Below are 57,671 nucleotides of genomic sequence, written 5' to 3' on the forward strand. Positions count from 1 at the left end.
TGGAACGAAATATCCTTCGCCAATGAACGGGAGAGCCTCTGCCTGCGCGGCATCGACCGCGACCGGACAAGGCAGGACGATATCCGCGTCAAAGACGCGGGTCAGGTTCAGGCGATGGATTTCGGAGGCCGCGGGGGACCACTGGTGGCAAGACTGATCGGAGGCGCGGCGTTGCGATGGCGTTCAAGCGATGCCTTTGCCATTCCGAAAACGGCAAACCACGCTGGCGCAATGACACCGCAGAAGCTTCCACAATGGCCATTGGCACAGCAGCCGCCACCGTCAGAGTGGCTGGCATGGTCGGCGCCGAGCGGAACTTGTGCGGCCGAGACCTCGAGCACCGGCTTCTGAGCGGATGACGTTGCATCAGAAACAGCCGGCGCATCGACATGGATCACCGCCGACGGGTGCACATGGCTCATATGGGCCGAAGCGTTTGCCGGGGCGAACGCTATCAGCACAGCCATGCCAAGGACCGCCAAAACGATGCGGGCCGAGATGTTGGACCAATAATCCATGCCGGCTTCTACACCGGGCCGGCCGGATTGGAAACCCGCCGGCCGCTGGAAATTTTACGAGACGAATGGTCAAGTGTGATCGAAATATGGTTATCGACGTCGGTGGATACTGGAACTGGCGATGGACCCGGCCATGCGCCAGTGCCTCTTCCGCCGCAGGCCGATAGGGGCTGGGGATGCAATGAAGGTCATGCCGACCGGAAAAAAACCACGTGGGCGCGGTTCGCACCGAACAGGACAAAACTGCACATGTTCGTCGCCATAGACCGTACCTAGAAGTTCGCCTTGTAGAGCTTGATGACATCTTCATTCCCCAACGTCTCTCCCGCCTATCGCGACTTCCTCGCCGCCTTGCCCAAGGCCGAGCTGCATCTGCATATCGAAGGCACGCTGACGCCGGAGATGAAATGGCAGCTCGCCGGGCGCAACGGCGTGTCGCTGCCTTATGCCTCTATTGATGAGATGCGCGCGGCGCAGAATTTCGAAGCGCCGGATGCTCCCGGCTATCTGAAAAAGTTCATCCAGCATTATAACGAGGGCATGTTGGTGCTGCGCACCGAGCGGGATTTCTACGACATCACGCTGTCGCATCTCGCCCGCTGCCGCGATGAGACTGTGCGCTATGTCGAGATCATGTTCGACCCGCAGCCGCATCTGATGCGCGGTGTGCCGTTCGAGGCATTCTTTGCCGGCATGGATGAGGCGCGCCGTGTCGGCGCGCGCGATTATGGCGTCGAAAGCAACTTCATCCTGTGCATCAATCGCGATCTGCCGCTCGACACCGCGCATCAGGCACTCGGTGCGGCGGCGCCGTTCCGCGATCGCATTGTCGGTTTCGGTTTGGATTCAGTTGAGGACGGCAATCCGCCGGCGAAGTTCACAGGTCTCTACGATCGGGCGCGGTCGGAAGGCTATCGGCTGACGGCGCATTGCGATGTCGATCAGCGCGATGCCGTCGGGCATATCCACGATTGCCTGAATCTCCTGAAGGTCGAGCGCATCGATCACGGCATCAACTGTATCGAGGATCCGGCGCTGGTGGATGTCCTACGCGAGCGGAAGATCTGCCTGACGGCATGTCCGACATGGCGACCGATCGATGCAATGCCGCGCCGTGTCGATCGCATTCGCACGATGTATGACCTTGGTCTGAAGGTGACGTTGAATACGGACGATCCCGGCCTGTTCTTAAGCGGTACTTTGGGCACGCTGCTGCCGCCCGTCGCCGCCACCGGCAACTTCGCGCCGGCCGACATGGCCGCCTTCATGATCAACGCCTTCGAGGCCGCCTGGCTCCCGGCTGATCGGCGCACGCGTTATGTGGAGGAGGTGCGGATGTTTGCCGACTCACAGGCTTCGTCATTAAGTTCACTGTCGTAACTGTAATCTCCGTCATGGCCGGGCTTGTCCCGGCCATCCACGTCTTCACTTCTTGTCATGAGACGTTGGATAGCGGCCGGAATTTTTAAAACAGCGATTCATACAAATCGTCCCAATCGGGATTTTCTGCATGAATCAATCTTACTTTCCACGCACGCGGCCAATGCTTGATTGTCTTCTCACGCTGGATCGTCGAGCCAACGCCACCGTGCTTTCAAAGCATACAAGACGCTTTAATCCATATCGCTTCGTAAAGCCGTCAACCAAACTGGTTCGCTGTTCGTAAAGACGTTTCGGCTAATCGTTCGTGACGCCGACGTAAAGAATACTGTCGCGCCTGTTGGACATTATGTAAATGAAGCCAGATCGTTCCATCCAGCGAGTAAAGCAAGACGTGGATGGCCGGGACAAGCCCGGCCATGACGAAACAGAAATAGCTCGGACATCAAACCGGGCGGCCGGCATTACCCTTCAAGCTCCCGATACACATCCATCTGCACATTCGGCACCATCGCGCGCCACACCTGAAAATACGCCTGTACGCGCGGATCGGATGCAAGCGATTGCCGGTTCGCCTCGATCGATTCCGGCGCGTCGTATTCGACGATCTGGATGATCTTCGTCGGGTCGTCGGCATTCTGCAGAAAGCGCACACGCATCTCGCCGAAGATGGTGGAATAGGGCGCAGTGTTCTTCATCATGGCAAACAATTGCGCCGTGTCGGCGGAGGGCAATGTGAATCTGAAATGCAGGTAGCGGCGGACGGTCTTTTCGTCGGGCATTGTTCTTGTCACTCCAGGGCGTAGCGCGCAGGCGTGAATGGGCGCACCAGCCGGGCACCAGCTTAGCCGCCGCAAGCCTGCCGCCAAGCCATCGCTTGACATTTTTTAAATATATGACTATAGTCCTAACGCTTGATCCATGAGGGGCGCTTCGCGAGGCGTTCGCAGAGTGGGATCAGGCGCGGCGCCTGCGGGCGTGGTTCGCAGCCACGCGCTCGGGCGGCGCCGGGGCTCCGCCCGGGGTTACTAAGGACCCCCGCCAGGAGCTGGCTGACACGCGTCTGCTTTTGATGGCAGCGCGCGCGAAGCGCGGCCCGGCGCTGTATGAACGCCGCTGATGGCGCGCCGGAAGGCGGCGCGTGTCGCAGCCTCGTTTGCGCAATTTGCGCGGGCGGTCTGTGGTGCGCGCGATATTCAGGAATGACCTGCGCCGTCCGGCGCGTCATCTCCCCTCGCACGCGGAGGGAACAAGGCGTGAAAGGCGCACCCCGCGCCTCAAACAACAGGGGCGCTTTTGCACGTCCTGAGTGCGGTGTTGCGCTTTTCACAGCTGTGTTGCGGGAAATGAGCCATGTGGCGCGCACGCGATACCATCTGCAAATTTTGTTAACCTTATCCCCGCACCGCACCGAAGCCCTTATACTTGCTATGAACTCCGTAACCGGGCGCCGCTTAGGGTGGGCGGCAGGGGGACTATGGAAATGAAATCAATGCGTTTGGGTCTGATTGCGCTCTCTGCCACGATGGTGTCGGGAGCCGCGCTGGCCGCCGATATTCCGCCGCGCACCACACCCGCCTATGTTGCGCCGGCCAATCCGTACGACATCATTCTCGAAATCGGCGCCGGGGCGCAGGTTGCACCGGCTTATGAAGGCGCGAGCGTCAACCAGGCCCAGCCCTTCCCGGTGTTCAAGCTGCATTATCTGGCGATTCCGGGTTTCGCCCCGATCACCAACAGCCGCTTCGACCAGGGTTTTTCGTTCTCGCCATCGTTTCGTTATATCTCTAAACGCAAGGCGTCGGACTATTCGCAGCTTGCCGGCCTGAACGATGTCGACGCAACCTTCGAACTCGGCGGCAAGTTCGCCTACACCTTCGGCATCATCCGCCCATGGGTGGCGGTGCGTCAGGGCTTCGGCGGATCGGACGGCGTTGTCGGCGAAACCGGCCTCGATTTCATCTGGCGGCCCGATCCGGTGATGGAATTGACCCTCGGTCCACGCGCCAGCTTCGCCACCAGCGCTTACATGGAAGCTTATTTCGGCGTGACGCCTGCGGAGGCTGCACGGTCGCCGTTCTTGACGGCCTATTCGCCGGGCGGCGGCTTCAAGGGCGTCGGCGCTGAATTGAGTGCCCGATACGAAGTTTCGTCGGAATGGGCCGTGGTCGGCAAGCTGGCTTACGAGAAGCTGATCGGCGATGCCGCCGATTCGCCAATCGTGAAAGTCGGCGACGAGAACCAGTGGACCGCGCAGGTCGGCCTCAGCTACAAATTCGGGATGAGGCTGTTCGGGAATTAACGCTCCGAACTGGACGGCACTGGCGCCGGCGCGATTTCGGAAAATCGCGTCAGGCGGATCACCGGCAGGATCCCCACGGCGACGATCAGCAACGCGGCGAGTGCGCCCTCCTCGAAGCTGCCGCGCGTCGCGTACTGGTAGATGTAGGTCGACAGCGTCTCGACATTGAGCGGACGCAACAGCAGCGTCGCCGGCAACTCCTTCAGGCAATCGACGAACACGAGCAGCGCAGCGCCGCCCAGTGCCGGCCGTGCCAACGGGATGTGGATCAGCCAGGCGATCCCGGCCGGCCGGACGCCGAGGGTGCGGGCGACGTCATCGATTTCGGTCGCAATCCGCGCCAGTCCGGCCTGCGCCGAGCCGGTCGCGATCGCGAGAAAGCGCGTCACATACGCGATCACCAGGGCCGCACTCGACCCGGCGATGACGAGGCCCAGATGCGGGCCACCGAAAAATGCAGATATCGCATTGAGGACGTTATCGGTGCCGACGAGCGGCGAGAGCAGACCGAGCGCCAGCACCGTACCGGGAATCGCGTAGCCCATGCCGGCAATCGTCAGACAGGCGAAAGCGAGCTTGCCGCGGATCAACCGGACCGCGAGCGCGGCGGCGAGGCCAAGCGTGATGGCGATCGCCGTCGCTATTGCCGCCAGCGTCACGGTGGTGATGGTGTGGCGGATGAGGTCGTGATCAAAACCGATCAGCAGCCCGCGCTGAACCACTTCGTAGGCGAGAAAGAACAAGGGAAAGAAAAAGCCGAGCGCCACAGGTAGCAGGCAGATGGCGAGCGATACATAGGCCGGGCGGCCCTTCAGCGGAATGCGCGGTACGTAACGCTGCCGCCGCAGCGAGACGATGAAGCGGCGGTGACGCCTGCCGTAACGCTCCAGTGCCATCAGCGCGATCACGATCACCAGCATCACGCAGGCGATCTGCGCCGCCCCCGGCAGGCTCGACCGGTTGATCCAGGTGGTGAAGATAGACAGCGTCAGCGTCTGCACACCGAGATATTCGCTGGCGCCGATATCGTTCAACGCTTCGAGGAGAGCGAGTGAAAGCCCCACCGCAAGTGCCGGGCGTGCAAGGGGCAAGGCCACATGCCGCGCCAGCATAATCCGGGTCGCGCCCAGCGTGCGTGCGACTTCGATCAGAGACGCGCTTTGCGTCTGAAACATCGCGCGGGCCGCGAGATAGACGTAAGGGTAGAGCACGAGGCTCATCACGAGGATCGCGCCCGGCAGCGAGCGGATCTGCGGAAACCAGTATTCGGCGGCGGTGCGGAAACCGAACATATAGCGGAATGCCGATTGCACCGGGCCTGCTGCATCGAAAATGTCAGCATAGACATAGGCGACGATATACGTCGGGAAGGCGAGCGGCAGCGGCAGCAGCCAACTCAAGGTCGCGCGGCCGGGAAAATCGTAAGCGGTCACGATCCAGGCGGCGCCGATGCCGATGATAGCCGTGAGCACCGCCACGCCGGCGAGCAGGCCCGCCGTGTCGATCGCCGCATTGGGCACCACATAAGTCCAAAGATGATGCCAAATCTCATCATCGCCCTGCCAGGCAATGGCGATCAGCGTGATCAGCGGCGCAATGACAGCGGCGGCAAGGAGCAGGAGGAAGATGCGCGCAAAGACGTGACGTGGCCAGTGCAACCAATGCGACAAGTCTGGAAGATCGCTTACGCTTGCATGCGCCATCTTGAACCTAAATCACCGAGCGCCGTCTCCGCGGTTGCAGAGACGGCGCCGTTGTTATGTCGACGGTATCAATTGTCGAAGCCGACCTTGTCGACCAGATTGGCGGCGGCTTTCTTGTATTCGGCGATCTTCGCCAGCGGCAGCGTGTCAGGCTTGAGCGGCCCATAACCGGCAATGATGTCGTTGACCTTGATGCCGGTTTTCACCGGATACTCGTAATTGGTGTCAGCGTACATATGCTGTGCCGTATCGCCAGCCAGCCACTCGATCAGCTTCATGGCGTTGGCTTTGTTCGGCGCGTTTTTGGCCAGCACGACACCGGAGACATTCACATGGGTGCCGCCATCGGCGAAGGTCGGCAGGATCACGCGGGTGGCTTCCGCCCAATCCTTCTGGTTGGCACTGTTTTTCATCAGCGCCCAGTAATAGGTGTTGCCGATGCCGATGTCGCACTTGCCGGCCGCGACGTCGCGCGCCTGCTCACGATCGCCGCCCGACGGCTTCTGCGCCAGATTGGCTTTCACGCCGCGCAGCCATTCCTCGGCTTTCGCTTCGCCGTGCTTGGCGATCATCGCGGCAATCAGCGCATTGTTGTAGATGTGCTGACCGGAGCGGATGCAGATCTTGCCTTTCCACTTCGGATCGGCGAGTTCTTCATAGGTGATCGCGTCCTGCTTCACGCGATCCTTCGACGCATACACCACGCGTGCACGCGTTGACACCCCGACCCAGTGGCCTTCCGGATCGCGATATTGCGCCGGCACGGTTTTGTCGACGACGGCAGACTTGATCGGTTGCGTGATGCCGGCTTGCACCGCATCTTCAAGGCGGCCAATGTCGACAGTCAGCAGAACATCGGCGGGGCTGTTCGCGCCTTCGGTCTTGATGCGCTGCTCGAGGCCGGAGGATGCCGAGACCACATTCACCTTGATGCCGGTGTCCTTGGTGAAGGCATCGAACAGCGGCTGGATCAGCTTCTGCTCGCGATAGGTGTAGACATTCACTTCGCCCTGAGCGGACGCGAGCGAAGGAGCGCAGAAAGCGATCAAGCTTGCGCCAAGGGCTGACGCCAGCAGGCGGGCCTTATTCGACGGCATGGTGTTCTCCCGGTTTGGATTGCAGCACCTAATGAACGGGGAACAGCAATGGTCAAGGCAAATTCCGTTTGAATTTCAATATATTAGAATTATTCCAGGCTGACTTTGTCTGGAATGAGTCCAAATAAAGGGCTTTCCTTTTGAAGGGACAGAAGATTGCGCGGGGTTACGATTCCGAGGGCTGGATTGAACGGCTGCAGCCAAATGTCTCACCTGGTCGCGGCGAGCCTGTTCACTGGTGTTTTGGGCGCCAAGGCGATTTCCGCGATCAACTTGCCGATCAAAGCCTGCCCAAAGGACTGGAAATTCTCGGCGACGGCGACGAATGCACCGGGACCGCCAATGACATTGTCCTGAAAATATTTGGCGAGGCCGCCCGGGGGATTGGTGTGTTCGGGGTTCCAGGCGAGCGGCCGGTCGCTGAGAATGACAAGTCCGTTGATGGTGACGCCCAGCGCCAGAGCATCTTCCCGGGCCGAGAGCAGCCCGCGTCCAGAATTGTGCGTGCCGTCGCCCGAGATGTCGATTGTGCGGCGCTGCGATTGAAAGGGTGCGCGCGCGAGTTGTTCGACAGAGAAATCGATCGCGCCGCTGATCGAGGTACGGTCGGCAAACGGCCGCGGCGCTTCGACCAATGCGTCGGAAAATTTGCGCGCCGCATTGGCGCCGTCGATCAGCGTCCAATCAATGATGACCTTCTGTGCGGTGGCGCCGGACCACTCGACAAAACAAATTGCGATCCGCCGGTTGGCGCCGGACATGATGGCATCAAGCACCCGTGGGTCCTTGAGCGCTGACGCATAGCCGTCTCGCTGAAGCTGGAACTTCGGTTCGTCGATGCTGCGGGACACATCGGCTGCCAGCACCAGCAGCAGGTCGACAATTTCGGCACCGCGCGCGGCCGGAGCTGCGCTTACGAATATGAAAGCGGTGAGAAGGGCGCGGAGGAAGGCCATCAAATGCTTGCCTCGCAGAACTTGGAACCGACCGGCAACCTCATCCTAGCGTATGATCCGTCAACGTGAAATCACGCCGCCGACAGATCGTGTGCCTAAGCAAATACATAAGTCTGCAACGGAGGCGCAGCGTCTTAGGCCTGCAGGCCTATTTCGCCAAAACGCGCGCGGCGGGGAAGACGATTTCGACCATCGTGCCGGAATTCACCGCGCTTTTGATTGAAAACTGTGCGCGATTGGCCTCGGTCAGCGCCTTCGTCAATGGAAGGCCAAGACCGGTACCGCCGGATTTTGCGGATGTGGCGAGTTGTCGAAACGGCTGCAGCGCTGTTTCGATATCCTGCTCGCTCATGCCGATACCGGTGTCGCGGACGCGTAACATCACATCACCGCGATCGGTCGCCGCCGTCGACACGATCACTTGTCCGCCGGCGCTTGTGAACTTGATCGAGTTCGACAGCAGGTTGAGAATGATCTGACGCACTGAACGCGGGTCGGCGACGATGCCGGGCACGTTCATCGACAGGGCGGTGCGGATGATGACGCGGGCGCGATTGGCTTGTGCCTGCATGATCGCAACGGATTGCTGGGTCAGATCGTTGAGGTTCACCCGTTCGAAACTCAGCTCCATCTTGCCGGCTTCGATTTTCGACAGATCGAGCAGGTCGTTCAGCAGAGAAACAAGGTGTGATCCGGAAGCCTTGATGTCTTTCAGATAGTCACGATAGCGATCGTTACCGATTGGACCAAAGCGCTCTTCCGTCATCACGTCGGAAAAGCCGATGATGGCGTTGAGCGGCGTTCGCATTTCATGGCTGATCCTGGCCAGGAATTCGGATTTCGCGGATGAGGCTTTTTCCGCCTGCTGCCGTGCCGTGGTCAAATCTTTCTCAGCGTTCTTCCAGCGCGTGATGTCACGAAAAATGGCGCAAAAGCGTGCGCTATTCTGATCGACGCGCGCCAGCAGCACGTTGAGAAACAGAAGGCTGCCATGCCGTCGCCGGCCGATGAATTCACGGCCATCATCGATCGGCCCGGCGCTACCACCCTTAGTCAGTCGCTCGAGGCTTGCGCTGGCGGCGCGTTCGTTGTCCGGTGCGAACAGGCTGGTGAAGGAGTGTCCGGGCAGTTCCTCCTTGTCATAACCAAACAACCGTGCAGCCCCCGCATTGGCTTCGAGAATCTGCCCGTTGCGGTCGATCACGACAACGCCGTCTGTTGCGATGTCGAGAAGTGACGACAAGCTAGTTGTCGCATCTGCACCGGTCGTCGGCCGCCAAGCCGCATTGGGAAACAGCACCAGCGCCATTGCGTCTTCGTCGTCGATTGGAAGCGTCACAAGTCGTCCATCCATCGACGTGTGACTCGCGGGCGCGGCGATGCGCAGCGACTGTCCGTTGTCGCGATCAGACGACGCAGTCTCGACTGTTTCGATGAAGAGAGAGTCGAGGCCGCCGGCTTGTGCAAAATCGCCGATGGATGCGTAGCCCGTCAGCTTCAAGAATGCCGGGTTTGCATAAATGAAGCTGTTGAGGCGATAGATCAGTAAGCCGACGGGAAGACGATCAAGGATAGGTGTCTGCAGCGAGAGATCGTTTTCCGAACGCCACAGATCGCGCGCGGTCTGTTCATTTGGGTAGATATCGGTCAGTGTGACATCCGATAAAGAAAACTGCTCTATCGTGACTTTTTCGATCTGACCGCGCGCAAGCTCATCGGCGCCTTTGAGGCGCATCGCCAGGCGGCTTGTCAGTTCCTGAAAAGCGGTTTGTTCGGCGACCGCCGGGACGAGGACGGGCGCGTCCTGTCCGATCGCGCGGAAGGGGACGACGTTTTCGGGTGTTGCGGCGACATCTTCCGGCTCGGTTTCAACAGGCAACGCGACCCGCTCTTCAACCTTCGGTACCAGAGAATGGATATCTGCCGCCGTTTCGGCATGGGCGGGCGCAGGCTGTACGCTGACATCTGCAGGATTGGCGTTATCTGCATGATCTGCCAGGGGCTGATCGCGCCACACACCCCATCCCCGATAGCCGCAGAACAAGCGTTCTTGATCAAGGGCAGGAATGCCGCAAAGCTCGATTTTGATGCGCTGGCCCTCTTTCGTCGGCCAGTCGACATCGATTCCGCTCCAGGTGTCGCGTGACACCATCGCGTGAGCGATACGTCCTTCCGGATCTAGCGCAAGCTTGGCGGAAACCTCGTTCCAGAAGCGGCCCATGAGACCCGCCGTGCGCGGTCCTGCAATGCAGAGGAAATCGTGATCTGTGATCGTGAATCTGTTTTCGGCGTCAGTTTCCCAGACGAAACGCAGGGGATGACGTCGCTGATGGCGATCGCTTTTCTGTTCGGCAGACTGTTGCGAACCAGGCGCGATCGCATCTTCGGCGTCAGATTGGACTACATCCTTGTGCCGCGGCGCATCGACGTGTTGCGAGGGGTCATGCGAAGGGTGGTCCACAGTCATTGCCGCCATGGCGTCGGCAATGGGAGACAGATCGACCGTGTTTTCGGCTGTCGCGTCGCTAATGGATATATTGGCTTCTTGCGACTGCCGGCTATTTTCGTCGGAGAGCAGCAAGAGGGTAACGGCATCTGCGCCTTCGCCTACGTACAGGGTTTCATCCCGTCCATGGACATCCGCAAGCAACGTTGCGCCAGCAAGATACCTCGCAGCGGATGGCGTGGCGTGAAGGAGATTGCCGTCCGGATCGAAGGCGGCAATGGCTTCGTCACTTTCGATCAAACGGCGCGCACGCTCGAACAATGTCAGGCAGAGATTGCAGGGTTCTGCAGCAGCGACGAGGATTGCGGTTGCGGATGCAACAGTCATTTTTGAGCACGCACAGATCAGCGGCCGGCCAAAGGGCATGCCCATCCCGCGCAATCGTTCAAGGCGCGGAGTGCCGTCCTGCCGAAGCGTCGCCGCGCTGCGGGCGACCTGTCTCGCGATGTCGGTGTTCTCGAAGGATGCCGCCATGGCGGCGCTGCTCGATGCGAATCCGAACAGGGCTGCGCCGGCGGGATTTGCAAACAGCAGCTTTGTACCGGAGGGGTCAAACAGCCAGATCGGCAGCCCGCTTGTCGCATGCACGGCCAATCTCGGGTCGCGCAGGATATCCAGCTGAGCTGATCGATGACGCATCCAGTAAGACCTCGATCTCGCGGCGATTCGCTTGGAAAGACAGTATTTTAATGGATTGTTAATAGTCGCCGTCGCCGTGCCCGTCCATCCAGCGGGGATACCGCCCCGCGAATAACCTTAACCGTCGTAAATTTTTCGATGGCTTTGACGAAACTGTGTCACGAAAACAAGGTTAGAATACCGATTACATTCGCCATTTCACCGCGAAATCGAGGACGTGATGGATACGACAAAGCCGTTTGAAATTCCGGCCGACATGCGCAAGTTCGCGGAGCAGAGCATGGAGCAGGCCCGCAAGGCCTTCGATAATTTCGTCACCGCAGCCCAGCAGGCGATGAGCGATCTGGAAGGGCGCGCTCAGACGGCCCGTTCGGGGGCGATCGATGTCAGTGGACGGGCCATGACCTTCGCCGAGCGCAACATGGCGGCATCTTTCGAGTTCGCCCAGAACCTGGTGCGTGCCAGGACGGCCGAAGACGTTCTCCGCCTGCAAACCGAATATGTAAAAGCGCAAATTCAGGCGCTGAATGAACAGACCAAAGAACTGGCGGAGGCGACTGCCAAAGTCGCAAAGGACACGACCCAGCCTCGCTCTTAGGTTTGGGGTGCCATGAAACCTTTTGTCTTAAGTCCTAGAAAAATCTATGGAATTTTTGCATCGCAATATCTTTGTTGCGTTGCACCATAACGTGTGCTACTAAAGTTATGCAGCCAGCAACCGCAAACTCCAAAGGATACGCCCATGACTGAGGCGACCACAATGAAGAAGCCGGCAACGGTGTTCGATACGCCGGCGCTGGAATTTCCCACTTTCGAAATGCCCAAGATGGAAATCCCGGCCGCTTTCCGCGAATTCGCTGAAAAGAGCGTTTCGCAGGCCAAGGACAATTGGGAAAAGATGAAGGCGGTCACCGAAGAGGCGACCGACATGATCGAGACCAGCTATTCGACCGCCTCCAAGGGTGCTGCGGATTATGGGCTTGCCGTGATCGACGCGGCGCGCGCCAACACCAACGCGGCGTTCGACTTCTACAGTCAAGCCATGACCGTGAAGTCGCTGTCCGAAATGATCGAATTGTCAACCTCGCACGCCCGCAAGCAATTCGAGACCGTTGCTGCGCAGTCGAAAGATCTGACGGCGCTGGCGCAGAAGGTTGCTGCCGAGTCGATCGAGCCGCTCAAGTCGGGTATGACCACGGCGTTCAACAAGGCCTCCTGACCCGGCCTTTCTTGTGGAAATCCGAGGTCCGGGCCGCCTGGTCCGGACCTTTTTCTTTGGTGGCTGAGGTGTCGAAGCTTGCTTGCCAAAGCGGCCTCGACCCCCTAGTTTCCGCCCGTCTTCACTGGCCGGAGCGTCGGTCAAAGACGCCCGGCGGTATGACGTCGGTGTGCAGCTGTAGCTCAGTTGGTTAGAGCGCCTGACTGTGGATCAGGAGGTCGGAGGTTCAAGTCCCCCCAGCTGTACCAGCAAAATCATGTGTCCGGCCCGGACACATCGGCAACAGACCGTACCTAAGACCTAGGTGACAACCTCGTGCCGAACGGGTTGTCGGTGGGTCGCAAGGTTTTCTGCTCCAGATCGAAATATCCCAGGTCGTAACGCATACAGGCGGGCGACGAACCGAACGGATGTTCATTCCTCATGCCGCGTCAAAACTGACGGAGACGCGGCCAATCGGATGGAGGGTCCAGGCCAACTGGCGATCAGACGCTTCCAGAAATTGCGGCGCTGTAACCGATCCGGCGATGATGAGATCGCCCGCTTGCAGTCTTCGGCCAAAAGCGCCCAGCGTTCGCGCGACCTGCGTTACAATAATCCTGAGCGATCCCGTATTCGCTTCAAGGTCATCTGGAACATCGATTTCCCTGGCTGAGCGAACAAGATGTCCTTTGACTCCGTCCAGACGAGCGCCTGCGCGAGAGGTGTCACGCGGGCCAAATATCACATGGCGCTGAAAGATATCGCCTGCGAGGATGGCCTCCACGTCGTCCACAGGACCGTCAACATCGGCGAGTTCGATCGCAGGACCGATTGCTGCGATCGCGTCCACGATGTCGCGTTCGCTTGCGTCCGGCGCGACGTCACGGCCGATTTCAATGGCGATTTCCGGTTCGGCTGCTGGTTTGGTCCATGATGCAATCGAAACAGCCGCCCCGCTATCGAGAACAGCGCTGTCCAGGAGAAACCCGACCAGAGGGGCGGTAATGCCAAGTTTTTCCATGGCGGCTGGTGCGCCGAAGCCGACTTTCCAGCCGATGCGCCGCGCGCCGGAGCGCTCCCGTTCTTGAAGCAATGCGAATTGCCGGCGCATCCCCTGCGCGATTCTGGGATCGTCCAATATTGCTGTCATGAATGGCTCTTTGGGTCGACCTCATAACCGGAGGCTTCGATTGAGCCGGCGCCCATCCAGCCCCAGACCAGAACAACATCCTCACTCGAAGTGTTGTTGAAGCCGTGCCAGCATCCGCGCGGTGAATAAACCACATCGCCCTTATGGGACGGTTTGTCACCCTCCTCGGTATAGATGTGACCGCTTCCCTGCAGAACGATGAAGAACTCGTCGCAGTGATGATGGCGATGACTTTCATGCCTTGCGCCCGGCTTCAGCACGGTCCAGCCAACAACATGATCGGCGCCAGCGGACTTCTTGTCGACCAGGAACTGCACCTGCATGTCGACCCAGCCATCCTTTCGAGAAAGGCCTTCGACTTTCGGGACATTGTTGAGATTGGTTCGGAAGAGCTTTGGTGCAGTCATCGCGATTGTCCTCCGAGACGCCGGTAAACTTCGTGGGCGGTTACAAAATCGTTGTGATCGATGCCGAGCCCACGGCATGCATTCATCATTTCGTTCGCTGCCGCCGCCAAGGGCACAGGGCTGCCGAGCTTGCGACCCATATCCAAAGCGAGGATCATATCTTTTTGCTGAAGGGTTACGTCTGCCAGCGGCACCGCCGGCATTTTCCCTTCGAGAATGAAGGGGCCCCGATATCCAAGAACCGGGGAGGCTGCGACACTCTTCAGGATGGCGTCGAGCGCTGCTTCGCGCGATACACCGCCCTTTTCTGCGAGCGCCACTGCTTCGCCAAAGGCAATCACCTCGACCATCAAAAGCAGGTTCACGGCGATTTTCATTTTTACCGCGAGCCCACTGGCGCCGATGTGGGTGACCTTCGGTCCGATCGCGAGAAGGATCGGCTTTACTTTCTCGAATGCATCCTTGTCGCCGCCCACCATGACTGACGCGTTGCCTTGCGCCAAAGTGACGGGCGAGCCGGAAATTGGGGCATCCAGCATAACGAGATTTCGTTTTGCGAATTCGTCTGCAACCTGTCGCGTCACGTCCGGCGAAATCGTACTCATGTCGATGTAGATACTGCCGGGTTTCAGTCCGGAGATGATGCCGTCAGGCCCAAGCGCGACGCTGCGGACGGCGTCACCATCCGTTACAACAGAGAATACAACATCGGATGCTTCCGCGACGGCGCGAGGGCTATCCGCCCATGCCATGCCGCTTTCGATGAGAGCTTTTGCTTTGTCCTTTGTGCGGTTCCAGCCTGTGACATGGAAACCTGCCGCCTGTAGCCGGGGCACCATGCCGAGGCCCATGATGCCGAGGCCCACAAATCCTACTTTCACACTTCCTCTCCTGCTGCTTTTTTCTGTTCTGCGATCGACACGCGAAATCGTTTCGTTGAATTGCGAACAATCATTTCGACTGGCAGCAACACATGACTTGCCAACGCACTGGGGGTCTCGATTTTTTCAACCATGACCTCAGCGGCCTCGAATCCTGCCTTGTAGTGTTGCACGCGCACGGTTGTCAGGGCGGGCGACAGCCGGTCGGCCAACGGCATGTCGTTAAAGCCCGTGACCGAGACGCCTTCGGGGCATTCGATATGATGGCGTCGAAACGAAGCGATCGCGCCAATGGCGAGTCTATCGTTTGCGCACAAGACCGCAGTGAAAGGATGCCCGCTGACCAGAAGCTCCTCTGCGCAACGCTCGCCTTCCATTTCATTGAAGGCCTTGGCGAAGGAGACGAGAGATGGGCGAGCCTGCAATCCGATATTTTCCTTGTGCCGAATATAAGCATGGTAACGATTGGCGCCGGTCGAGACCGTTTGCGGGCCGGCGATACACGCGATATCGCGATGGCCGAGGGAGACGAGGTGAGTGAGTAACTGACCAATTCCATCGTCCTCGTCGTGCACGACCGAGGAGAAACGCAGGTCGTCAGTGCGGCGGCTGACGGTGACCACCGGTATCCCCGCCGATAGTTGCGACACCATTTTGTCGCTCTGCAGAACGCTGGCGAGAATTAACCCATCCACGCCCCGCGTGCGCATGATCTCGAGGATTTTCATGTGCCGACGGGAATTGCCATCAGTGTTGGCGAGCATGGCGACATAACCGTGCTGGCTCAGTCCGTCTTCGATACCGCGAATGATGGGAGGGAAAACGGGGTCAGTGATATCCGGAACGACGACACCGATCGTTCGGGACCGGTTCGTTTTCAGATGATAGGCGGCCGTATTCTGCTGATATCCCAGCCGTTTGCTGGCCTTTTGTATTTTCTTGGTGAGATCGGCTGCGACAGGGTGTCGGCTATGCGGGTCAAGGGCGCGCGATACGGTCGACACATGAACGCCGACTTCGCGCGCAAGATCCTTCAGGCTGACCCGCGCTTTTCGTGGCGGCTTTGTTGGATTGCCCGGCATTATTCTTCGCACCCTGTCCATGCAAGCCGGATATCCGGCTTGCATTCGCTCTTGTCATCGAACCTGGATTGCACCGCTTTCACTTTGTCGCTTTCTCATAGGGATAGATAAGGTCATCCGCCTTGAACTCGGAAGGATAGACCACGACCTGCCGCGACCAGTCTCTGAACTGCCCGAGTTCATTCCCGGTAATGCCTTTGAACTGGATGCAGATGATGCGCGGGGTCTTCCACTCTCCGTCCGCGCCAAAGGATATCGGTCCAATGATGGTATCGAAGGTGTTGTCACGCAGATACTTGGCGAGGGTCTCGTCGTTCAGCGATTTCGTTTCGGCCACGGCCTTTGCCAGAATCTGGCCGGCTGCATAGGCATAGGGTGGATAGGTATATCCGAGAGGATCAATTCCGAGACCGGTTGCGCGTTTCTCATACTCATCCATCATTTGCTTGGTGCCCGCGAATTGCAGGCTGGGTGCCGGGATATAGAACTCGTTGCTGATATAGCCGTTGATCATCGGGCCGAGCTGCTGCTTGATGCCCGTGACGAGCAGCCCCAGCATGGCACCGCCAATCATCTTTGGTCTGAATTGTATTTCCTGCGCGGCACGAATGATCCCGGCGGTATCGATCGGAAGCGTCGCCGCAAAAACGATATCGGGATTGGCCGCCTGCATGGCGCGGACCACAGACGTAAACTCAGTCGTTGACGGCGGGTAGGTCCGGTCGAAAACAACCTCCATACCATGCTTTTTGGCGTTCTCACGTGCGCCATCCAGCGCGTTTCGCGAGTATTCGACATCGGCCCCCACCAAAGCCACTCGCGTCGGCTTTGGCGTCTGCTGTGCTGCGAGGTCAAAGACACATTTGGAATAATTTGCGGGCGAGGGGCCCTGCGAATTCATCGAGAAGTATCGAGGGTACTTGAATTCCTTGTTGGCGCCGAGGCCGAATATGCCGATTGTCGCGCGATTGCTCTGTATGATCGTCGGCATGGCTGCGGCGATCACGTTCGTGCTGTAAGGCCCGATCAAGAGATCGACTTTGTCGACGCTGATCAGCTTTGCGTAGATGCCGGGTGCATTGGCCGGGTTTCCTTGATCGTCGTAATAGACAAACTCCACTGGCCGGCCCAGCAATCCTCCTTTTGCATTGACATCGCTGCGCCAGATTTCAAGCCCGGCCAAGACCTGCTTGCCGGCGGGTGATGTTGGGCCGGTTGCGCTGATGCTGAAGCCGATGCGAAGGGGCTCGGCGGCGCTAACGGCAAACGCTGAAAATCCCAGTATGGCCAGCGCCCAGACAAACACGCGAGGCCTGGAAATTGCTGGTGGGCAAAGACATTTCCTGATGAGCATCTCGTCCTCCCGGTGGCCTTGTTTTATTGACCTTGATTGGCACCTTAGCTGGCGTGGCAAAACTTGGCAATCGTTTGCCGTGATGCTAGCGTTTCGGCATGGCACGCTTGCCAAAAGGACGATCGCGTTTTTGCGATTGAAGAAACCGAAAGTCAGGGAGAGTTGGCGATGTTCAAGGCTTCAGCTGATGTCATGCTTCCGACATCGATCATCGGTTCGTTGCCTCGACCGTCCTGGTACACCGCCAGTTTGGGCTCAACGCCTTTTCTCGAGGCGATGGTCAATTCGCGCTACCGCGAACAGTATGAGGACGCCGTTTCCTGCTTTCTGAGAGCGCAGGAAGTGGCGGGACTCGATATCGTCACGGACGGCGATGCGCATTACGACGAGCAAGTCGGCGGCATGAGCTGGCAGAGCTATCCGCTGACGCACATGTCTGGATTCTCTCAAACCGCCAGTCCCGCGATCTATAATGTCGGCGCTGTGGCTTATCCGCGCGGACATATCCTGCACGATTTTCTCGAGGCGCGCGTGTTTCCACGTATCGTGGGGCCGGTTGGCCGCGGTAATCTGCAATACAAGGCGATGTGGAAAGTTGCGCAACGGATGACAGCGAAGCCGGTGAAGGTTGGGACGATCCTGCCGGAATTGCTCGCTGCCTCATGTGAAGACGATTACTACAAAGATCCGATTGAGCGGACCTGGGCACTCAGCGATGCCGTCAATGAGGAGTTGAACGATCTGGCGGATGCCGGCTGTCCGGTGCTGCAGATGGAAGAGCCGCAGATTCACATGGTGCCGGTGCGTGGCAAAGCTTTCGGCAAGCTCGATGTTGGCGATCTGGTGAAAGTGTTCAACAACACCGTCAAGGGTTTGCGCAGCAAGACAGAAGTGTGGTGCCACACATGCTGGGGCAATCCGTCCCAGCAAAGGATTTTCAAGGAGCCGCAGAGCTATCAGCCGACGCTGGAGGCACTGAATCAAGTCGAAGCGGATGCGCTGACTTTTGAGACCTGCTCTTCGGGGCCGGGCGACCTCAAGGCCATCGGCGAGATCATCAAGGACAAGAAAATTGTGATCGGCGTGATCGACCATCATACCTTGCAGATCGAGCGACCCGATGAGGTCGCGGCGCTCATTCGCGAAGCGTTGAAACACATTCCGGCCGAACGGCTGATCATCTCATCGGATTGCGGTATGGGCCGTGAAGGGATGGGGCGGCGCCATGCCGCTTACAAGATGGTTTCGATGGTGCTTGGGACGAATATCGTCCGAGCGGAGCTGGGGCTTCCACAGGCCGAATGTCTTGCTGCCGACGAACGCTACTCGCTGACCGTCGCCAAGAGTTGACGTCGAACGGGCACACGATCGGGATCCGATCCATCGATTAAGCGCACGTATCAATTCCTCCTCTGGCATGACTTGGACGTTGAGCGATGACGGTTCCGGCGGCCAACCAATCTTAAGACGTGCATGGGAACGGCATCGAAGCCGGGCTGCGCGCCGCATTCGATCCCTCGCCTCAGAATGGTAGTGACCACGTCGCTGATTTCCTCGGGCGATAAGACACCTTTGCGGACGAGCAACTGGAGGATTTCTGTCAATATCGCCGTTTGACCATCCAAACAAGCGATTGTTCTCTGATCCACGCTAGAGGACTCCTTTTGCGAAAGGAATTCCCGTGAGGATGCGATGACTCTGATATCCCTCTAGAGCGCTGGGAAAGTTGATAAAACTCAATAATCGATGCGTTAAATTGCCCACGGATCGGGGTGAACTAATCGATTCACTTCGTCGACTGAGACCTGCAGTAGGCCGATGAATCATTCAGGCGACGTGTTGTTGTTGTAGCTACCGCCCTCTCGAGAAGGGACGGCGGCGGATTGGCCTGCAGGCGAGAGTTGTCCCACGAATAGAACCGCAAAGTCTTCCACTGCGTCGAAAGCTCAATCCAGTTGCTCATGCCGGCTCCGGGGTTGTTGGCAAAACCCTCTACATATTCCGCGATTGGATCACGCCACCAGTCCGCACCGACGTTGGCAACGTATGTCATGGTCGGGTCGGTCACTCTCATGTCCATTTGCACGTAAACGCCATCCACGCTGTCGGCATCGAATTCGCCACGTCCATATGGCCAGAAATGGGAGTTGTAGCCGGGTGGCGGACTTCCGATCGCAACGACGTTATCCGGCTTGTGCCCAAGCTTCATTTGGATGCCTGGCTGGGTTGCAAAGTCGGCGATGAAATGCGAGCCGGCCATCCGCAGATGCGCCTGATCCTGCACCGCCACCCACCTGCTTTGCGTTTTCAGATAAACATAGGTTTTGGCGTTTGCGATTTCGATGGCGCCTTCAATACTTGGAAGAACGGGCGCACCAAGTTTGGGATACACCGCGCCCCACGCGGTTACTGAGGTGAAACCGGCCGGCGGCGCAGTGCGATTGGGCGGTTTGTATGATCCGGCACACCAGGAGTAACCACGAGGCACGCCTGCGGCGAAAGCCTCGCTGTAGCCAGGTGTATTCTGGCTAACGGCATCGACGAAAGGTGTGTTTATGATCAGCTCTTCTGGCGAGGCGCCAATGTCCATGGATATCCATTTATGCGGACGAGAACGGAGCAAAGAGGCGGTTACACGAGTGGGCCCGTCCTCGGTTGCCGGTCGATAGTTCACGAGATGACCCCAGCGGTCGTTGTTTGACCCGATCCGGTGTGGACTGTCAGAATTCTTCGGTCCGATCGGAGAGAGCGTTGCGCCAAGTTGCAAGGCACTCCGCCAAACAAAGCGGGTGAAATCCGCTGTCTCAGGCCACTGAAGATGCGCCGGGTCGACAAAAGCTGCGTCGGGCACATGCCATCCTGTCACCCCGTCAACCAGGATTGCTTTCGTTCCTGATAGCGCATTTTCAATATCCAGCTTGAAGTTTGTCTGGGTTATCCCTCGCGCGTCGTGACGATCCGACCAGGCCCGCATGACCGGGAAAGTCGCGACGATGAGTTGCACTCCCTTTGCATCAAGAGATTTCGCCAGCTCCGTCAGCTCGAAATAGCAACCAGGCTCGGGTTTAAAAGCGCGGCCGGTATCCAGCGTCGTGCCGATGAGAGGACCAGAGCCAAATGGATCGAACTTCAGAATGGCTCGGCGTTCGTGGACGTTGAGCGCATAATTAAAGATGTCGTTCAGGCGAAGGTTACGAAGATAAAGCCACCATCCGAAGCCGGCGCTATCGATATATCGATCCGCGATGCTTGGTTCAAAAAAAGCAGTGCGATTTCGGGAGCAGCCCTCGAAGTCCCGGGGTGCCAAAACAGTCAAGACTGTCCTGGCTGCCGCGGCTCGACCCAAAATATATTCAGTGAGGTAGCGCGTTTGATTCATCGTGAGGAAACAGGGAGCGAAATTGAAAACGCCCTGCTTCTTCGTTTCCGCCGATGTCACTTCGAAATCAAGATTTCGCCAGGTGACCGATGAGCCGACGGCGATGATTCTAGCATCTTTCCATTGTGGTGTTCGTTTCATCCACGCAAAACGGCTGTCGATACACCACGTCCCGGAGACCGGCGGCGAAGGCAGCCGGTCGAACGCCGAGAGAGCGATGATCAACCCCCAAAGCAGGCTCACCGCGATAATCGATCCGGCCACGAACGCGATGAGGTAAAGAGGCGCACGGTTATGGGGCCGGTCCGTCCTTTGGCCGATATTCCCGGCGACGGCATGGCGCCGCAGAATAAGCTGTCCATTCATGATCAAAACTGAAAATAGAGGAACGATTGAACGGCGGACATTTGTGTCAAAGTCAATGTGAAGAGGACGCCGAGTGCGAGACCATGCAGCGGGTAGGCTGCCAACCGCGTACTCCAGGAAAACTCTTGCTCGGCCGGGCGATCGGGATCGTATCCGAGCCATTGCTGGGAATTTGGTGCAAACAACGCAACGCCCAAAAGGATGGCGATCGTCGCCAATGTCGTCAGGGTCGTCAGCAAGCGGTCGGAATTCACGCTGAGGTCGAAACCATTCAAGCCTGCCATGGTGCTGATCATTTTCCCGGCGGAGCCCATGGAGTCGGCCCTGAACAACACCCAGCCGAAAACGACGAATAGCAGCGTCAGTGTGCGCGCGACGATCAGACCAAATGGCGTAGCCAAAGACGTCGCATTGCCAAACAGTCTTGTCCAGAAATGACATACGGCAAGGCCGAACCCGTGAAACGCGCCCCAGCAGACGAAGGTCCAGCCCGCTCCGTGCCACAACCCGCCAATCAGCATGGTGATGATGAGATTCGTATACCGCCGTGGCTCGCCGTGACGGCTGCCGCCCAATGGCACATAAAGATAATCACGCAGGAATGCCGAAAGCGTCATATGCCAGCGGCGCCAGAAATCGACGATGCTGGTCGCCTGGTAGGGAGAATTGAAATTCAGGGGCAGACGAATGCCGAAAAGAAGGCCCAGCCCGATAGCCATGTCTGAATAGCCGGAAAAGTCGAAGTAGAGCTGAAGCGTATATGCGAGCGCTCCAATCCAGGCATCCGCAAAGCTTGGTGATATTCCGCCTGCAACGCTGTCAAAGACGAGATTGGCGTGCGGCGCCATATTGTCCGCGAGCAGAACTTTTTTCGATAATCCAAAAACGAAAAGTCCGATGCCAAGCGCAAATGTCTGAGTGCTGATGTTTAATGCGGTCGGGCTCATGAATTGCCGCATCAAGATACGATGGTTGACGATAGGGCCGGCGATCAGATGAGGAAAAAATGTCACCATCAAAAGATAGTCTTTGAAGCGATAACCATACGTCGTGCCGCGCGATGAATCGATCAAATAAGCGATTTCCTGAAATGTAAAAAACGAGATCGCCAGCGGCAGTACGAGTTCGAGAACGGGAATATTCGTCCCGAAAGCTGCGTTCAGATTGGTTGCAAAGAAGCCGGCGTATTTGAAGTAACCAATCAGGCCGACATTGAACAGTATTCCGACGGTGAGCAGCGCTCCTGTCGGTTTATGATCGCGGGCGCGCTCGGAAAGAAGGGTGCCGCAAGCGAAGTTGAAGCCAATGCTGGAAAAAAGCACCAACAGATTCCACGCATCCCAATATGCGTAGAAAGCCACGGAAACAAAAATCAGCCAGAGTAAGGTTACGGATTTTTCGGCGAAAAGGCGCAGTGCGAAGTATCCAGCCAACGCCACTGGCAGAAACACAAGAATGAACTCGTAAGAACTAAAAAGCACAGACCACCCATGCCAAAGAGAGTCACCCGGAATGCCCGCATTGACTGCCTATAACGTCCAAGGGTAGTTGTGCGTCCGCAAAATTAAATTGACGGTTGTCAAGAACGCCCGGCCCCTGTGCTGCCGGACGCCCGCGCGAGGCAGGCGCTGTGCGCGGCGAGTCGCCATTCGGGATCAGTGCGGCATCACGCTGGCGGCATCATTGCTTGAATTCGGGCAGCCGATCGAGAATGTCGGCAATCGGATCGACGGTCCAGGCCTGCGTGACATAATCGCGATGCGAATCTTCGGGGTGGCCCGGAATGAACACCACGCTGCCGGGTTTGAGATCGCCGTCGAGTGACATCGAATACGGAATTTTCTTTTCGGCAAGATCGCGCTGCAATTCGAGATTGCGCGCCCGTGTCGATCCGAGATAGCCGCTGATGAAGAAGCCGCGGCGGTTGTTGACGATCCAGTCCCGGAAGCGATCGGTTTCGCCATACAGCGAATCCATCAGCACGATGCCGCGCAGGCGGTCCTTGATATGACCAAGCCGCATCGCCCAGGCGGTCGGCACGAAGCCGCCGCTATAGCTGATGAAGATGATCGGCATCTTGAAGAAGGTGCGGAAGGCGCGCGGCTGTCCCAGCATGATGGCGAGCTGTTCGCTTGCTTCGCTGAGAAACTCATCGAAGAAGCCGGGTTCCCAAAATGCGCCTGGCGCTGAATCTGCGGCATCGACGGCGAATTGCGGCGCCACGATCACCGCATTGGAATCCGAGCGTGTGATCTGCGCCGCGACCTGCTGACGATCGCGCACGTCGCGATCGATCTTCGCGCCGTGGCCATGGAAAAATACCACCATCACCGCAGGCTTGCGGATGTCGAAGCCTTTGGGAATGTGAAGCAACACGCGCGGATCGGTGTAAGTCTCGTTCTCCCAATAGACATGCCCGCGCGCGCCTCGGCGGCCAAAACGGCCATCGTAGAACACATCGAAAAACGGCTTGCCTGTCGCGGGGTTTTTGCCGTCATACGGAAACGGCGCTGACTCGAATTCCATCACTTCGGTCTTGCCGGGAAAGCTCGACAGCCGTGGACGCGGCACGCGCATCGTCGGCCGCGGGCGAGGCAACGGGATATTAACGTCTGTCGCGTGCACTGTCGTGATGATGCCGTGATCCATCGGCACCGTTGCCGTGGCAATCAGAATCGCGGCGCTCAATCCTGTCAATGCGTTCAGGCCGATGGCTCTCACGCACGCTCCGAGGCTAAAAAATGGGCTCCCGGTCCGGAACGAACTCTTGCGCAAGACCGGCTAGGGCTCGATGCTGGACGAATCGAATCAAACTAGTGCACCGTTTTCGAAGTTCGTGCTGTATCTGCGGCAATCTCTTACACGAATTTCGGAAACAAAGGTGCACTAGTAAGTCTATGATTCTAGTGCCGCTTTGATTTTGAAGTTCCCGACAAGAGGTTGCTGCAAATGGTGCGGGAACTTCAAAATCGCGGCACTAGGCAACCCCCTAAGTTTGAATCACGACCGGAACATGGTCACGAGCACGAGATGGTAAATCGCGATTTTCAGGCGATTTTCAACGGCCGGCTCCGGCCCCTCCATTCCGGCATCGTTTGTGGTTCGGGCAGCCCGCTCCTCCATAGGTTTCCAATCCCATGCTGAATATGCCAACGCTGAAATCCGCCCTGCTGGTCGGAAGTTTGCTACTGACGGCCGTTTCCAACACGGTTGCGTCGGACAAACCCAGCGTTAACGACACCGCGCGTTATCTCGCCGGCATGGCGCTGGCCGAGACCTCGCCGCTGGCGAAGCTGACGAAGGATCCGGCATGGCAGCAGCATGCCCGCTCGCTTGATGGCTCCTGGAAGGAATTGGAGGGGCGGCGCCTGTCGAAGATCCGCGCATGGTCCGCCGAGAATCTCAAGGATCGCCGCGATCCGCTATTCTACATGTTTAGCGGACCGGATTTTCTCTACGCCAATGCATTCTACCCGCAAGCATCGACCTATCTGCTCAGCGGTCTCGAGCCGGTCGGCCGCGTTCCGGATATTAGCGAGCGCACGCGGCGGGCGTTGAGCAATCTGCGCTCGTCGATGGGTTCGTCGATCTCGCTCAGTTTCTTCATTACCAAGAAAATGAAGAACCAGTTGCGCGAGACGGAGCTGTCGGGGACCTTGCCGATCCTGCTTGTCTATGCGGCGCGTTCAGGCAAGACGATCAAGGAGGTCAGCCTTGTTTCATTGGACAACGAAGGCAAGTTGACAACGGTCGAAGGCAAGGCGCCCCAAAAAGGTGTACAGGGCGCCAAGATCGTCTTCACGAGTGGTGACGCCGGACCACAGCAGACGCTGTATTATTTCAGTACCGATGTTTCCAATTCCGGGATCAAGAATTCGGGCTTCCTGAAATTCGCCGACACACTTGGCGCAGGCGACGCGATGTTCAAGAGCGCGTCCTATCTGCCGCACAGCGGTTCGTTCTCGGACGTGCGTGATTTCGTTTTGCGAAAGAGTCAGTACATCGTACAGGACGATTCCGGCATTCCGGTCACATATTTCAAGCCGGACCAATGGCAATTGTTTCCTTTTGGCCGTTATCTCGGACCGATCGCGATCTTCCCTGGCCGCAATCAGACGAAGCTGGCAGAGATCTACCGGAAGGGTTCGGCCAAGCCGCTCGATTTCGGCATGGGCTATCGTTGGCGTCCGAATGAGTCCAATGTATTGCTGGCCGTGCGGAAAAACGTCAGCGCCGCCCAATAGCGCAATTCTCTGGACCGCGCTGACAACCGACGGCATGATCCTCGCGCGATGAACGCGAGGTTTGCATGACGCATCTTATTCGGCAGATGGGGTATGTGGTCATTGCGACACCGGACCCTGAAGGGGCGGCACTCGATTTGTCCGAGGTGACGGGTGTTCGCATCACCCATAAAGCCGCTGATGCTGTCTATGTGTCGTCGAATGCAAGGGGCTGCGATGTCGCTTATTTGCGTGACGAACGGCGCGGTGTTCGTGCCGTTGGCCTCGAAGCGATGGATGAAGCGGCGATCGATGAGGTTTATCGGCGCGCCAAATCCGAAAACCTGACTATTCTCGGCGACACGCCGCTGGTGTCGAACGTGAAGCGAGCCGTGCGCATCGCGACACCTTTCGGTCCGATCATCGAAGTGCACACACCTGTCGCGCGGCAGGATGTCGGACCGACTATTGCCAACGGCAAAAGAGTGCGGCGTCTGGAGCACGTCAATATGCGGGCGACTGATCCGCGGGCATTCCACGATTTTGTCACGGGCATGCTCGGCATGAAATTGTCAGACCGTACGACCAATTACGAGCGTGCCTGGTATCGCGCCGCCGATGGTTTTCATCACACCGTTGCAGCAGGTCCGGGCAATGGTCTGCATCACTATGCGTTCGATGCGCATGCGCTCAGCGATCTTGCCGGTGTCGCCGATGCATTGGTGACGAAGGGGCGCAGCTTGTTGTGGGGGCTCGGCCGTCACGGTCCGGGCAACAACCTGTTCTCTTATTATCTCGATCCGAATGGCTGCGTCGTTGAAGTGTCGTCCGGTCTCGAACGCATTGATAACGACGATCTCTATCAGCCCGGCAATTGGGCGTTCGATTCGTCGAGCAATGTGCTCGACCGTTGGGGGTCGAACCCGCCGGAAGCTTACGGCAACGCAATCACGCCGTTCGTCGTCTGAGCGCACCAACGAATTGCTTCGCAACAGCGAACGGCGTTCTTGTCCTTGTCATCATTGATGTTTTGACAGCGAGTGACAAATTTGCGTGTCGTGCACTGCAACGCAGCACCCATTGTTGCGTTGCGATGTTACCCAAAATTTCTGTCGTACCGTCGACGTTATTATGAATAATTCTCTTTTCAAACAGCGACCGATGTGACTACGCTGTCGATCTACGGGAGCAGGGCAATGCAGGCGAATATGTCGCATGGTTGCCAAAGCTGCTTGTGGCAACGCTGTGAAGCCGGCGACAGACCGGCAAAACAGTTGATACGGGAGAAAACGCATATGACTTTTTTTGCCAAACAATTTGCGTGTGGGGCGCTCGCGGCTCTATGCGCAAGCGGCATTGCCTTGCCGGCGAATGCTGCGTGGGAGCCCACACGTCCGGTTGAATTCATTATCCCAGCGGGTACCGGCGGTGGCGCAGATCAGATGGCGCGCACGATTCAGGGCATCGTGACCAAGCACAATCTGATGAAGCAGCCGATGGTCGTGATCAACAAGGCTGGCGGTGCGGGCGGCGAAGGTTTTCTCGATGTGAAATCTTCTGCCGGCAATCCGCATAAAATCATCATTACGCTTTCGAATCTTTTCACGACCCCGCTTGCGACCGGCATCCCGTTCAACTGGAAAGACCTGACGCCGGTGGCGATGCTGGCCCTCGATGAATTCGTGCTCTGGGTGAATGCCGATAAGCCGTACAAGAACGTGAAGGATTATGTGGCTGCGCTCAAAGCGGCGCCTCCCGGTTCGATGAAAATGGGCGGAACCGGATCGAAGCAGGAAGACCAGATTATCACCGTCGCGGTTGAAAAGGCGACCGGCGGCAAATTCACCTACATCCCGTTCAGGGGCGGCGGCGAGGTCGCTGTGCAGCTTGTCGGCAATCACGTCGACTCGACGGTGAACAATCCGATCGAGGCGGTTGCTCAGTGGCGTGGCGGCAAGGTGCGTCCGCTCTGCGTGTTCGATGGGCAGTCGATGGCCTACAAGGACGCGATCGCCGATGGCAAGAGCTGGGCCGATATTCCGACCTGCAAGTCGCAAGGGCTGGATATGGAATATCTGATGCTGCGTGGCATCTTCATGACGCCGAAGGCCACCAAGGATCAAGTCGCCTACTATGTCGAGTTGTTCAAGAAAGTGCGCGATACTCCCGAATGGAAGGATTTCATGAAGAGCGGTGCATTCAACACCACCTTCATGACCGGCGACGAATACGCCAAATGGGTCGGTACTGAAGAGCAGCGGCACAAGCAGCTGATGCAAGAGGCCGGCTTCCTCGCCGGCAACTAAGAACTGCGTGTCGAAGACAACCGGCGGGTGCATGGCATCCGCCGGACGGTCCCTTGCGGACTGATTTTGCCGGAATACGGGTCAGAGAGCAGAGTCCAGGAACAAAAATTCCATGAGCACACAAGATACAGGCAGCAGTACGGGACCTTCATATCGCTCCGTCGAAGTGGGCCTGGCCATTTTGATCATGGCCTTCGGCGCCCTTGTCGTCGCCGGCAGCATCAGCGCGGGCATTCGCTGGGGCGCGGAGGGCCCGAAGGCCGGGTTCTTTCCGTTCTATATCGGACTCGCGATCATCATCTCCGGCGCGATCAATCTCTGGAGCGGCATCAAGCCAGATAGTCAGGGGGGACTCTTCGCTGAATGGGGTCAGCTGCGGCAGGTGCTGAGCGTCGTCATCCCGACTGCGATCTACGTCGGCTCGATGCCATTCATCGGCCTTTATGTCGCATCGATTGTCTTCATCGGCTGGTTCATGCGCTGGCTCGGCAAATATAGCTGGCCCATGGTGGCAGCCGTCGCGATCGGCATGCCGGTGTTCACCTACATCATCTTCGAAAAATATTTCCTGGTCCCGCTGCCGAAGGGGCCGATCGAAGAGTGGCTTAACCTCTAATCACTCGCTCACACGCGTCGCAGGGTTGGTTCAAGGGCTATAACGATGGAAGAAATTGCAAATCTGTTCCACGGCTTCGCGGTTACGCTTGAGCCATTCAATATCATGGTGATGGTGATCGGCATCGTGCTCGGTGTCATCATCGGGGTATTGCCGGGTCTCGGCGGCGCCAACGGTGTTGCCATTCTGCTGCCGCTGACTTTCAGCATGCCGCCCACATCGGCAATCATCATGCTGTCGTGTATCTACTGGGGCGCTCTGTTCGGCGGTGCCGTTACGTCAGTCTTGTTCAACATACCGGGCGAGCCGTGGTCGGTTGCAACGACTTTCGACGGCTATCCGATGGCGCAGCAAGGCAAGGCTGGCGAAGCGCTGACCGCCGCTTTCACCTCGTCTTTCGTCGGCGCGCTGTTCGCGGTCATCATGATCACGCTGGTGGCGCCGCTGGTCGCGAGTTTCGCACTCAGATTTGGACCAGCGGAAAAGTTCGCGGTCTATTTCCTCGCCTTCTGCAGTTTCGTCGGTCTCAGCAAGGAGCCGCCATTCAAGACCATTGCGTCGATGATGATCGGCTTTGCGCTGGCGGCGGTCGGTCTCGATTCGATCACGGGCCAGTTGCGGTTGACCTTCGGTTATACCGAGTTGCTGAACGGCTTCGACTTCCTGATCGCAGTGATCGGTCTGTTCGGCATCGGCGAAATCCTGCTGACCATGGAAGAGGGCCTTGCCTTCCGCGGCGGCAACGCGAAGATCGACCTGAAGGTCGTGCTACGCACCTGGATGAGTTTGCCGCGCTACTGGATGACGTCCTTGCGCTCGTGCGTGATCGGCTGCTGGATGGGCATCACGCCCGCCGGTGCAACGCCCGCATCATTCATGAGCTATGGCATCGCCAAGCGTATCTCCAAGAACGGGCGAAACTTCGGGAAAGGCGAGATTGAGGGCATCGTAGCGCCCGAAACCGCCGCGCATGCGGCGGGCACGGCGGCGCTGTTGCCGATGCTGTCGCTCGGCGTGCCCGGTTCGCCGACCGCTGCTGTGCTGCTTGGTGGCCTGTTGATCTGGGGCCTGCAGCCCGGACCGATGCTGTTCGTCGAACAGAAAGAGTTCGTTTGGGGTCTGATCGCCTCTATGTATCTCGGCAATCTCGTCGGCCTTCTCATCGTGCTGACCTGCGTGCCGCTGCTGGCCGCGATCCTGCGGATTCCGTTCAGCATCATCGCGCCGGTCATTCTCGTGCTCTGTGCGATCGGCGCGTATTCCGTCAACAACTCCACCTTCGACGTCGCGATGATGCTGGTCTTTGGCGTGCTGGGTTACGTGCTGAAGAAGTGCAATTACCCGCTGGCGCCGCTGGTCCTGGCCATTGTGCTCGGGGACAAGGCGGAGGAAGCGTTCCGGCAGTCGCTGCTCTCGTCGCAGGGCAATCTCGGCGTCTTCTTCTCCAACGGCCTCGTCTCCTCGATCATGGTCCTCGGTCTGATCGCGCTGTTCTGGTCGCTGATCCAGGAAGGGTTCACCCGGTTGCGGGCACGGCCGGCCCTCTAAGCGGGGGACAACCTGGGCGATGGGCAAGGATGCCCGGACCAAAAGCGGTCGGCGGCATTGCATGAAGATACGGTCTGGAATATTGTATTCCAGACCGTGAGACGGTGGCGACAGAATGAGTTCGGATACGACCAAAGTCCTAGGGATGCCCCGGCCACGCGGGCCGGAGGACGCGCATCGGCTCGCTATCGAGCCGATCGACACCTCGTTCAGCTTCAAGAACAAGGCGTATGCGGCCCTGAAGAACGTCATCGTCTCGATGGATATCTATCGTAGCCGCGCCGATATCCGCCTTGATGAGCGGCAGCTGGCGCAGGATTTCGGCATCAGCCGCACACCGGTGCGCGAGGCGATGGCCCAGCTCGAGCGGGAGGGGTTCGTCCGCTCGGTTCCGCGCCGCGGCGTCTATGTCGTGCGCAAGACCAAGAAAGAAGTGATCGAGCTGATTACAGCTTGGGCGGCGCTGGAAAGTATGGCTGCGCGCCTCATCACCGAGAAATCTGCCAGTGACAGTGAGATTGCGTCGCTGCGCCAGATGTTCGCGACCTTCGAAGATGGTCAGTTGCGCGCGCATCTGGACGAATATTCCGAGGTGAATATCGAGTTTCACCAGAGCATCATCCGCATGAGCGGCAACGGCGTGCTGATCGATCTCGCCGAAAACCTGTTCACGCATATGCGCATGATCCGCCGCAAGACCATCGTGGAAAAGGATCGCGCAGACAAATCGATCCGCGATCACATGAACATCATCGAGGCGCTTGAGGCACACGACACCGCACGCGCCGAAACTCTCGTGCGCGATCATGCGCTCGGCCTTGCCGACCATGTCGCGAAATACGCCGATTATCTGGATTGAGTTCTAGGGAGACGTTTCGTCATGGCCGACGCTGCGGTCGCAAAAAAAACTGAAACCACCACAGCCGAAGCACACCAGGATCTGACAGATGGATTTCATCTTGTCATCGACGCGCTGAAGCTTAATGGCGTCAAGACAATCTACGGTGTGCCCGGTATTCCGATCACCGACTTCGGTCGCATGGCGCAGGCGGAAGGCATCCGCGTGATCTCATTCCGGCATGAGCAACATGCCGGCAATGCTGCGGCGATCGCGGGCTTTCTGACGAAGAAGCCAGGCATCTGCCTCACGGTTTCGGCGCCAGGCTTCCTCAACGGCTTGACGGCGCTGGCGAATGCCACGACCAACTGCTTCCCGATGATCCTGATCTCAGGCTCCTCCGAGCGCGAGATCGTCGATCTGCAGCAGGGCGATTATGAAGAGATGGACCAGCTCGCCATCGCCAAGCCGCTCTGCAAAGCCGCTTTCCGCATTCTGCATGCGCAGGACATCGGCATCGGCGTCGCACGGGCGATCCGCGCGGCGGTCTCCGGGCGCCCCGGTGGTGTTTATCTCGATCTGCCAGCCAAGCTGTTTTCGCAGGTGATGACTGCGGACGCTGGCGCGCAGTCGCTGGTCAAGGTCATCGATCCGGCGCCGGCCCAAATTCCTTCTCCGGACGCGGTCAAACGGGCGCTCGATGTGTTGAAGAGCGCCAAGCGTCCGCTGATCATCCTCGGCAAGGGCGCAGCTTACGCGCAGGCCGACGATGCGATCCGCGCGCTGGTCGAAAAGAGCGGCATTCCGTTCCTGCCGATGAGCATGGCCAAGGGTCTTCTGCCCGACACGCACCCGCAATGCGCGGGCGCGGCGCGCTCGACGGTGCTGAAAGACTCCGACGTCGTGATGCTGATCGGTGCGCGTCTCAACTGGCTGCTCTCGCATGGCAAGGGCAAAGCCTGGGGCGACGCGCCGAAGAAGTTCATCCAGATCGACATCGAGCCGAAGGAAATGGACTCCAATGTCGAGATCGCGGCTCCCGTCGTCGGCGATATCGGCTCCTGCGTTGCGGGGCTTCTGGAAGGCATCGACGGCAAGTGGACGATGCCGCCGGCCGAATGGACGAACGCCGTCAAGGCGAAGAAAGACGATAATATCGCCAAGATGGCGCCGAAGCTGATGAAGAATTCAGCGCCGATGGATTTCTATGGCGCGCTCGGTGCACTTCGCACCGTCATTAAGGAACGGCCGGACGCGATCCTCGTCAATGAAGGCGCCAATACGCTCGATCTCGCCCGCGGCGTCATCGATATGTACAAGCCGCGCAAGCGTCTCGATGTCGGCACCTGGGGCGTCATGGGCATCGGCATGGGCTTTGCCGTTGCGGCGGCGATCGAGACCGGCAAGCCGGTGCTGGCCGTCGAAGGCGACAGCGCCTTCGGCTTCTCCGGCATGGAGATCGAGACGATCTGCCGCTACAAGCTGCCGGTCTGCATCGTCGTCTTCAATAATAACGGCATCTATCGCGGAACAGACGTCAATACCGCGGGCTCAGATCCGGCAACGACGGTCTTCGTCAAGGACTCGCGCTACGACATGATGATGGAAGCGTTCGGCGGCGTCGGCGTGCATGCGACAACGCCCGACGAACTGAAGCGCGCGGTCGACAAGGCGATGGATTCCGGTGTGCCGACCCTGATCAATGCGGCGATCGATCCGACCGCCGGCAGCGAGAGCGGGCGCATCGGCAATCTCAATCCGCAAAGCGTGGTGAAGAAGAAATAATCGGCGCAGCGTTTCGCGCTGTGCTCGTCAGGACATTGTGACTTAAGGAGATGAATACCGATGGCCAAGAAGAAGGTCGCAAAGAAATCCAAGACGCGTAAGCCGGTTAAGTCCCGCGCCAGCAAGGCGAGGACGAAACCGGCATCGAAGAAGCCTGCGGCCAAGCGTTCGTCGGCGAAGGTCGTCAAGTTGAAGACGGCCAGCAAAAGCGGCAAGGCTTCGAAGTCGGCGCTGCCGCGGCCATCGAAGAAGCCGTTTGGCCAGGACGGCAAGGCGCTCGACGGTGTTCGCATTCTCGACTTCACGCATGTGCAATCGGGACCGACCTGCACGCAGCTCCTCGCCTGGTTCGGCGCCGATGTCATCAAGGTTGAGCGCCCGGGTGTCGGCGACATCACCCGCGGTCAGCTCGTCGATGTGAAGGGCGCGGACTCGCTCTACTTCACGATGCTCAATCACAACAAGCGTTCGATCACAATCGATTCCAAGCATCCGCAGGGCAAGCGCGTACTGGATGAATTGATCAAGTCCTGCGACGTTCTGGTCGAGAATTTCGCGCCGGGCGCGCTCGATCGCATGGGGCTGACTTGGGAGCACATCCATAAGCTCAATCCGCGCATGATCGTCGCCTCGGTGAAGGGCTTTGGCCCCGGACCATACGAGGACTGCAAGGTTTATGAAAACGTCGCGCAATGCACCGGTGGTGCGGCGTCGACAACCGGCTTTCGCGACGGTCCGCCGCTCGTCACCGGTGCGCAGATCGGCGATAGCGGCACTGGTCTTCATCTCGCGCTCGGCATCGTCGCTGCGCTCTATCAGCGCAACCGCACCGGCCGCGGCCAGAAGGTGCTCGCCGCCATGCAGGACGGTGTGCTCAACCTCGCCCGCGTGAAATTGCGCGATCAGCAGCGCCTTCAGCACGGTCCGCTGACCGAATACAGCCAGTACGGTGAGGGCGTCCCGTTTGGCGATGCCACGCCACGCGCCGGCAACGATTCCGGTGGCGGTCAGCCCGGCTGGATCCTGAAATGCAAAGGCTGGGAGGAAGATCCCAATGCCTACATCTATTTCATCACCCAGGCGCCGGTCTGGGGCGCGATCTGCGATCTGATCGGCGAGCCGACCTGGAAGACCGATCCGGAATACGCAACGCCGAAGGCGCGTCTGCCGAAGCTGAAGGCCATCTTCGCGCGCATCGAGGAATGGACCATGACCAAGACCAAATTCGAGGTCATGAATCTCTGCAATGAAGTCGATATTCCGGTTGGCCCGATCCTGTCGATGAAGGAAATCGCCGAGGATGAATCGCTGCGCAAGACCGGCACAGTGGTTGAGGTCGATCATCCGGTTCGCGGCAAGTACCTGACCGTAGGCAATCCGATCAAGCTGTCGGACTCGATTTCCGAGGTGAAGCGTTCACCGCTGCTGGGTGAACACACCGACGAAATTCTGACCAAGGTGCTCGGCCTGGACAAGAAGACCGTTGCCGAGATCAAAGCCTCGGGTGCTTTGTCGGCGCCGGAGAAAGCCGACAAGGCCGCGTAATCAATCATCAGTCGCCCCCGCGCAGGCGGGGGCCCATAACCGCGAATGGCGGCTATGGATCCCGGCTCGCGCTTGCTTCGCTCGCTTGGCCGGGACGACTAAAGGGAGGACTTCGACTATGCGTATTGTGGTTCACGGCCAGCAGGCGTTCGGTAAGGCCGTTCTTGAAGCGCTGTTGAAGCGCGGCGATGAAGTGATTGCGGTCTATGTCGCGCCGGAAAAGCCGGGCGCAAAGGCCGACCCGCTGAAGGAAGCGGCTTTGGCTGCGAAACTTCCGGTGTATCAGCCGGATTCCTACAAGAAGCCGGAGGTGTGGGAAGAGTTCAAGGCGCTCAAGCCCGATCTTCAGGTGATGGCGTTCGTCACGCTGTTCGTGCCGGAAGAATTCCTCAATATCCCGACGCATGGTTCGATCCAATATCATCCATCACTGTTGCCGCTCTATCGCGGCGCAAGCGCGATCAACTGGCCGATCATCAAGGGCGAGAACGAGACCGGTCTCTCGATCTTCTGGCCGGACAACGGTCTCGATACTGGCGACATTCTCATCCAGAAGACGACGCCGATCAGTGACAAGGACACGCTCGGAACCGTTTATTTCGATCGCCTGTTCCCGATGGGTGTCGATGCGATGCTGGAATCGGTCGATCTGGTGAAGGCTGGCAAGGCCCCACGCATCAAGCAGGACGAATCGAAGGCCACTTACGAAGGTTTGTGCCGCGCCGAGAATACGCATATCGATTTTGGCAAGCCGTGGGAGCAAATCGATCGGCTGATCCGCGGCGCAAATCCTGCGCCGGGCGCATGGGCAACGATCAACGGCGTGAAGCTAAAAATTTTCGACGCGACGCCGTTGCCCGCAAAAGATCCCAAGGGCATTGCCGGAAAGATTGGCGAAGTCGCTGTCGTCGACAGCGACAGTTTCACAGTTGTCTGCGCCGACGGCCGGATCAAGATCACGCGTGTGCAAGCAGATGGGCCGAAAGTGGGCGCAGGAGAATGGGCCGCTTCGGCGAAGATCGAAAAAGGTGCACGTTTTTCGTGATTTCTTTTGTCATCTCTTCGTGTCATTCCGAGCGTGATTTCGTCACGCTTGGAATGAAGAAATCAAACACACCATCCTAGTGGATAGTCATCATGCCTGCCTCGCAACACCAGAATCCAAAATCCGACATTGAAATTTCGCAGGCCGCCGTAAAGCGGCCGATCCTTGACGTCGCCAAGGAAAGACTCGGAATCGCAGCCGAGAACCTCGATCCGTATGGCCACTACAAGGCCAAGGTGTCGATGGATTACGTCAAGTCGCTGAAGGACAAGAAGAACGGCAAGCTCATTCTTGTCACCGCGATCTCGCCAACGCCGGCGGGCGAAGGCAAGACCACGACGACCGTCGGCCTCACCGACGCGCTGAACCATATCGGCAAGAAGGCGATGCTGTGCTTGCGCGAGCCCTCGCTCGGACCTTCGTTCGGTATGAAGGGTGGCGCCGCCGGCGGCGGTTATGCGCAGGTGATCCCCATGGAGGATATCAACCTCCACTTCACCGGCGATTTCCACGCCATCACCTCGGCGCACAATCTGCTCTCGGCGCTGATCGACAACCACATCTACTGGGGCAATGCGCTCGGCATCGATTCGCGCCGCGTCGCTTGGCGCCGTGTGATCGATATGAACGACCGTGCGTTGCGCGAGATCGTCTGCTCGCTCGGCGGCGTCGCCAACGGTTATCCGCGGGAGGCCGGCTTCGACATCACGGTCGCGTCCGAAGTCATGGCGATCTTCTGCCTGGCCAAGGATCTCGACGATCTCAAGGAGCGTCTCGGCAACATCATCGTCGCCTATACGCGTGACCGTAAGCCGATCCGCGCCAAGGACCTCAACGCCAACGGCGCGATGACCGCGCTGCTGAAAGAGGCGATCGCGCCGAACCTCGTGCAGACATTGGAAGGAACGCCGGCGTTCATCCATGGTGGTCCGTTCGCCAACATTGCACATGGCTGCAACTCGGTGGTGGCGACGACCACCGCGCTGAAACTCGCGGATTACGTCGTGACCGAAGCCGGTTTCGGCGCCGATCTCGGCGCGGAAAAGTTCATCGACATCAAGTGCCGCAAGGCGGGGATCGCACCGGATTGCGTCGTTGTCGTCGCCACCATTCGCGCGCTCAAGATGCATGGCGGCGTCAAGAAGGAAGATCTGAAGAAGGAAGACCTGAAGGCGCTCGAAGCCGGCATGTCCAACCTGAAGCGTCACATCGAGAACATCCAGAAGTTCGGTTTGCCGGCGGTCGTGTCGATCAACCGTTTCTCGGCCGACACCGATGCCGAAATCGCGCTGGTCAAGGACAAGTGCAAGTCGCTCGGCGTCGAGGCTCTGATGGCCGATCACTGGGCGATGGGTGGCGAAGGCGCCGCTGATGTCGCCAAGGCGGTGGTCAAGGTCATCGACGAGAAGAAGGGCGCGCTGCAGCCGCTCTATCCCGACGACATGCCGCTGTTCGAAAAGGTGCGCACGATCGCCAAGGAGATCTATCGCGCCGACGATGCCACGGCCGACAAGTCGGTCAAGGATCAGCTTAAGGCCTGGGAAGACATGGGCTTTGGCAAGTTGCCGGTCTGTATCGCCAAGACGCAGTATTCGTTCTCGACCAATCCGGACGCCAAGGGTGCGCCGACCGGCTTCAACATTCCAGTGCGCGAAGTGCGGCTCTCGGCCGGCGCGGAATTCATCGTCGCGATCTGCGGTGAGATCATGACCATGCCGGGCCTGCCGAAAGTGCCGTCAGCCGACTCCATCGACGTTAACGCAGAAGGCAAGATCGTCGGGTTGTTCTAAGCCGCGAAAGTTGCACGGACAGCTTGAAAGGGGCCGGAACGTTCCGGCCCCTTTCATTTTATGGCCTGTCCGGCGTCGTCCCCAGCGAAAGCGTCGAGACAGGGTTGCGCGATTCCCGCTTGCACAGGATTGAGCAGAACGGGAAGAAGGTCCCCCCAAGCAGGAGACGTTCCATGCTCAAATTCTATTACAGCGCTGCGCCAAATCCGACCAAGGTTGCGCTTTTTCTCGAAGAGGCCGGCATTCCCTATGAGGCTGTTCCGGTTGATACCCGCAAGGGCGAGCAGCACAATCCTGAATTCCTCAAGATCAATCCCAACGCAAAAGTGCCGGTGATTGTCGACGGTGACGTCACGGTGTTCGACAGCAATGCCATCCTGCTGTATCTCGCCGAGAAGACCGGCAAGTTCCTTCCGGCCAAGTCCGACAAATTGCGCGGTGAATTGCTGTCGTGGCTGATGTTTGTCGCATCAGGTGTTGGCCCGTATTCAGGACAGTCGGTGCATTTTCGCAATTATGCGCCGGACAAAGACAAGCTCGAATATGCGGTCAACCGCTACGCCTACGAAGCGCAGCGTCACTACGGCATTCTCGACGCGCGCCTCGCCAATCAGAAGTATATGGTCGGCGACACTTACACGATTGTCGATATGGATGTGTGGGGCTGGGCGCGGCTGATTCCGGTCGCGCTCGGCGAAAGCGCTTGGGTCAAGTTTCCGAACCTGAAACGCCTCATCGATGAGATCAGCGCGCGTCCTGCTGCAAGGATTGCGGCGGCTCTGAAAGACCGTCACGCATTCAAGACCGAGATGGACGACGAAGCGCGCAAGGTGATGTTCAGGCATTTAAATGAGAAGGTCGCCTGAGTTTTTGCAGCACTTTCATTATCCCCGTTCGTCCCCGCTTTTGTGGGGACGAACGGCCGTAATTGCCTTTGTCAGGCCGAGGCCAGTGCCGTTTCATTCATTGTCTTCGCCACCTGCTTTGCCTGCGCAACCAGCGCAGCCGTCAATGGCGTCATTGGTTCGCGCGCCGGCACGACAAGGCCAATCGTGTGCACGGCTTCCGGATCGACGATGGGAATCGCGCGGATCGTGTCCGTGAGGCCGAGCGTTTCCGCGAGTTTTGACGGCATCACCGTCGCCCAGCGGCCGGTGCGCACATGCGCGAACAGCACCACGACCGAATTCGACTCCAGTGTCGGCTGCGGATCGCCGCCGGCCGCGCGCAACAATTCATCGATGATGCGCCTGTTCTGCATGTCCGGAGTCAGCAGACATAGCGGCACTTTTGCCACTTCCGTCCAGGTCACGCGCTCGCGATTGCCGAGCGGCGCATCGGCCGATGTCAGAAGCTGATATCGTTCCTGATAGAGCGGCACTGTGTTGACGCGCCCAAGCGGCTCGTTGTCAAGATAAGTGATGCCCGCATCGATCTCGAGATTTTCAAGCTGCGTCAGCACCTGGATCGAGTTCTGCGACAGGATCGTGAAACGTACATCGCGATGGCGTGCGCGATAGGGGGTGGTGATAGCGGCGACCATGGCGAGCGCAGTAGGGATTGCTGCGATCTTCAATCGGCCGGTGAGACCACGCTTGAGCGCGGAGATTTCCTGGCGCATCGCGCGGCTGTCGCTGACAATCCGGCGCGCCCAATCCAGCGTGCGTTCGCCCTCCGGCGTGAAACCGATAAAGCGCGATCCGCGTTGGACCAGCAGGACGCCGAGCTGCTCTTCGAGCTGCTTGATGCCTGCCGAAAGAGTGGGCTGCGTCACGCCGCAGGTCTCGGCGGCCCGGCCGAAATGCCGCTCCCGTGACAAGGCCATCAGATATTCGAGTTTGTCCAACATGGCAGTTTGGAATCTATCGCATTTTCAATGGCTTGAAAAGTTCGATAGATAATTTCTATCAACGTATCGGGACTTGGGGATTGTTCTAAACTGCAGATGCCGCGATGCTTCACCATGACCACGACAGAAACCTTAACCCCTTCAAAACCCAAAGGATTCGACGGCAAAGGCTTCGACGGATCCGGTGGCCGGGGCCGCCGTGCCCGCAAGACGCCAAAAGGCCGTCAGGTTGAGACCGATGCGCTGGAAGAAATCCAGGCGCTGCTGACCGATCGCCCGCGCCGGCGTGATCTTCTGATTGAGCATCTGCATCTCATTCAGGATAAATACGGCCATCTGTCCGCAGCACATCTCACCGCACTTGCGAGCGAGATGAAGATGGCGCTCGCCGAAGTGTACGAGGTCGCGACCTTCTACGCACATTTCGACGTCGTGAAGGAAGGCGAAACACCGCCGCCGGCGATCACCGTGCGCGTTTGCGATTCATTGTCCTGCTGCATGGTCGGCGCCGAGACATTACTTGCGGAGTTGCCGGCGAAGCTCGGACCGGATGTGCGCGTCATTCGTGCACCGTGCATGGGCGCTTGCGATGTTGCGCCTGTCGTTGCCGTCGGCCACGTGCAGACATTCAAAGCCGATGTCGACAATGTTACGAAGGCTGTGAAAGCGCATGAACATGCGCATGCGGCAAGTCCGATCACAAGTTTCGATGTTTATCGGAAGGACGGCGGCTATTCGCTGCTGAAATCCTGTCTTGATGGTTCGCGCACGCGCGAAGACATGATCAAGGCCGTCGATGATTCCGGTCTGCGTGGCCTCGGCGGCGCTGGCTTCCCCACCGGCCGCAAATGGACATTGGTGCGTGCGGAAAAGGGGCCACGCCTGATGGCCGTGAACGGCGACGAGGGCGAGCCCGGCACGTTCAAGGATCGCTATTATCTTGGCCTCGATCCGCATCGCTTCATTGAAGGCTTGCTACTGGCTGCCTGGGTGGTTGAGGCAAGCCAGGTCTATTTCTATCTGCGCGACGAATATCCCGAATTGCGACTGATGCTGCTGGAAGAAATCGCCAAAGTGGAAGAGGCGGGGCTGTCGCCGCACACCACGATCAATCTGCGCCGTGGCGCTGGCGCTTATATCTGCGGCGAAGAATCGGCGATGATCGAATCGATCGAAGGCAAGCGCGGCTTGCCGCGGCATCGTCCGCCTTATGTGGCGCAGGTCGGCGTGTTTGGTCGTCCGACGCTGGTGCAGAATGTCGAGACGCTTTACTGGATCCGCGACATCGTCGAGAAGGGCGCATCGTGGTTCACCTCGCATGGCCGCAGAGAGCGCAAGGGCTTGCGGTCGTTCTCCGTTTCGGGCCGCGTGAAAAATCCGGGTGTGAAGCTCGCGCCTGCGGGTGTCACTATCCGCGAATTGATCGAGGAATATTCCGGCGGCATGCAGGATGGTCACACGCTGAAGGGCTTTCTGCCCGGCGGCGCATCCGGCGGCGTTTTGCCGGAAAGCATGGCCGACATCCCGCTCGATTTCGGCACGCTTGAGCCGCATGGCTCCTTCGTCGGTTCGCATGCTGTCGTGATCCTGTCGGATCAGGATGACATGAAAGCGGTTGCGCTCAACCTCATGAAATTTTTTGAGGACGAAAGCTGCGGCCAATGCACGCCTTGCCGCGTTGGGACCGAGAAGGCTGTGAAACTGATGCAGCAGGGGCCCTGGAACGAAGGGCTGCTCAATGAACTGTCAACGGCGATGCGGGATGCTTCGATCTGCGGCCTCGGTCAGGCCGCGCCCAATCCGCTGCAGAGCGTGATGAAGCATTTCCCGGACGATCTGAAAAAGCCGCTCAAGGGCTGGTGACGATATGACTGAGATGAAGAAGCATATCCACGGCGAGAAATGCGTGACCTTCACGCTCGACGGTCGTGAAGTCCACGCGCATGACGGCGAGACGATCTGGCAAGTTGCGCAGCGCGAAGGCGTCGAGATCCCGCATCTATGCTACTCGCCCGAGCCCGGCTATCGCGCTGATGGTAATTGCCGCGCCTGCATGGTCGAAATCGAAGGCGAGCGTGTGCTGGCGGCAAGCTGCATCCGCAAGCCGGCCGAGGGCATGAAGGTCAACGCCTCCAATCATCGTGCCGAAACAGCACGCAAGATGGTGTTCGATCTTTTGGTCTCCGACCAGCCAGCGCGCGAGACCTCGCACGATCCCATTTCCAAATTCTGGAGCTGGGCCGACAAGATGGGGATCGAGACCGGCCGCTTCCCCGAACGGGAGAAGCCCGGCGCCGATCGCAGCCATCCGGCGATGGCGGTCAATCTCGATGCCTGTATCCAGTGCAATCTCTGCGTCCGCGCCTGCCGCGAAGTGCAGGTCAATGACGTCATCGGCATGGCCGGACGTGGCCATAACGAAAAGATCGTCTTCGATTTCGACGATCCGATGGGCAACAGCACTTGCGTCGCCTGCGGTGAATGCGTGCAGGCGTGTCCGACCGGCGCGCTGATGCCATCGTCTCTCGTCAATGCGGAGAATGTCCGCACCGAATATCCCGACAAGAAGGTGGATTCGGTCTGCCCCTATTGTGGCGTCGGCTGCCAGCTCACCTACAACATCAAGGACGACAAGCTCCTTTATGTCGACGGCAAGAACGGCCCCGCGAACGAAAACCGCCTCTGCGTGAAGGGCCGCTTCGGCTTCGACTATGTGCATAACCCTCAGCGCATCACCAAACCGATGATCCGCAAGGAAGGCGTGCCGAAGATCCCGCATGAATTCATCGATCCGATGAATCCGTGGACGCATTTCCGCGAAGCGACCTGGGACGAGGCGTTGGACAAGGCGGCGCAGGGCTTCCTGAAAATCCGCGAGCAAAACGGCCCGAAAGGCCTTGCCGGCTTCGGCTCGGCGAAATGTTCGAACGAGGAAGCGTATCTCTTCCAGAAGCTGGTTCGCACCGGCTTCGGTACCAACAACGTCGACCATTGCACGCGTCTGTGCCACGCCTCTTCAGTGGCTGCTTTGCTTGAAGGTGTCGGTTCCGCGGCGGTGTCGGCCACCTTCAACGAGGTGAAGAATTCCGACGTCATCATCGTTATCGGCTCGAACCCGACGGAAAATCATCCCGTCGCGGCGACTTTCTTCAAGCAGGCGGCCAAGCGCGGCGCCAAGCTGATTATCATGGATCCGCGCGGCACGGCCATGAAGCGCCATGCCTGGAAGCTGATGCAGTTCAAGAATGGCACCGACGTCGCGATGCTGAATGCGATGCTCAACGTCATTGTCGAGGAGAATCTCTACGACAAGCAATATGTGCAGACTTATACGGAAGGCTTCCCGGCCTTTGCCGAGCATGTGAAGCAATTCACGCCGGAAGAGATGGAGCCGATCTGCGGCATCGATGCGGACACGTTGCGTGAGGTCGCGCGCACCTTCGCACGCGCTGAGAATGCGATCATCTTCTGGGGCATGGGCGTGTCGCAGCACACCCACGGCACCGATAATGCGCGTTGCCTCATCGCGCTGTCGCTGATCACCGGTCAGATCGGCCGTCCCGGCACCGGCCTGCATCCGCTGCGCGGTCAGAACAACGTGCAGGGCGCGTCCGACGCCGGCCTGATCCCGATGTTTTTCCCAGACTATAAATCGGTGGAAGATCCGGCAACGCGCGGCGCTTATGAAGCCAAGTGGGGCATCCAGCTTGATCCGAAGCGCGGTTTGACGGTGGTCGAGATCATGGACGCGATTCATGCCGACACCATCAAGGGCATGTACATCATGGGTGAGAATCCCGCGATGTCGGACCCCGACCTAAACCACGCGCGCGAGGCGCTGGCGCATCTTGAGCATCTCGTGGTGCAGGACATTTTCCTCACCGAGACGGCGGTCTATGCCGACGTGGTGCTGCCGTCGTCTGCATGGCCGGAAAAAGACGGCACCGTCACCAATACCAATCGTCAGGTGCAGATGGGCCGCAAGGCGCTGCCGTTGCCGGGCGACGCGAAGGAAGACTGGTGGATCACCATCGAGCTTGCCAAGCGCATGGGCCTCAACTGGACCTACGCGCACCCGCGCGATGTCTATCCGGAAATGGCGTCGATGATGCCGGCTTTGGACAACATCTCGTGGGAGCGTGTCGAGCGCGAGAATGCGGTGACCTATCCGTCCGACGCGCCGGACAAGCCGGGCCGCGATGTTGTGTTCGACAAGGGCTTCCCGCGTCCGGGCGGATTCGGCAAGCTCGTTGCGGCAAAGCTCACGCCACCGGACGAGACGCCGGATCACGACTTCCCGTTCATTCTCACCACCGGCCGGCAGCTCGAACATTGGCACACCGGTTCGATGACCCGCCGCGCTACCGTGCTCGATGCGATCGAGCCGACGGCGATCGCGGCGGTGTCGCGCGGCACCATCGCCAAGCTCGGCATTCGCCCCGGCGACATGATTCGCGTTTCAACCCGGCGCGGAACGGTCGATCTGCAATCGCGGCAGGACGATGCGGTGCCGGACGGTGTGGTGTTCATACCGTTCGCTTACGTGGAAGCGGCGGCGAACCTCCTCACCAATCCCGCGCTCGATCCGTTCGGGAAAATCCCCGAATTCAAATATTGCGCGGCGAAGGTAGAGGCGATCCCGATGCGTGAGGCGGCGGAGTAACTCCGCCGCATTCGCTCAGCGCGCCATCCGGCGCGATGAAGACTCGGGGTTAAGCGTCTGCTGCACCACCTGACGCAGAATGTCGGTGATGCCGTCGGCCAGCAATGTGTGCGGCCGGCGCGCCGCGGTCACGAGCGCGACTGTGCCTTTCAGCGTCGGCCGTGCGATCGTCTGCACGACAATGCCGGTGCCCGACATGCCTGCCCGTACGACGTTGTAAGGCACGACCGCGTGGCCATAGCCTTCGCGCACAAGCTGCAGCATGTTGGAAACGGCGTCGATCTCAAGCGCGATCTTCAGCTTCATGTTGCAGCGAGCAGCTTCGGCTTCCACCATCGAACGAATCGGATGCGGCGCGGCCGGCGAAATCAGTTCGTATCGATCCAGCGACCGGAACGGTACCGTTCTCGGCTTCACGCCATGTGCCGCACTGAGGAGGCAAGTCGACTCGGTCAGGATCGGCTCGATTTTCAGCAGCGGCGAGGGCGCCGGGTTGTGAATCACCGCAACGTCGATTCGGCCGGCCAATAAGCGTTCCTGCAGCGAGACGCTCAATGCTTCCATGATCGTCAGTTCGGCATTGCGATAGCGTTCGCGCACCGCGCGAACTACTGGCACGGTCATCACCTGACCGATCGATGGCGGCAGGCCGATGACGACCTTGCCGGTCAGATCGGCATCGCTGCCGGTGACGGCGTGGCGAGCGCCATCGAGCTGGTGCAGAATGCCCTTTGCATAGACGAGAAAGCGTTGCCCGGCATCGGTCAATTGCGCGCCGCGTCCGTTGCGATGAAAGAGCTGCAACTTGAGTCCGCTCTCCAGCGCTCGTACCTGCCGGCTGATGGCGGGCTGCGTCGTGCGCATCACCGCCGATGCGCGGCTGAAGCTGCCAAGCTCGGCGACATTCACGAAATACTCGATCTGCCTGAAATTCATCGCTTGCTTCCAACGCCGGATATTACTGATCGGCATATTTGTTAGGTGGAATTGTTGAATTGTATCTACTGCGTTCAGTTCGTAAAGTTTCGAAACTGGTACGAAGCTTGCCGGCACCGATCAGTGAACGGAGACCGTCAATGGCTGCCAAGCTTTCGAAACTGGTGCTGACAATTATTGCGTTTGCCTTCGCATTGGGCGGGACGCAGGCGCAGACATCGCATTATCCCGAACGGCCGATCACAATGGTCGTGACATTCGCGGTCGGCGGGTCATCGGACGTGCTTGCGCGTTCTGTCGCCAATGCGATGTCGCAGGGGCTTGGCAAGCCTATCGTCGTGGAGAATCGTCCCGGTGCCGGAGGCAATATCGGCGCCGAGGCGGTATCGAAGGCTGCGCCCAATGGCTATACGATTTTGTTTGGTACTAACGGCACCCTCGGCATCGGTCCCGCCCTTTACAAGAACTTGCGTTACAACCCGCAGAAGGATCTCGTGCCAGTGGGGCTGTTGCATCAACTTCCGCTGGTGCTGATCGTCAATCCGCAGGTGCCTGCAAAAAACCTTGGCGAGTTGATTGCCTATGCGAGGAGCAATCCGGGCAAGCTGACATTTGCTTCGGCCGGGATTGGCTCGGCGTCGCATTTGACGACGGAATTGTTCAAGATCGCCGCCGGCATCGACATCCTGCATGTGCCCTACAAAGGTGGCGGCGCGGCGACGGCCGATCTGGTTTCCGGGCAAGTGTCGATGATGCTCGAGACCATTCCGAATGCCTTGCCGCTCGTGCGTGGCGGGCAGATGCGTGCACTTGGCGTGACGACGAAAGAGCGCTCGATTAACGCCCCGGATCTTCCGACCTTCGCCGAATCCGGCTTGCCGAAATTCGATGTCAGTGCATGGACTGGATTGTTTGTGCCCGCCGGAACGCCGAAAGCGATCATCGACCGGCTGAATGCAGAAACGGTGCGGATCGCGAGCGATCCAGCGTATGTGGCTCAAGTGAAAAGCATGGGCGCGGATGTCGCAAGTTCGTCGCCGGAGGCCTTCGACACCTTCGTGCGCAAGGATGTCGCGAACTGGACCGAAGCGATCCAGCACTCGGGCGCGCGCGCGGAATAACCTGACCATCGATCACCAAGAAAGAGGCTAAGGGAGAGTGCCGCATGTCCTATGAATCGATCACCGTGACGCCAGTGTCGCCGCATATCGGCGCCGAGATTGGCAATATCGACCTGACGAAGCCACTGCCGAACAAGCAGGTCGAGGAATTGCACAAGGCATTCGTCCAGTATCAGGTGATCTTCTTTCGGGATCAGAAGATTTCGTTCGATGACCAGATCAGGCTTGGCCGCTATTTTGGTCCGCTCGGTTCGCATGTCGGCAAGTCGACGATCAGCAAGACGACCGAGAACCCCTACGTCCGTAAATTCCACTATGACGAAACATCGAAGCAGATCTCCGGTGAGAATTTTCACAGCGATCAGTCCTGTGCGGAAATCCCGCCGCTCGGCAGCATTCTCTATAATCACACAGTGCCGCCGGATGGCGGCGGCGACACGATGTTTGCGTCGATGTATGCGGCTTACGATGCGCTGTCACCGCGCATGAAGACCTTTCTCGAAGGGCTGACCGCGACGCATGATGGCACCCGCGTGTTCGGGCCGGGCACGCCTGTGTCCGTGCATCCGGTCATCATCAGGCATCCGGAGAGCGGCAAGAAAGTGATCTTCGTCAATACCGACTTCACCGCCAATATCAATGAATTGCCGCGGCTCGAAGGCGAGCGCGTACTGCAATTCCTGATCGATCATTGCAACAAGCCGGAATGGACCTGCCGCTTCCGCTGGCGTCCGCACTCGATTGCCTTCTGGGACAATCGCTGCACGCATCACAAGGCGATCTGGGATTACTGGCCGAATGTGCGGTCAGGTTTCCGTATCCAGATCGAGGGAACAGCGGCGCCGATTGCTGCATAATTGTGACGCCCGAAGCGATGGGCGATGCTCCCACTGCGTTCTTTGATCCGCAGCGATGACATTATGGTTTTGCGGTGGCGGACTGACGTTTGGATTGATTCCAGGTCGGTGACGCCACCACGAAAAAGCGTTGCCAGATTGCCGCTTGTATTTACGCGGGGCAGCCGATAGCTCTCTGTCTCATTCCTCACAAGGACAGAGAATGCAGCCTGCGTCGCCTGGCCATGCGCGCTTCTATCAAAGAAGCGGGCCCCATCCTCTGACTTTGGTGACCAAGGCGGCGGGAGGGGTGTCGGAATCGGCACAAGAACTGGTGCTCCATGGTGTAGCGCCTTTGCAGATGGCGGGACCCGCACAGGTCAGTTTCCTCGACAACAAGCGTTACGCTCCACTTCTGGGTGCAACGCAAGCCGGTGCGGTGATCGTCCACCCGGATATGCGAGCACATGTGCCGGCGAGCGCAATCGCGATCGTTGCCCAAAATCCCTATGCGGGATGGGCGCGCGTTGCGGCGTTGTTTCACCCTGCGCCGTCGACGTTGCCGGGTGTCCATCCGACGGCAATTGTGGATGACGCGGCCTCCGTCGATCCGACGGCGGAGCTTGGTCCCGGATGCGTGATCGAAGCCGACGCCGAAATCGGCCCTGGCTGCCGGATTGGGCCGTTTGCGGTGATTGGTGCTGGCGTTGTGCTCGGACGCGATTGCCGCGTCGGCGCGCATGCCAGCATCAGTCATGCGTTGCTGGGCGACCGCGTTTATATCTATCCGGGCGCGCGTATCGGGCAGGAAGGTTTCGGTTTCGCGGTCACCAAGACCGGCTTTTTGACGGTCCCGCAGCTTGGCCGGGTGCTCCTGCATGATGATGTTGAGGTCGGTGCCAATTCCACGATCGATCGCGGGTCGGCGGGCGATACCATCATCGGTGCCGGCTCACGCCTCGATAATCTTGTGCAGATCGGACACAACGTCGTCCTGGGTCGCTGCTGCATCATCGTCGCGCAGGTCGGCATTTCCGGTTCGACCAACCTTGGCGATTTCGTGCAGGTCGGCGGTCAGGCGGCGATGGCCGGACATCTGCGTATCGGCGATGGCGCGCAGATCGGTGCACAAGCCGGAGTTATTTCGGATGTCGAACCGAATGCGAGGATGCTTGGCAGTCCCGCCCAGCCGAGCCGTGATTTCTTCCGGCAGATCGCGTTGCTGAAGAAATTGATGCCGAAGCGTAGCGGGCCGTGACCGCTGCCGCGTCTTATCCAGCCGGCTTGTCCTTGAAATAGGGCTCAACCTTGCCCTTCAGCTTGATGGTCAGCGGCTTGCCGAAACGATCCTTGGCAGCACCGGCCGCCACGCGGATCCAGCCCTCGCTGATGCAATATTCCTCGACATTGGTTTTTTCCTTGCCCTCGAAGCGGATGCCGATGTCGCGCGACAGCAATTCCTCGTTGTAGTGAGGGCTGTCGGGATCGACGGAGAGGCGGTCGGGAAAGGTGTCGGTCATGATGGCTCGCAGATGGGTCGTATCAGCGCGCCCGTCCTAAGCCGCCGCGCCGGCTTATGCAATGCGCGTGTCAGTCGAGTGTGAAGGCCTCGTGCACAGCACTCTGGAAACCGCCCCCCATGACAGGGCCGCCGCCGGCGACGTGAATGAAATCGCCGATCGCGACCGCGCCAAGGCCGTGCCGCGGCGTCATCATCGGTGCATAGGATTCCCAGGTGTCCTTATCGATGTCGTAGGCCTCGTTCTGACCATAGACGCGATTGGTGCCTTCCCCGCCCATGACAAAAATCTTGCCGCGGTATAGCACCGCGCCATGTCCGGATCGCGCGGTCGGCAAGGGAGCGCGGGGCTCCCATTTGTCGGCTTTCGGATCGTAGGCGTGATGCAGGTTCGAATTGGTGTGGAACGAGTCCACCCGTCCGCCGATGACATGGATCTTGCCATTCACCGCCAGCGTGCCGGTGTGGTCGCGACCGGTCGGCATCGGCGCGCGAGCTGCCCATTGGTCGATGCGCGGGTCGTAGGCGAGGTGCCAGTCGACCGACTTCTTGGTGGCGAAGGTGTCGCCAACGGCGCCGCCGATGGCATAGATCATGCCGTTCACGGCCGCGCAGCCAATGGCAGCAAACGGCTTCGGCAACGGCGCGATCGGGCGCCAGGCCTCGCCTTCGAGCACGAAACACAGATTATCCGGTTTGCGGTTCTGCTCGACGAAGCCGCCAATCGCATACAGCTTTCCATTCGCGACGACGACACCGACATGATTGGCGCCGCGCGGCAGGAACGGGGCGTCCAGCCATTTATCTGAGGTCTGGTCGTAGACGTGATGATAGGGGCGGTCGACGCGCTGCTGGCCATAGCCGCCGACGACATGCATGCGGTCGTTGAGCGTCGTCGCCCAGGCCATTTCGCTACGGGGCAGGGGGAGCGGCGCCTTGCTGACCCAGCGGCCCTGCTGCGCGGCCTTCGGCGCCGGGGAATCGAACACCTGCTGCAGTTTCATGGTGTCGAGGGGCGCAGTTTTAACGTTCGGATCGGTCAGGTTCGAATAGACCGGGTCGTGGCCGGCATGCTGGGCGAGGGCTTGTTGGGCAAGGGCGGACGAGGCGGCGGCCACACCCAAACTGGCCACGAACGAACGTCTTGAAATCATCCTGTTTCCTCCCCCGCGGCCGTTCAGGTCAGCGGCAAGCCGTCGCTATCTTGGCTTGTCGGCGGCACTATGACATGAAGCCATGAGACATACAGCTCAGGAGGCTACAGGATACCATCCTCCAGAGCATGATGCTGGAAAGTGCGACGCGCCAAGGAAGCACGGAATGACCGTCGGGACCCTCGAAATCACTGCTTTTCCTCATGCAAAACTGGCGGATTCTCATACGAAACTGGCGGAAACCCGCCACGACTGGACCCGCGCCGAAATCCGCGACCTTTTCGCGCTGCCCTTCCCGGACCTGATGTTCCAGGCGCAGGCGGTACACCGCGCCAGTTTCGACCCGACCGAGGTCCAGGTCTCGACCCTGCTCTCGATCAAGACCGGTGGGTGCCCCGAGGACTGCGCCTATTGTCCGCAGAGCGCCAAATACGACACTGGCGTCAAGGCCGAGAAACTGATGAGCCTCGACAAGGTGCTGGCCGAGGCGCAGGCGGCCAAGGATGCGGGCGCCAGCCGTTTCTGCATGGGCGCGGCCTGGCGCGAGCCGAAAGACCGCGACCTCGACAAGGTCTGCGCGATGATCGAAGGCGTGCGGGCGATGGGGCTGGAAACCTGCGTCACGCTCGGCATGCTGACGGGACAACAGGCGCAGCGGCTGAAGCAATCCGGCCTCGACTATTACAACCACAATCTCGATACCTCGCCGGAATTCTACGGCGACATCATCAGCACCCGGACCTATCAGGACCGGCTCGATACACTGGAGAATGTACGTGATGCCGGCATCCATGTCTGCTGCGGCGGCATCGTCGGCATGGGCGAGGGCGAAGAAGATCGCGTTGGCATGATCCATGCGCTGGCGACGCTGCCGGTGCACCCGGAAAGCGTGCCGATCAATCTCCTCGTGCAAGTGGAAGGCACGCCGCTGGCCAGCGCAGCAAGTGAAAAAAGTGCGGCGCTCGATCCAATCGAATTCGTGCGCACGATTGCCGTCGCACGCATCACCATGCCGCGGTCGATGGTGCGTCTGTCCGCTGGCCGCGAGGATATGACCGACGAAATGCAGACGCTGTGTTTTCTCGCCGGCGCCAATTCAATCTTCTACGGGCCGAAGCTTTTGACCACGCCCAATCCCGCCGCCGATCGCGACAGGCAATTGATGGATCGTCTCGGCCTGCGCGCGATGCAGGTGTGAGATAACGACGATCAGAGCCGCCATCTTTACCCTCCCCCTTGTGGGGAGGGTCGATCGACTGAGCATAGCGAAGGAGATCGGGGTGGGGGTGGTTGCAATTGGATCGCAGAGATGCCGGGGCCCAAAACCGCTACCCCCACCCCGCCTGCTTCGCTTCACTCAGCGGGCGACCCTCTCCACAAGGGGGAGGGTAAGGACTGGTACCCCTCCGGCCTCGAGCACATCTGGCTGCCCTATGCACAGATGAAGACGGCGCCATTGCCGCTGCCGGTGGTGCGCACCGAAGGCACGCGCATCTATCTCGCCGACGGCCGTGAACTGATCGACGGCATCGCGTCGTGGTGGACGGCGTGCCATGGCTACAATCATCCCCACATCCGGCAGGCTGTTCAGAAGCAACTTGAGGTGATGCCGCATGTGATGTTCGGCGGGCTCGTGCATGAGCAGGCGCTGACGCTGGCAAGTCGTCTCGCGGCGATGCTGCCCGGCGATCTCGATCGCGTTTTCTTCACCGATTCCGGATCGGTCGCGGTGGAAGTCGCGATGAAGATGGCGATCCAGTACTGGCTCAATGCCGGGCAGGGCAAGCGCGAAACCTTCGTCTATTTCCGCGGCGGCTATCACGGCGACACGCTGGCGACAATGGCGATTTCGGATGAAACCGGAATGCATCAGGCTTTTGCTGGTTTGCTGCATCGTCATCTCGTTGCGGATCTGCCGGAGGACGAAGAGAGCGAAGCCGCGCTTGTGACGCTACTGGAGCGTCACGCCGACACGATAGCGGGCATCATTGTCGAACCTCTGATCCAGGGCGCGGGCGGCATGCGTTTCCATGATCCGTCCGTGCTTACGCGGCTGCGCCGCTTGGCCGATCACTTCGATCTCCTTCTGATCTTCGATGAGATCTTCACCGGCTTTGCTCGTACCGGAACGATGTTCGCCTGCGAAAGCGCGGACGTGGTGCCGGACATTATCACGCTGTCGAAAGCGCTCACCGGCGGCACCTTGCCGCTCGCGGCGACAGTGGCGCGTAAGAAGGTGTTCAATGCCTTCTGGTCGGATGATCCGATGCACGCCTTGATGCATGGCCCGACCTATATGGCCAATGCGCTCGGCTGCGCCGCCGCCAATGCCTCGCTGGACTTGTTCGAGGATGGCGGACGGTTGAAGCAGGTCGCTTGTATCGAATCGTCACTCAAACAGGGGCTGGCAACCTGCCGCGACCTGCCAGGCGTGGTCGATGTGCGTGTGCGTGGCGCCGTCGGCGTCGTCGAGCTGGAGCACATCGAAGACTTGAATGGTTTGCGAAGTGCTTTTGTCGAGAAGGGGACATTTATCCGGCCGGTCGGCTCGGTGATCTATCTCGCGCCGGCTCTGACGATCGGCCAGGACGACATTGTCAGGTTAACGCAGGCTATCGCAGATGTTCTGCGCGAGCGGCGCTAGAGCAACCCGGCACTCTTCGCGATCTGTTCGAAGGCCGGATGATCCGCGCCAACCTCAAGCCGTGGCAGCGCAATCACCTCGATGGCCGGCAGGAATCGCGAAATCGTGGCGACAGTTTCGTAAAGCGGCACATGACTGCCGGCCGTTTCAGAAACGACGATCGTTGTGAGGTCGCAATCCTCGCCATCCAAGGCACCGGCCGCCGTCAGTGTATGACTGATGCTGCCGAGATAACTGCCGACGACCATAATCGTCGGCATGCCAAGCTCGGCAATCCAGTCGAGCACCGTATGCGATTGATCGAGTGGCACCATCACGCCGCCAACGCCTTCGATCAGCAGCGCGCCTTCGGTTTCCTCGATCGTCGTTTCGCAGAAGGATAGCAATTGTTCGAAGTCGATCTCCTTGGCTTCGTGCCGTGCCGCCATGTCCGGCGACAGTGGCGCCGAGAAGCGCCATGGCGAGATGTCTTCGATTTCTTCGTCGGTCAGTGGCAGGCCGAGTGCGCGTAGCAGCACGCCGCTGTCGCTATCACCGGCATGGGCCGGATCGAAGCCGCTGACAATCGGCTTCAATGCGTCGACATCTTTCTTTCGGTTGCGCAGGCAGCGGATCAGACCTGAAGTGACGAATGTCTTGCCGATATCGGTGCCTGTGGCGGTAACGAAGATCGCGGTCATGCATGGCCACCGATGCGAGTGCGGACGATATCGGCAAGCCGGGCGATATCCTCGTCCGGCTGTGCTGCATTGAACGTAATACGCAGCCGTGCAGTTCCATCCGGAACGGTTGGCGGGCGAATGGCGACGACCAGAAAGCCCTCGTCTTCCAGCATCTGAGCCGCTTTCAGCGCCGCATCCGCAGCACCGACTTTGACGGGTACGATGGGGCTTTCGGCAAAAGGTAAATTGGCGGAGCGTGTGAAGTCACGTGCTTTCCGCAAGGGAAGAGCAGCATAGTCTGGATCGGCCTCGATAATATCGAGTGCAGCGATCGCTGCTGCAATGACTGCAGGCGGAAGGCCGGTCGAATAGATCAGCGTGCGCGCGCGGTTATGCATCAGGTCGATCACATCGCGCGAGCCGCAGAGATAACCGCCATAGCTCCCGATCGCTTTCGACAAGGTGCCCATCTGCAGGGGAATAATCGCCGGAGGTGAACTGACGAAGGCCGAGCCGCGGCCTTGCCCGACGACGCCGATGCCGTGAGCGTCGTCGCTCATCAGCCATGCATCGTATTGTTCTGCGAGCTGTGACAATTGCAGCAATGGCGCGAGATCGCCGTCCATCGAGAATACGCCTTCGGTCACAATCAAGGCGTGCCGGTGGGTTCCCCGTTCGCTGTCCAGCAGCGATTGCGCGTGCGCAACATCATTGTGCCGGAAGACGTGAACGTCCGCGCCGCTGAGCCGTGCGCCGGCAGTCATCGAGGCATGCGCCAGTTCATCGAGGAGGAGGAGATCGCCGCGTCCGGCAAGCGCCGGGATGATGCCGGTATTGGCGAGATAGCCGGAGCCGAAGACGCAGGCGGCTTCCGCACCCTTGAGATGCGCCAGCCGCTGTTCGAGCTGGGTATAAAGCGGATGACTGCCGGTCACGAGCCGCGATGCGCCGGCCCCCGCTCCGTACTTTTCCGCTGCGTTCGCAGCGGCCTGTTTCACCGCAGGATGCTGGCTGAGATTGAGGTAATCGTTGCTGCAAAAGGACAGCAGCGTACGGCCGTTGCGGACGACGTGGACGCCGTCGCCCGGTCCTGTTTCCACGATGGACCGGCGCAGGTTCTGTCCGGCGCGCTCGGTCAGCTTCTCGCGCGCGAATTGGTCAAGGGAAAGCATAGCGGACGGACCATGACGGCAGCGCCGGTTGGACGCAACCGCAAAGTCCGAGGTTGGGCTTTCGTCCAGGTTGGCGGGAACCCGCACAGTCAAGATTGCTCAGGAGAAGGAGCGCCATACTGAAGAACTTGCACTTTCTCCAGGGTCACAAGTCCGCTCGCCATCATGCCATTGAGAGTTTGCAGGAAGCCGTCGATTTTCTCTTGGGTATCGACGATCTCGATCACAAGAGGCAGATCCTGGGACAAGCGCAGAATTTTTGTCGTGTGCAGATGGCTGGAATGACCGTATCCCATAGGCCCGCGCAACACGGTGGCGCCGGCCAGTTGCAGCTCCCGCGCTTTCAACACGATCGCTTCATAGAGCGGCTTTTGCTCAAACTTGTCGTCTTCGCCGATGAAAATCCGAAGCAGAACAGCGTCGCGTGGAATCTGCATGGGCTGTACCTATTTCATCGTGTTGATCGCAAGGGCGAGGATATGTCCCAGCCATACCGCGATCAAACACAGGACAACGGAGAAGATGATATTGGCGCCGGCATGGGCCCATTCTCCATCATTCATGAGGTTCAGCGTTTGAATGCTGAACGACGAGAATGTCGTGAAGCCTCCGCAAAACCCGGCCATGATGCCGAGCCGCGCCGTGGAGCCAATGAAGACCCGTCCGTCGGGGGCGGTGAGGGTGGCGACAAATCCGATAATGAATGAACCGACGACGTTGACGATCAGTGTGCCCCAAGGAAATGTCTCGCCGATCAATCGTGCGGCGATGCCTGAGCACCAGTAGCGTGCGACACCTCCGATTGCGCTACCGACTGCGATCCAAAGATAAGTGGCCATTCTGTTATCTGATCCTCCCGGCCGCCACAGTCTCCGTCATATCCGCCCCTCGATGTTCCGGGTCAATCGTGGCCAGCCACGAAAAAACCCGCCTTGCGGCGGGTCACATCACAGACTCCTACCGCGCCGACAACGCGATAGGAGTCATCAGCCTCTGCGGCAGTTTCGGGGGACTCCATCCCCATCATCGATGGAAGGATAGTCAGTCATTTCGACCCGTCAATAGCGGGCGCCGCACCATAGAAGCGCGGCGATTGGAGCCAAAGGCTGCGGCTATATTCGATTGGGAAGCAAGCGCAGCCTCTTTTTTGGGCGCATTTTTCCGAATTGTATGCAGCGGACGGCGCTTGTCGCAAGAACGTCGTGTTCCTAGCCAGCAATCAGCGCTCGCTCTTATAAGCTTGCCAATTCAACATGTTAGCGCAGAGCTTCGTGCGCAGCTCCCTGACTTGAAATGGGGCCGGGTGTCAGCCGCAAGTCTATGGCCTCGAATTTGCGTAGCTCTCCGTACTGGGATCGGAGGATGCTGTGCACGTCAGGATCGAGGCCGAGCCGTATCCGCTTGAGATCGACATCGCCCGATCGGCGCTTGTCATCATCGACATGCAGCGCGACTTTCTCGAGCCGGGCGGCTTCGGTGCCCTGCTCGGCAACGATGTGTCGCTCCTGGCTGCCGCAATCGAGCCTATCAGGACCGTGCTGCAGGCCGCGCGTCAGCACGGCATGCTGGTCATCCACACGCGCGAAGGTCACCGGCCCGATCTGTCCGACGCCCCGCCGCTGAAAGTCGAACGTGGCGATCCGGCAACCCGCATCGGCGCTGTCGGGCCGATGGGCCGCATCCTGGTCAGAGGTGAGCCCGGCCACGACATCATTCCGCAGCTCTACCCTGTCGCCGGCGAGCCTGTGATCGACAAGCCTGGCAAGGGTGCATTCTACCAAACCGATCTCGAATTGATGCTGCGCAACCGCGGCATCGACACGCTGTTTGTCTGCGGCGTTACCACCGAAGTCTGCGTCAACACCACGATCCGCGAAGCTAATGATCGTGGCTTCCGCTGTATCGCGCTTTCGGATGGCTGCGCCTCCTATTTCCCGGAATTCCACGCCGCCGGCCTCGCCATGATCAAGGCGCAGGGCGGCATCTTTGGCTGGGTCTCAGATTCGAAAAAGGCCGTCGCGGCGATTTCCGCCGAGACGCGCGTTCCGAAAATGCCGTTCGGCATCATCGAAGGGGGAGTGCGATGAGCGATTTTGCAAAAGCCCGTCCTGCCTTGTGGACGCCGGGCGACTGGAACGCATTTTTCGGCTTCGGTACCAACATCCTCGTCAACATGCTGGTGCTGACCGGTTTGCTGCGCTTCGTGCTGAAAATGCCGGACTCGATTGTGTTCGGCCGCATCCTTCCGGCGCTCGGTCTGATGATGTTTCTGTCCACGATGTATTATGCGTGGCTTGCGTACAGGCTCGCCGTGAAAACCGGCCGCTCAGACATCTGCGCGCTGCCCTCGGGCGTCAGCGTGCCGCACATGTTCGTCGTCACATTCGTGATTATGCTGCCGATCACGCTGAAGACCAACGATCCGATCAAGGGCTGGGAAGCAGGCCTCGTCTGGGTTTTCTTCCAGAGCTTCATCCTGATGATTGGCGGCTTCATCGCGCCTTACATTCGCAGGATCACCCCGCGCGCCGCCTTGCTCGGCACGCTGGCCGGCGTCTCCATCACATTCATTTCGATGCGGCCAGCACTGGAAATGTTCATGACGCCGCAGATCGGATTGGTCTGCTTTGCGATCATTCTGGTGAGCTGGTTCGGCGGCGTCAAATATCCGAAAGGAATTCCGGCCGGACTGATCGCGATTGCCGCAGGCATGCTGATCGCATGGGGCTCGAATATTTTTGGTCTCAATATCGGCGGCATGAGTTTTCAGAAGGTCACGGCGGCCTTCTCGCATTTTGGTTTCTCGGTTCCGCTTCCCGCCTTTGGACACGTCTTCTCCGGCTTTGAATTTCTCGGCATCATCCTTGTGACCGCCATTCCCTTCGGCATCTACGATCTCGTCGAGGCGATGGACAATGTCGAGAGCGCAGAAGCGGCGGGCGATCATTATCCGACCACGCGCGTGCTGACCGCCGATGGTGTCGTCAGCCTGATCGGTTGCCTGATGGGTAACCCGTTTATCAATGCGGTCTATATCGGTCATCCCGGCTGGAAGGCGATGGGCGGCCGGATCGGCTATTCGGCGGCGACCGGACTGATGGTCATTGTCCTGGCCTGGTTCGGCATCATTTCGTTGATGCTCGCCGTGATTCCGGTGGTCGCGATCTCGCCGATCCTGCTCTACATCGGCATGCTGATCGGGGCGCAGGCCTTCCAGACATCGCCGTCGCAGCATGCGCCGGCCATCGCGCTGGCGCTGACGCCGCATCTCGCGGCATGGGCCAAGACGCTCATGGACGGCGCCTTAGGCGCTGCCGGGACCACAGCGGCCGCCGTCGGACTGGACAAAATGGCGATGCAGGGCGTGCTTTATCACGGTCTGGAAGTGATGGGCGGCGGCGCCATCCTGAGCGGTCTCGTCCTGGGTGCAATCGGGGTGTTCATCGTCGACCGCGAATTTGCCAAAGCCGCGGCTTTTGCGTTGGCAGGGGCCGTTCTGACGTTCTTCGGCTTCATGCACGGAGAGGCGGTTGGTATCGGAGGGGGCTTCGGGGTCACGCCTTCGGTGGCATTCGGCTATGCGGTGGTGGCAGCCTTCCTCTACGTTTTGAGCTGGCAGGGCATGGCAGCCCCCGAGACGGGGCCCGAGCCGAAGCCGGCCGGGGTCCCTGCCGAATAGAATTGATCGGACGCCGGGCTGTTCTGACGCCTTGTGGCTTGAACCGTTTCGTCTTCGCAGGCATGTGTCCTTGGCCATGTCCGATTCCGATATCTCCTCACTCCTGACCCGCGCCCCGGTTATCCCGGTCCTGACCATCGAGAGCGCCGATATGGCGGTGCCGCTCGCTCGCGCGCTCTGTGACGGCGGCCTGAACGTCATCGAGGTGACGCTGCGGACCAAATCGGCACTTGCGGCGATCGCCGACATCGCCGCCGAAGTACCTGAATGTATCGTTGGGGCGGGCACGGTGTTGCGGCATGTGGACGCCGCTTTTGCTATCGATTCCGGTGCAAAATTCCTGGTCAGTCCTGGAACGGATGCCGTTTTGGCCGAGACCTTCACGGAGATCGAGATCCCCGTCATCCCAGGTTGCGCGACCGTCAGCGAGGCCATGGTGCTGGCGGATCTTGGCTTCACATTCCTGAAGTTTTTCCCGGCTGAAGCGTCTGGCGGCACCGCCTGGCTGAAGTCGGTAGCTGCGCCGATGCCGCATCTGCACTTCTGTCCGACCGGCGGCATCGATATGCGCAATGCGCGTGATTATCTTGCGCTGCCGAATGTCGCTGCCGTCGGCGGTTCGTGGGTGACCCCGCAGGATGTCGTTGCCAAGGGCGATTTTGGCAAAATCACTGCGCTTGCACGTGAGGCATCGGGTCTGCGCGGCTGATGGGGTCTCAAACGTCGCAGCCTCTGCGCCGCAAACGCCGCGCCATCGATTGGCCGACCGCGATCCTCATCGTCATTGTCGGGAGTGCTGCGTCTTACGTGTATTGGCGC

The 57,671-nt window shown here is 59.2% G+C and carries 50 protein-coding genes, 1 tRNA gene, 1 pseudogene and 1 riboswitch (2 of these 53 running past the window's edge); of the genes and pseudogenes, 28 read left to right on the forward strand and 24 right to left on the reverse strand.

Features of this window, described 5'->3' with window-relative positions; genetic code table 11:
* Position 1, reverse strand: partial view of an efflux RND transporter periplasmic adaptor subunit gene (locus CAK95_RS12610; protein WP_086088229.1) — a 1-nt sliver only. It extends 1,664 nt beyond the left edge of the window; just 1 of its 1,665 coding nucleotides falls inside the window; its start codon straddles the left edge of the window (only 1 of its three bases is visible, at position 1); the stop codon falls past the left edge of the window.
* A gap of 106 nt (positions 2-107) precedes the next feature.
* Positions 108-518 (reverse strand): hypothetical protein, encoded by a 411-nt coding sequence (locus CAK95_RS12615; RefSeq protein WP_086088230.1) that lies wholly within the window; start codon positions 516-518, stop codon positions 108-110.
* Positions 519-815: 297 nt separating this feature from the next.
* Here CAK95_RS12615 and add point away from each other — a divergent pair, with 297 nt between their 5' ends.
* Positions 816-1,898 (forward strand): adenosine deaminase, encoded by a 1,083-nt coding sequence (add, locus tag CAK95_RS12620; protein WP_086088231.1) that lies wholly within the window; start codon positions 816-818, stop codon positions 1,896-1,898.
* A gap of 85 nt (positions 1,899-1,983) precedes the next feature.
* Here the strand turns inward: add and CAK95_RS29970 are convergent.
* Positions 1,984-2,319, reverse strand: a pseudogene (locus CAK95_RS29970) (GIY-YIG nuclease family protein).
* Between the two features lie 43 nt (positions 2,320-2,362).
* Positions 2,363-2,680 carry a hypothetical protein gene (locus CAK95_RS12630; RefSeq protein ID WP_086088232.1) on the reverse strand — a complete coding sequence of 106 codons (318 nt, stop codon included), beginning with the start codon at positions 2,678-2,680 and terminating at the stop codon, positions 2,363-2,365.
* A 710-nt stretch (positions 2,681-3,390) separates the two neighbouring features.
* On the opposite strand from CAK95_RS12630, the gene CAK95_RS12635 reads away from it, so the two are divergent.
* Entirely contained in the window at positions 3,391-4,200 is an 810-nt protein-coding gene (locus CAK95_RS12635) for a MipA/OmpV family protein (protein ID WP_157699609.1), read from the forward strand.
* Here the strand turns inward: CAK95_RS12635 and CAK95_RS12640 are convergent.
* The 4 genes from CAK95_RS12640 to CAK95_RS12655 all read right to left on the reverse strand — a co-directional run bounded on the left by CAK95_RS12640 (position 4,197) and on the right by CAK95_RS12655 (position 11,050).
* The gene (locus CAK95_RS12640) at positions 4,197-5,870 is read right to left on the reverse strand and encodes an ABC transporter permease (RefSeq protein WP_245303739.1); all 1,674 of its coding nucleotides are present in this window, start codon (positions 5,868-5,870) and stop codon (positions 4,197-4,199) included. The genes CAK95_RS12635 and CAK95_RS12640 overlap by 4 nt on opposite strands.
* A gap of 101 nt (positions 5,871-5,971) precedes the next feature.
* Entirely contained in the window at positions 5,972-7,000 is a 1,029-nt protein-coding gene (locus CAK95_RS12645) for a Fe(3+) ABC transporter substrate-binding protein (RefSeq protein WP_086088235.1), read from the reverse strand.
* A gap of 209 nt (positions 7,001-7,209) precedes the next feature.
* On the reverse strand, positions 7,210-7,956 hold the full coding sequence (locus CAK95_RS12650) for a DUF1194 domain-containing protein (RefSeq protein WP_086088236.1): 747 nt from the start codon (positions 7,954-7,956) through the stop codon (positions 7,210-7,212).
* Between the two features lie 148 nt (positions 7,957-8,104).
* The gene (locus CAK95_RS12655; RefSeq protein ID WP_183044254.1) at positions 8,105-11,050 is read right to left on the reverse strand and encodes a PAS domain S-box protein; all 2,946 of its coding nucleotides are present in this window, start codon (positions 11,048-11,050) and stop codon (positions 8,105-8,107) included.
* Between the two features lie 331 nt (positions 11,051-11,381).
* Here CAK95_RS12655 and CAK95_RS12660 point away from each other — a divergent pair, with 331 nt between their 5' ends.
* The 3 genes from CAK95_RS12660 (at position 11,382) to CAK95_RS12670 (ending at position 12,568) form a co-directional block, all read left to right on the forward strand.
* Positions 11,382-11,699: a phasin family protein gene (locus CAK95_RS12660; RefSeq protein ID WP_245303740.1), complete on the forward strand. Its 318-nt coding sequence runs from the start codon at positions 11,382-11,384 to the stop codon at positions 11,697-11,699.
* 144 nt (positions 11,700-11,843) lie between these two features.
* Complete coding sequence (locus tag CAK95_RS12665; RefSeq protein ID WP_086088239.1) at positions 11,844-12,320, forward strand: phasin; 477 nt, start codon at positions 11,844-11,846, stop codon at positions 12,318-12,320.
* Between the two features lie 171 nt (positions 12,321-12,491).
* A tRNA-His gene (locus CAK95_RS12670) sits at positions 12,492-12,568 on the forward strand.
* 173 nt (positions 12,569-12,741) lie between these two features.
* Here the strand turns inward: CAK95_RS12670 and CAK95_RS12675 are convergent.
* The 5 genes from CAK95_RS12675 to CAK95_RS12695 all read right to left on the reverse strand — a co-directional run bounded on the left by CAK95_RS12675 (position 12,742) and on the right by CAK95_RS12695 (position 17,176).
* Positions 12,742-13,452, reverse strand: a complete 711-nt coding sequence (locus CAK95_RS12675) for a hypothetical protein (RefSeq protein ID WP_120265404.1) — start codon at positions 13,450-13,452, stop codon at positions 12,742-12,744.
* Positions 13,449-13,859 carry a cupin domain-containing protein gene (locus tag CAK95_RS12680; protein ID WP_157699610.1) on the reverse strand — a complete coding sequence of 137 codons (411 nt, stop codon included), beginning with the start codon at positions 13,857-13,859 and terminating at the stop codon, positions 13,449-13,451. The genes CAK95_RS12675 and CAK95_RS12680 overlap by 4 nt, the downstream gene beginning before the upstream one ends.
* Positions 13,856-14,740, reverse strand: coding sequence for an NAD(P)-dependent oxidoreductase (locus CAK95_RS12685; RefSeq protein ID WP_120265405.1), 885 nt, complete (start codon positions 14,738-14,740; stop codon positions 13,856-13,858). Before CAK95_RS12685 ends, CAK95_RS12680 begins: the two co-directional genes overlap by 4 nt.
* Positions 14,737-15,822, reverse strand: coding sequence for a LacI family DNA-binding transcriptional regulator (locus tag CAK95_RS12690; RefSeq protein ID WP_086088243.1), 1,086 nt, complete (start codon positions 15,820-15,822; stop codon positions 14,737-14,739). The genes CAK95_RS12685 and CAK95_RS12690 overlap by 4 nt, the downstream gene beginning before the upstream one ends.
* A 79-nt stretch (positions 15,823-15,901) precedes the next feature.
* Positions 15,902-17,176: an amino acid ABC transporter substrate-binding protein gene (locus CAK95_RS12695; protein WP_086088244.1), complete on the reverse strand. Its 1,275-nt coding sequence runs from the start codon at positions 17,174-17,176 to the stop codon at positions 15,902-15,904.
* A gap of 168 nt (positions 17,177-17,344) precedes the next feature.
* Between CAK95_RS12695 and CAK95_RS12700 the strand changes: the two genes are divergently transcribed.
* Positions 17,345-18,526, forward strand: a complete 1,182-nt coding sequence (locus tag CAK95_RS12700) for a cobalamin-independent methionine synthase II family protein (RefSeq protein WP_086088245.1) — start codon at positions 17,345-17,347, stop codon at positions 18,524-18,526.
* A gap of 436 nt (positions 18,527-18,962) precedes the next feature.
* Here the strand turns inward: CAK95_RS12700 and CAK95_RS12705 are convergent, their stop codons facing one another.
* From CAK95_RS12705 to CAK95_RS12715, 3 genes are all read right to left on the reverse strand, one after another.
* The gene (locus tag CAK95_RS12705; protein WP_086088246.1) at positions 18,963-20,921 is read right to left on the reverse strand and encodes a hypothetical protein; all 1,959 of its coding nucleotides are present in this window, start codon (positions 20,919-20,921) and stop codon (positions 18,963-18,965) included.
* Between the two features lie 2 nt (positions 20,922-20,923).
* Positions 20,924-22,372 (reverse strand): MBOAT family O-acyltransferase, encoded by a 1,449-nt coding sequence (locus tag CAK95_RS12710; RefSeq protein WP_157699611.1) that lies wholly within the window; start codon positions 22,370-22,372, stop codon positions 20,924-20,926.
* Positions 22,373-22,601: 229 nt separating this feature from the next.
* The gene (locus CAK95_RS12715) at positions 22,602-23,642 is read right to left on the reverse strand and encodes an alpha/beta hydrolase (RefSeq protein ID WP_120265406.1); all 1,041 of its coding nucleotides are present in this window, start codon (positions 23,640-23,642) and stop codon (positions 22,602-22,604) included.
* A 416-nt stretch (positions 23,643-24,058) separates the two neighbouring features.
* Between CAK95_RS12715 and CAK95_RS12720 the strand changes: the two genes are divergently transcribed.
* From CAK95_RS12720 to CAK95_RS12770, 11 genes are all read left to right on the forward strand, one after another.
* Positions 24,059-25,165 (forward strand): hypothetical protein, encoded by a 1,107-nt coding sequence (locus tag CAK95_RS12720; RefSeq protein WP_086088249.1) that lies wholly within the window; start codon positions 24,059-24,061, stop codon positions 25,163-25,165.
* Between the two features lie 65 nt (positions 25,166-25,230).
* Positions 25,231-26,112, forward strand: coding sequence for a VOC family protein (locus CAK95_RS12725; protein WP_086088250.1), 882 nt, complete (start codon positions 25,231-25,233; stop codon positions 26,110-26,112).
* 327 nt (positions 26,113-26,439) lie between these two features.
* Positions 26,440-27,450 (forward strand): Bug family tripartite tricarboxylate transporter substrate binding protein, encoded by a 1,011-nt coding sequence (locus tag CAK95_RS12730; protein ID WP_086088251.1) that lies wholly within the window; start codon positions 26,440-26,442, stop codon positions 27,448-27,450.
* A 112-nt stretch (positions 27,451-27,562) separates the two neighbouring features.
* Positions 27,563-28,066 carry a tripartite tricarboxylate transporter TctB family protein gene (locus CAK95_RS12735; protein ID WP_086088252.1) on the forward strand — a complete coding sequence of 168 codons (504 nt, stop codon included), beginning with the start codon at positions 27,563-27,565 and terminating at the stop codon, positions 28,064-28,066.
* Positions 28,067-28,111: 45 nt separating this feature from the next.
* On the forward strand, positions 28,112-29,614 hold the full coding sequence (locus tag CAK95_RS12740; RefSeq protein ID WP_086088253.1) for a tripartite tricarboxylate transporter permease: 1,503 nt from the start codon (positions 28,112-28,114) through the stop codon (positions 29,612-29,614).
* A gap of 145 nt (positions 29,615-29,759) precedes the next feature.
* Positions 29,760-30,473 (forward strand): GntR family transcriptional regulator, encoded by a 714-nt coding sequence (locus tag CAK95_RS12745; protein ID WP_198343840.1) that lies wholly within the window; start codon positions 29,760-29,762, stop codon positions 30,471-30,473.
* Positions 30,474-30,494: 21 nt separating this feature from the next.
* Complete coding sequence (gene oxc, locus CAK95_RS12750; protein ID WP_086088255.1) at positions 30,495-32,237, forward strand: oxalyl-CoA decarboxylase; 1,743 nt, start codon at positions 30,495-30,497, stop codon at positions 32,235-32,237.
* Positions 32,238-32,297: 60 nt separating this feature from the next.
* On the forward strand, positions 32,298-33,782 hold the full coding sequence (gene frc, locus CAK95_RS12755) for a formyl-CoA transferase (RefSeq protein WP_245303741.1): 1,485 nt from the start codon (positions 32,298-32,300) through the stop codon (positions 33,780-33,782).
* Between the two features lie 118 nt (positions 33,783-33,900).
* Positions 33,901-34,827 carry a methionyl-tRNA formyltransferase gene (locus CAK95_RS12760; protein WP_086088256.1) on the forward strand — a complete coding sequence of 309 codons (927 nt, stop codon included), beginning with the start codon at positions 33,901-33,903 and terminating at the stop codon, positions 34,825-34,827.
* A 92-nt stretch (positions 34,828-34,919) separates the two neighbouring features.
* The gene (locus CAK95_RS12765; RefSeq protein ID WP_086088257.1) at positions 34,920-36,617 is read left to right on the forward strand and encodes a formate--tetrahydrofolate ligase; all 1,698 of its coding nucleotides are present in this window, start codon (positions 34,920-34,922) and stop codon (positions 36,615-36,617) included.
* Between the two features lie 173 nt (positions 36,618-36,790).
* The gene (locus CAK95_RS12770) at positions 36,791-37,483 is read left to right on the forward strand and encodes a glutathione S-transferase family protein (RefSeq protein ID WP_086088258.1); all 693 of its coding nucleotides are present in this window, start codon (positions 36,791-36,793) and stop codon (positions 37,481-37,483) included.
* 71 nt (positions 37,484-37,554) lie between these two features.
* Here the strand turns inward: CAK95_RS12770 and CAK95_RS12775 are convergent, their stop codons facing one another.
* Positions 37,555-38,466 (reverse strand): LysR family transcriptional regulator, encoded by a 912-nt coding sequence (locus CAK95_RS12775; protein WP_086088259.1) that lies wholly within the window; start codon positions 38,464-38,466, stop codon positions 37,555-37,557.
* Positions 38,467-38,580: 114 nt separating this feature from the next.
* On the opposite strand from CAK95_RS12775, the gene CAK95_RS12780 reads away from it, so the two are divergent.
* Positions 38,581-40,329: an NAD(P)H-dependent oxidoreductase subunit E gene (locus tag CAK95_RS12780; RefSeq protein WP_183044255.1), complete on the forward strand. Its 1,749-nt coding sequence runs from the start codon at positions 38,581-38,583 to the stop codon at positions 40,327-40,329.
* A gap of 13 nt (positions 40,330-40,342) precedes the next feature.
* Positions 40,343-43,129 carry a formate dehydrogenase subunit alpha gene (gene fdhF, locus CAK95_RS12785; RefSeq protein WP_086088261.1) on the forward strand — a complete coding sequence of 929 codons (2,787 nt, stop codon included), beginning with the start codon at positions 40,343-40,345 and terminating at the stop codon, positions 43,127-43,129.
* 15 nt (positions 43,130-43,144) lie between these two features.
* On the opposite strand, the gene CAK95_RS12790 is transcribed toward fdhF, so the two are convergent.
* Positions 43,145-44,065 (reverse strand): LysR family transcriptional regulator, encoded by a 921-nt coding sequence (locus CAK95_RS12790; protein WP_183044256.1) that lies wholly within the window; start codon positions 44,063-44,065, stop codon positions 43,145-43,147.
* A gap of 140 nt (positions 44,066-44,205) precedes the next feature.
* On the opposite strand from CAK95_RS12790, the gene CAK95_RS12795 reads away from it, so the two are divergent.
* From CAK95_RS12795 to lpxD, 3 genes are all read left to right on the forward strand, one after another.
* A complete protein-coding gene (locus CAK95_RS12795) occupies positions 44,206-45,186 on the forward strand; it encodes a Bug family tripartite tricarboxylate transporter substrate binding protein (RefSeq protein ID WP_086088263.1) in 981 nt (326 codons plus the stop codon).
* Between the two features lie 44 nt (positions 45,187-45,230).
* Complete coding sequence (locus CAK95_RS12800) at positions 45,231-46,043, forward strand: TauD/TfdA dioxygenase family protein (RefSeq protein ID WP_086088264.1); 813 nt, start codon at positions 45,231-45,233, stop codon at positions 46,041-46,043.
* Positions 46,044-46,245: 202 nt separating this feature from the next.
* Positions 46,246-47,280 (forward strand): UDP-3-O-(3-hydroxymyristoyl)glucosamine N-acyltransferase, encoded by a 1,035-nt coding sequence (lpxD, locus tag CAK95_RS12805; protein ID WP_086088265.1) that lies wholly within the window; start codon positions 46,246-46,248, stop codon positions 47,278-47,280.
* 13 nt (positions 47,281-47,293) lie between these two features.
* On the opposite strand, the gene CAK95_RS12810 is transcribed toward lpxD, so the two are convergent.
* Both CAK95_RS12810 and CAK95_RS12815 read right to left on the reverse strand, forming a co-directional pair.
* A complete protein-coding gene (locus CAK95_RS12810; RefSeq protein ID WP_086088266.1) occupies positions 47,294-47,542 on the reverse strand; it encodes a DUF3297 family protein in 249 nt (82 codons plus the stop codon).
* A gap of 70 nt (positions 47,543-47,612) precedes the next feature.
* Complete coding sequence (locus CAK95_RS12815; RefSeq protein WP_086088267.1) at positions 47,613-48,695, reverse strand: Kelch repeat-containing protein; 1,083 nt, start codon at positions 48,693-48,695, stop codon at positions 47,613-47,615.
* A 166-nt stretch (positions 48,696-48,861) separates the two neighbouring features.
* Here CAK95_RS12815 and bioB point away from each other — a divergent pair, with 166 nt between their 5' ends.
* Both bioB and CAK95_RS12825 read left to right on the forward strand, forming a co-directional pair.
* Positions 48,862-49,893 carry a biotin synthase BioB gene (gene bioB / locus CAK95_RS12820; RefSeq protein ID WP_086088268.1) on the forward strand — a complete coding sequence of 344 codons (1,032 nt, stop codon included), beginning with the start codon at positions 48,862-48,864 and terminating at the stop codon, positions 49,891-49,893.
* A 111-nt stretch (positions 49,894-50,004) separates the two neighbouring features.
* Complete coding sequence (locus CAK95_RS12825; RefSeq protein WP_086088269.1) at positions 50,005-51,339, forward strand: adenosylmethionine--8-amino-7-oxononanoate transaminase; 1,335 nt, start codon at positions 50,005-50,007, stop codon at positions 51,337-51,339.
* On the opposite strand, the gene bioD is transcribed toward CAK95_RS12825, so the two are convergent.
* From bioD to crcB, 4 genes are all read right to left on the reverse strand, one after another.
* Positions 51,336-52,019 carry a dethiobiotin synthase gene (gene bioD, locus CAK95_RS12830; RefSeq protein WP_086088270.1) on the reverse strand — a complete coding sequence of 228 codons (684 nt, stop codon included), beginning with the start codon at positions 52,017-52,019 and terminating at the stop codon, positions 51,336-51,338. The two genes, CAK95_RS12825 and bioD, sit on opposite strands and share 4 nt — an antisense overlap.
* Positions 52,016-53,173, reverse strand: a complete 1,158-nt coding sequence (gene bioF / locus CAK95_RS12835; protein WP_086091383.1) for an 8-amino-7-oxononanoate synthase — start codon at positions 53,171-53,173, stop codon at positions 52,016-52,018. Before bioF ends, bioD begins: the two co-directional genes overlap by 4 nt.
* Positions 53,174-53,262: 89 nt before the next feature.
* Positions 53,263-53,610 (reverse strand): DUF190 domain-containing protein, encoded by a 348-nt coding sequence (locus CAK95_RS12840; RefSeq protein WP_086088271.1) that lies wholly within the window; start codon positions 53,608-53,610, stop codon positions 53,263-53,265.
* A 9-nt stretch (positions 53,611-53,619) separates the two neighbouring features.
* Complete coding sequence (gene crcB, locus CAK95_RS12845; RefSeq protein WP_086088272.1) at positions 53,620-54,012, reverse strand: fluoride efflux transporter CrcB; 393 nt, start codon at positions 54,010-54,012, stop codon at positions 53,620-53,622.
* 131 nt (positions 54,013-54,143) lie between these two features.
* Positions 54,144-54,204, reverse strand: a riboswitch (Fluoride riboswitch).
* Between the two features lie 336 nt (positions 54,205-54,540).
* Between crcB and CAK95_RS12850 the strand changes: the two genes are divergently transcribed.
* The 4 genes from CAK95_RS12850 to CAK95_RS12865 form a co-directional block, all read left to right on the forward strand.
* Positions 54,541-55,260 (forward strand): cysteine hydrolase family protein, encoded by a 720-nt coding sequence (locus CAK95_RS12850; RefSeq protein ID WP_086088273.1) that lies wholly within the window; start codon positions 54,541-54,543, stop codon positions 55,258-55,260.
* Positions 55,257-56,852: a regulator gene (locus CAK95_RS12855; protein ID WP_183044257.1), complete on the forward strand. Its 1,596-nt coding sequence runs from the start codon at positions 55,257-55,259 to the stop codon at positions 56,850-56,852. The genes CAK95_RS12850 and CAK95_RS12855 overlap by 4 nt, the downstream gene beginning before the upstream one ends.
* 76 nt (positions 56,853-56,928) lie before the next feature.
* A complete protein-coding gene (gene eda / locus CAK95_RS12860) occupies positions 56,929-57,561 on the forward strand; it encodes a bifunctional 4-hydroxy-2-oxoglutarate aldolase/2-dehydro-3-deoxy-phosphogluconate aldolase (protein ID WP_086088274.1) in 633 nt (210 codons plus the stop codon).
* A protein-coding gene (locus CAK95_RS12865; protein ID WP_086088275.1) for a permease crosses the window boundary here: on the forward strand, positions 57,561-57,671 show its beginning. Its footprint extends 453 nt past the window's final position; 111 of the gene's 564 nt are visible here — the first part of the coding sequence; the start codon lies at positions 57,561-57,563; the stop codon falls past the right edge of the window. The genes eda and CAK95_RS12865 overlap by 1 nt, the downstream gene beginning before the upstream one ends.

The sequence above is a fragment of the Pseudorhodoplanes sinuspersici genome, assembly GCF_002119765.1.
In the GTDB taxonomy this organism is placed as follows: Bacteria; Pseudomonadota; Alphaproteobacteria; order Rhizobiales; family Xanthobacteraceae; genus Pseudorhodoplanes; species Pseudorhodoplanes sinuspersici.

Excerpts from the sequence above, each read along its gene's own strand:
- CAK95_RS12645 (WP_086088235.1), bottom strand. The coding sequence starts at position 7,000 with ATGCCGTCGAATAAGGCCCGCCTGCTGGCGTCAGCCCTTGGCGCAAGC.
- CAK95_RS12675 (WP_120265404.1), bottom strand. The coding sequence starts at position 13,452 with ATGACAGCAATATTGGACGATCCCAGAATCGCGCAGGGGATGCGCCGG.
- crcB (WP_086088272.1), bottom strand. The coding sequence starts at position 54,012 with ATGGCCACTTATCTTTGGATCGCAGTCGGTAGCGCAATCGGAGGTGTC.
- CAK95_RS12735 (WP_086088252.1), top strand. The coding sequence starts at position 27,563 with ATGAGCACACAAGATACAGGCAGCAGTACGGGACCTTCATATCGCTCC.
- CAK95_RS12720 (WP_086088249.1), top strand. The coding sequence starts at position 24,059 with ATGCTGAATATGCCAACGCTGAAATCCGCCCTGCTGGTCGGAAGTTTG.
- CAK95_RS12740 (WP_086088253.1), top strand. The coding sequence starts at position 28,112 with ATGGAAGAAATTGCAAATCTGTTCCACGGCTTCGCGGTTACGCTTGAG.
- CAK95_RS12770 (WP_086088258.1), top strand. The coding sequence starts at position 36,791 with ATGCTCAAATTCTATTACAGCGCTGCGCCAAATCCGACCAAGGTTGCG.
- CAK95_RS12700 (WP_086088245.1), top strand. The coding sequence starts at position 17,345 with ATGTTCAAGGCTTCAGCTGATGTCATGCTTCCGACATCGATCATCGGT.
- CAK95_RS12665 (WP_086088239.1), top strand. The coding sequence starts at position 11,844 with ATGACTGAGGCGACCACAATGAAGAAGCCGGCAACGGTGTTCGATACG.
- CAK95_RS12855 (WP_183044257.1), top strand. The coding sequence starts at position 55,257 with ATGAGCGATTTTGCAAAAGCCCGTCCTGCCTTGTGGACGCCGGGCGAC.
- CAK95_RS12695 (WP_086088244.1), bottom strand. The coding sequence starts at position 17,176 with ATGCTCATCAGGAAATGTCTTTGCCCACCAGCAATTTCCAGGCCTCGC.
- CAK95_RS12815 (WP_086088267.1), bottom strand. The coding sequence starts at position 48,695 with ATGATTTCAAGACGTTCGTTCGTGGCCAGTTTGGGTGTGGCCGCCGCC.
- CAK95_RS12790 (WP_183044256.1), bottom strand. The coding sequence starts at position 44,065 with ATGAATTTCAGGCAGATCGAGTATTTCGTGAATGTCGCCGAGCTTGGC.
- oxc (WP_086088255.1), top strand. The coding sequence starts at position 30,495 with ATGGCCGACGCTGCGGTCGCAAAAAAAACTGAAACCACCACAGCCGAA.
- eda (WP_086088274.1), top strand. The coding sequence starts at position 56,929 with ATGTCCGATTCCGATATCTCCTCACTCCTGACCCGCGCCCCGGTTATC.
- CAK95_RS12615 (WP_086088230.1), bottom strand. The coding sequence starts at position 518 with ATGGATTATTGGTCCAACATCTCGGCCCGCATCGTTTTGGCGGTCCTT.
- bioF (WP_086091383.1), bottom strand. The coding sequence starts at position 53,173 with ATGCTTTCCCTTGACCAATTCGCGCGCGAGAAGCTGACCGAGCGCGCC.
- CAK95_RS12690 (WP_086088243.1), bottom strand. The coding sequence starts at position 15,822 with ATGCCGGGCAATCCAACAAAGCCGCCACGAAAAGCGCGGGTCAGCCTG.
- CAK95_RS12705 (WP_086088246.1), bottom strand. The coding sequence starts at position 20,921 with ATGAATGGACAGCTTATTCTGCGGCGCCATGCCGTCGCCGGGAATATC.
- CAK95_RS12825 (WP_086088269.1), top strand. The coding sequence starts at position 50,005 with ATGCCGGGGCCCAAAACCGCTACCCCCACCCCGCCTGCTTCGCTTCAC.
- CAK95_RS12635 (WP_157699609.1), top strand. The coding sequence starts at position 3,391 with ATGCGTTTGGGTCTGATTGCGCTCTCTGCCACGATGGTGTCGGGAGCC.
- frc (WP_245303741.1), top strand. The coding sequence starts at position 32,298 with ATGGCCAAGAAGAAGGTCGCAAAGAAATCCAAGACGCGTAAGCCGGTT.
- CAK95_RS12800 (WP_086088264.1), top strand. The coding sequence starts at position 45,231 with ATGTCCTATGAATCGATCACCGTGACGCCAGTGTCGCCGCATATCGGC.
- CAK95_RS12775 (WP_086088259.1), bottom strand. The coding sequence starts at position 38,466 with ATGTTGGACAAACTCGAATATCTGATGGCCTTGTCACGGGAGCGGCAT.
- fdhF (WP_086088261.1), top strand. The coding sequence starts at position 40,343 with ATGAAGAAGCATATCCACGGCGAGAAATGCGTGACCTTCACGCTCGAC.
- CAK95_RS12650 (WP_086088236.1), bottom strand. The coding sequence starts at position 7,956 with ATGGCCTTCCTCCGCGCCCTTCTCACCGCTTTCATATTCGTAAGCGCA.
- bioD (WP_086088270.1), bottom strand. The coding sequence starts at position 52,019 with ATGACCGCGATCTTCGTTACCGCCACAGGCACCGATATCGGCAAGACA.
- CAK95_RS12730 (WP_086088251.1), top strand. The coding sequence starts at position 26,440 with ATGACTTTTTTTGCCAAACAATTTGCGTGTGGGGCGCTCGCGGCTCTA.
- CAK95_RS12765 (WP_086088257.1), top strand. The coding sequence starts at position 34,920 with ATGCCTGCCTCGCAACACCAGAATCCAAAATCCGACATTGAAATTTCG.
- lpxD (WP_086088265.1), top strand. The coding sequence starts at position 46,246 with ATGCAGCCTGCGTCGCCTGGCCATGCGCGCTTCTATCAAAGAAGCGGG.
- bioB (WP_086088268.1), top strand. The coding sequence starts at position 48,862 with ATGACCGTCGGGACCCTCGAAATCACTGCTTTTCCTCATGCAAAACTG.
- CAK95_RS12760 (WP_086088256.1), top strand. The coding sequence starts at position 33,901 with ATGCGTATTGTGGTTCACGGCCAGCAGGCGTTCGGTAAGGCCGTTCTT.
- CAK95_RS12840 (WP_086088271.1), bottom strand. The coding sequence starts at position 53,610 with ATGCAGATTCCACGCGACGCTGTTCTGCTTCGGATTTTCATCGGCGAA.
- CAK95_RS12680 (WP_157699610.1), bottom strand. The coding sequence starts at position 13,859 with ATGACTGCACCAAAGCTCTTCCGAACCAATCTCAACAATGTCCCGAAA.
- add (WP_086088231.1), top strand. The coding sequence starts at position 816 with ATGACATCTTCATTCCCCAACGTCTCTCCCGCCTATCGCGACTTCCTC.
- CAK95_RS12745 (WP_198343840.1), top strand. The coding sequence starts at position 29,760 with ATGCCCCGGCCACGCGGGCCGGAGGACGCGCATCGGCTCGCTATCGAG.
- CAK95_RS12780 (WP_183044255.1), top strand. The coding sequence starts at position 38,581 with ATGACCACGACAGAAACCTTAACCCCTTCAAAACCCAAAGGATTCGAC.
- CAK95_RS12795 (WP_086088263.1), top strand. The coding sequence starts at position 44,206 with ATGGCTGCCAAGCTTTCGAAACTGGTGCTGACAATTATTGCGTTTGCC.
- CAK95_RS12630 (WP_086088232.1), bottom strand. The coding sequence starts at position 2,680 with ATGCCCGACGAAAAGACCGTCCGCCGCTACCTGCATTTCAGATTCACA.
- CAK95_RS12660 (WP_245303740.1), top strand. The coding sequence starts at position 11,382 with ATGGAGCAGGCCCGCAAGGCCTTCGATAATTTCGTCACCGCAGCCCAG.
- CAK95_RS12810 (WP_086088266.1), bottom strand. The coding sequence starts at position 47,542 with ATGACCGACACCTTTCCCGACCGCCTCTCCGTCGATCCCGACAGCCCT.
- CAK95_RS12725 (WP_086088250.1), top strand. The coding sequence starts at position 25,231 with ATGACGCATCTTATTCGGCAGATGGGGTATGTGGTCATTGCGACACCG.